The 55285-nt window shown below is 72.4% G+C and carries 54 protein-coding genes and 1 pseudogene (1 of these 55 cut by a window edge); 24 read left to right on the top strand and 31 right to left on the bottom strand.

Annotation, left to right across the window (positions count from 1 at the left end; translation table 11 throughout):
* Positions 1-119, top strand: the 3' end of a protein-coding gene (locus tag ACGFXC_RS35305; RefSeq protein WP_393719007.1) for a glycerophosphodiester phosphodiesterase. 649 nt of this gene lie to the left of the window's left edge; 119 of the gene's 768 nt are visible here — the last part of the coding sequence; the start codon falls outside the window, past its left edge; its stop codon occupies positions 117-119.
* Positions 120-171: 52 nt separating this feature from the next.
* Here the strand turns inward: ACGFXC_RS35305 and ACGFXC_RS35300 are convergent, their stop codons facing one another.
* Positions 172-1701: a ricin-type beta-trefoil lectin domain protein gene (locus ACGFXC_RS35300; protein WP_393719006.1), complete on the bottom strand. Its 1530-nt coding sequence runs from the start codon at positions 1699-1701 to the stop codon at positions 172-174.
* A gap of 107 nt (positions 1702-1808) precedes the next feature.
* Between ACGFXC_RS35300 and ACGFXC_RS35295 the strand changes: the two genes are divergently transcribed.
* The 3 genes from ACGFXC_RS35295 to ACGFXC_RS35285 all read left to right on the top strand — a co-directional run bounded on the left by ACGFXC_RS35295 (position 1809) and on the right by ACGFXC_RS35285 (position 6467).
* The gene (locus tag ACGFXC_RS35295; RefSeq protein WP_393719005.1) at positions 1809-3212 is read left to right on the top strand and encodes a class II fumarate hydratase; all 1404 of its coding nucleotides are present in this window, start codon (positions 1809-1811) and stop codon (positions 3210-3212) included.
* A 103-nt stretch (positions 3213-3315) separates the two neighbouring features.
* Positions 3316-4023, top strand: coding sequence for a DUF402 domain-containing protein (locus tag ACGFXC_RS35290; RefSeq protein ID WP_393719004.1), 708 nt, complete (start codon positions 3316-3318; stop codon positions 4021-4023).
* Between the two features lie 254 nt (positions 4024-4277).
* The gene (locus tag ACGFXC_RS35285; RefSeq protein ID WP_393719003.1) at positions 4278-6467 is read left to right on the top strand and encodes a SpoIIE family protein phosphatase; all 2190 of its coding nucleotides are present in this window, start codon (positions 4278-4280) and stop codon (positions 6465-6467) included.
* Positions 6468-6551: 84 nt separating this feature from the next.
* On the opposite strand, the gene ACGFXC_RS35280 is transcribed toward ACGFXC_RS35285, so the two are convergent.
* Positions 6552-8822, bottom strand: a complete 2271-nt coding sequence (locus tag ACGFXC_RS35280; protein WP_393719002.1) for a transglycosylase domain-containing protein — start codon at positions 8820-8822, stop codon at positions 6552-6554.
* A gap of 243 nt (positions 8823-9065) precedes the next feature.
* Here ACGFXC_RS35280 and ACGFXC_RS35275 point away from each other — a divergent pair, with 243 nt between their 5' ends.
* The 5 genes from ACGFXC_RS35275 to ACGFXC_RS35255 all read left to right on the top strand — a co-directional run bounded on the left by ACGFXC_RS35275 (position 9066) and on the right by ACGFXC_RS35255 (position 14265).
* The gene (locus ACGFXC_RS35275) at positions 9066-9977 is read left to right on the top strand and encodes an SPFH domain-containing protein (protein ID WP_393719001.1); all 912 of its coding nucleotides are present in this window, start codon (positions 9066-9068) and stop codon (positions 9975-9977) included.
* A complete protein-coding gene (locus tag ACGFXC_RS35270) occupies positions 9974-10234 on the top strand; it encodes a hypothetical protein (protein WP_393719000.1) in 261 nt (86 codons plus the stop codon). The genes ACGFXC_RS35275 and ACGFXC_RS35270 overlap by 4 nt, the downstream gene beginning before the upstream one ends.
* 469 nt (positions 10235-10703) lie before the next feature.
* Positions 10704-11228: a PadR family transcriptional regulator gene (locus tag ACGFXC_RS35265; protein ID WP_393718999.1), complete on the top strand. Its 525-nt coding sequence runs from the start codon at positions 10704-10706 to the stop codon at positions 11226-11228.
* Entirely contained in the window at positions 11225-11911 is a 687-nt protein-coding gene (locus ACGFXC_RS35260; RefSeq protein WP_393718998.1) for an ABC transporter ATP-binding protein, read from the top strand. Before ACGFXC_RS35265 ends, ACGFXC_RS35260 begins: the two co-directional genes overlap by 4 nt.
* Entirely contained in the window at positions 11908-14265 is a 2358-nt protein-coding gene (locus ACGFXC_RS35255; protein WP_393718997.1) for an FtsX-like permease family protein, read from the top strand. Before ACGFXC_RS35260 ends, ACGFXC_RS35255 begins: the two co-directional genes overlap by 4 nt.
* Positions 14266-14308: 43 nt before the next feature.
* On the opposite strand, the gene ACGFXC_RS35250 is transcribed toward ACGFXC_RS35255, so the two are convergent.
* Complete coding sequence (locus tag ACGFXC_RS35250) at positions 14309-15262, bottom strand: hydrogen peroxide-inducible genes activator (RefSeq protein ID WP_393718996.1); 954 nt, start codon at positions 15260-15262, stop codon at positions 14309-14311.
* A gap of 165 nt (positions 15263-15427) precedes the next feature.
* On the opposite strand from ACGFXC_RS35250, the gene ACGFXC_RS35245 reads away from it, so the two are divergent.
* Together ACGFXC_RS35245 and ACGFXC_RS35240 are read left to right on the top strand one after the other, a co-directional pair.
* Positions 15428-15982 (top strand): peroxiredoxin, encoded by a 555-nt coding sequence (locus ACGFXC_RS35245; protein ID WP_393718995.1) that lies wholly within the window; start codon positions 15428-15430, stop codon positions 15980-15982.
* A gap of 3 nt (positions 15983-15985) precedes the next feature.
* On the top strand, positions 15986-16525 hold the full coding sequence (locus ACGFXC_RS35240) for an alkyl hydroperoxide reductase (RefSeq protein WP_393718994.1): 540 nt from the start codon (positions 15986-15988) through the stop codon (positions 16523-16525).
* A gap of 58 nt (positions 16526-16583) precedes the next feature.
* On the opposite strand, the gene ACGFXC_RS35235 is transcribed toward ACGFXC_RS35240, so the two are convergent.
* The 5 genes from ACGFXC_RS35235 to ACGFXC_RS35215 form a co-directional block, all read right to left on the bottom strand.
* A complete protein-coding gene (locus ACGFXC_RS35235; RefSeq protein ID WP_393718993.1) occupies positions 16584-17261 on the bottom strand; it encodes a hypothetical protein in 678 nt (225 codons plus the stop codon).
* The gene (locus tag ACGFXC_RS35230; RefSeq protein ID WP_393718992.1) at positions 17245-18603 is read right to left on the bottom strand and encodes an AI-2E family transporter; all 1359 of its coding nucleotides are present in this window, start codon (positions 18601-18603) and stop codon (positions 17245-17247) included. The genes ACGFXC_RS35235 and ACGFXC_RS35230 overlap by 17 nt, the downstream gene beginning before the upstream one ends.
* Before the next feature lie 120 nt (positions 18604-18723).
* On the bottom strand, positions 18724-19464 hold the full coding sequence (locus ACGFXC_RS35225; protein ID WP_393719020.1) for a transglycosylase SLT domain-containing protein: 741 nt from the start codon (positions 19462-19464) through the stop codon (positions 18724-18726).
* Between the two features lie 416 nt (positions 19465-19880).
* Entirely contained in the window at positions 19881-21197 is a 1317-nt protein-coding gene (locus ACGFXC_RS35220) for a PhoH family protein (protein ID WP_393718991.1), read from the bottom strand.
* Between the two features lie 327 nt (positions 21198-21524).
* On the bottom strand, positions 21525-22286 hold the full coding sequence (locus ACGFXC_RS35215; protein WP_351820264.1) for an isoprenyl transferase: 762 nt from the start codon (positions 22284-22286) through the stop codon (positions 21525-21527).
* Positions 22287-22413: 127 nt separating this feature from the next.
* Here ACGFXC_RS35215 and mgrA point away from each other — a divergent pair, with 127 nt between their 5' ends.
* On the top strand, positions 22414-23451 hold the full coding sequence (mgrA, locus tag ACGFXC_RS35210) for an L-glyceraldehyde 3-phosphate reductase (protein ID WP_393718990.1): 1038 nt from the start codon (positions 22414-22416) through the stop codon (positions 23449-23451).
* Between the two features lie 131 nt (positions 23452-23582).
* Here the strand turns inward: mgrA and ACGFXC_RS35205 are convergent, their stop codons facing one another.
* The gene (locus tag ACGFXC_RS35205) at positions 23583-24299 is read right to left on the bottom strand and encodes a prepilin peptidase (RefSeq protein ID WP_393718989.1); all 717 of its coding nucleotides are present in this window, start codon (positions 24297-24299) and stop codon (positions 23583-23585) included.
* Positions 24300-24432: 133 nt separating this feature from the next.
* Between ACGFXC_RS35205 and ACGFXC_RS35200 the strand changes: the two genes are divergently transcribed.
* The 3 genes from ACGFXC_RS35200 (at position 24433) to ACGFXC_RS35190 (ending at position 27073) form a co-directional block, all read left to right on the top strand.
* Complete coding sequence (locus ACGFXC_RS35200; protein WP_393718988.1) at positions 24433-24813, top strand: DUF192 domain-containing protein; 381 nt, start codon at positions 24433-24435, stop codon at positions 24811-24813.
* Positions 24814-24850: 37 nt separating this feature from the next.
* Positions 24851-25468, top strand: coding sequence for an SMI1/KNR4 family protein (locus ACGFXC_RS35195; RefSeq protein WP_393718987.1), 618 nt, complete (start codon positions 24851-24853; stop codon positions 25466-25468).
* A 333-nt stretch (positions 25469-25801) separates the two neighbouring features.
* Positions 25802-27073 (top strand): extracellular solute-binding protein, encoded by a 1272-nt coding sequence (locus ACGFXC_RS35190; RefSeq protein ID WP_393719019.1) that lies wholly within the window; start codon positions 25802-25804, stop codon positions 27071-27073.
* 154 nt (positions 27074-27227) lie between these two features.
* On the opposite strand, the gene ACGFXC_RS35185 is transcribed toward ACGFXC_RS35190, so the two are convergent.
* Positions 27228-27860 (bottom strand): hypothetical protein, encoded by a 633-nt coding sequence (locus ACGFXC_RS35185; protein ID WP_393718986.1) that lies wholly within the window; start codon positions 27858-27860, stop codon positions 27228-27230.
* A 182-nt stretch (positions 27861-28042) separates the two neighbouring features.
* On the opposite strand from ACGFXC_RS35185, the gene ACGFXC_RS35180 reads away from it, so the two are divergent.
* Positions 28043-29176: a serine hydrolase domain-containing protein gene (locus ACGFXC_RS35180; RefSeq protein ID WP_393718985.1), complete on the top strand. Its 1134-nt coding sequence runs from the start codon at positions 28043-28045 to the stop codon at positions 29174-29176.
* 12 nt (positions 29177-29188) lie between these two features.
* Here ACGFXC_RS35180 and ACGFXC_RS35175 read toward each other — a convergent pair whose 3' ends face one another.
* The 3 genes from ACGFXC_RS35175 to ACGFXC_RS35165 all read right to left on the bottom strand — a co-directional run bounded on the left by ACGFXC_RS35175 (position 29189) and on the right by ACGFXC_RS35165 (position 32317).
* On the bottom strand, positions 29189-29512 hold the full coding sequence (locus ACGFXC_RS35175) for a nuclear transport factor 2 family protein (protein WP_393718984.1): 324 nt from the start codon (positions 29510-29512) through the stop codon (positions 29189-29191).
* 114 nt (positions 29513-29626) lie between these two features.
* Positions 29627-30445, bottom strand: coding sequence for a polysaccharide deacetylase family protein (locus ACGFXC_RS35170; RefSeq protein ID WP_393718983.1), 819 nt, complete (start codon positions 30443-30445; stop codon positions 29627-29629).
* Between the two features lie 291 nt (positions 30446-30736).
* Positions 30737-32317 carry an MDR family MFS transporter gene (locus ACGFXC_RS35165; RefSeq protein ID WP_393718982.1) on the bottom strand — a complete coding sequence of 527 codons (1581 nt, stop codon included), beginning with the start codon at positions 32315-32317 and terminating at the stop codon, positions 30737-30739.
* Positions 32318-32459: 142 nt separating this feature from the next.
* On the opposite strand from ACGFXC_RS35165, the gene ACGFXC_RS35160 reads away from it, so the two are divergent.
* Positions 32460-33050 (top strand): TetR/AcrR family transcriptional regulator, encoded by a 591-nt coding sequence (locus ACGFXC_RS35160; RefSeq protein ID WP_393718981.1) that lies wholly within the window; start codon positions 32460-32462, stop codon positions 33048-33050.
* Between the two features lie 17 nt (positions 33051-33067).
* On the opposite strand, the gene ACGFXC_RS35155 is transcribed toward ACGFXC_RS35160, so the two are convergent.
* The 14 genes from ACGFXC_RS35155 to ACGFXC_RS35090 all read right to left on the bottom strand — a co-directional run bounded on the left by ACGFXC_RS35155 (position 33068) and on the right by ACGFXC_RS35090 (position 44065).
* On the bottom strand, positions 33068-33706 hold the full coding sequence (locus ACGFXC_RS35155; protein WP_393718980.1) for an OmpA family protein: 639 nt from the start codon (positions 33704-33706) through the stop codon (positions 33068-33070).
* A gap of 4 nt (positions 33707-33710) precedes the next feature.
* Positions 33711-34301, bottom strand: coding sequence for a hypothetical protein (locus tag ACGFXC_RS35150; protein WP_393718979.1), 591 nt, complete (start codon positions 34299-34301; stop codon positions 33711-33713).
* Between the two features lie 30 nt (positions 34302-34331).
* On the bottom strand, positions 34332-34988 hold the full coding sequence (locus ACGFXC_RS35145) for a pilus assembly protein TadG-related protein (RefSeq protein ID WP_393718978.1): 657 nt from the start codon (positions 34986-34988) through the stop codon (positions 34332-34334).
* Positions 34988-35233: a hypothetical protein gene (locus ACGFXC_RS35140; protein WP_393718977.1), complete on the bottom strand. Its 246-nt coding sequence runs from the start codon at positions 35231-35233 to the stop codon at positions 34988-34990. Before ACGFXC_RS35140 ends, ACGFXC_RS35145 begins: the two co-directional genes overlap by 1 nt.
* A gap of 110 nt (positions 35234-35343) precedes the next feature.
* A complete protein-coding gene (locus tag ACGFXC_RS35135; RefSeq protein ID WP_393718976.1) occupies positions 35344-36027 on the bottom strand; it encodes a response regulator in 684 nt (227 codons plus the stop codon).
* Entirely contained in the window at positions 36027-37166 is a 1140-nt protein-coding gene (locus ACGFXC_RS35130) for a sensor histidine kinase (RefSeq protein WP_393718975.1), read from the bottom strand. Before ACGFXC_RS35130 ends, ACGFXC_RS35135 begins: the two co-directional genes overlap by 1 nt.
* 6 nt (positions 37167-37172) lie before the next feature.
* Complete coding sequence (locus ACGFXC_RS35125; protein ID WP_393719018.1) at positions 37173-38063, bottom strand: DUF5936 domain-containing protein; 891 nt, start codon at positions 38061-38063, stop codon at positions 37173-37175.
* A 25-nt stretch (positions 38064-38088) separates the two neighbouring features.
* The gene (locus ACGFXC_RS35120; protein ID WP_393718974.1) at positions 38089-39027 is read right to left on the bottom strand and encodes a type II secretion system F family protein; all 939 of its coding nucleotides are present in this window, start codon (positions 39025-39027) and stop codon (positions 38089-38091) included.
* A complete protein-coding gene (locus ACGFXC_RS35115; RefSeq protein WP_393718973.1) occupies positions 39024-40370 on the bottom strand; it encodes a CpaF family protein in 1347 nt (448 codons plus the stop codon). The genes ACGFXC_RS35120 and ACGFXC_RS35115 overlap by 4 nt, the downstream gene beginning before the upstream one ends.
* A complete protein-coding gene (locus ACGFXC_RS35110; protein ID WP_393718972.1) occupies positions 40367-40741 on the bottom strand; it encodes a TadE/TadG family type IV pilus assembly protein in 375 nt (124 codons plus the stop codon). Before ACGFXC_RS35110 ends, ACGFXC_RS35115 begins: the two co-directional genes overlap by 4 nt.
* Before the next feature lies 1 nt (position 40742).
* Positions 40743-41075, bottom strand: a complete 333-nt coding sequence (locus ACGFXC_RS35105) for a TadE/TadG family type IV pilus assembly protein (RefSeq protein ID WP_393718971.1) — start codon at positions 41073-41075, stop codon at positions 40743-40745.
* A 57-nt stretch (positions 41076-41132) separates the two neighbouring features.
* The gene (locus tag ACGFXC_RS35100) at positions 41133-42410 is read right to left on the bottom strand and encodes a CpaE family protein (RefSeq protein ID WP_393718970.1); all 1278 of its coding nucleotides are present in this window, start codon (positions 42408-42410) and stop codon (positions 41133-41135) included.
* A gap of 7 nt (positions 42411-42417) precedes the next feature.
* Positions 42418-43119 (bottom strand): Flp pilus assembly protein CpaB, encoded by a 702-nt coding sequence (cpaB, locus tag ACGFXC_RS35095; RefSeq protein WP_393718969.1) that lies wholly within the window; start codon positions 43117-43119, stop codon positions 42418-42420.
* A gap of 40 nt (positions 43120-43159) precedes the next feature.
* Positions 43160-44065: a hypothetical protein gene (locus tag ACGFXC_RS35090; protein ID WP_393719017.1), complete on the bottom strand. Its 906-nt coding sequence runs from the start codon at positions 44063-44065 to the stop codon at positions 43160-43162.
* A gap of 349 nt (positions 44066-44414) precedes the next feature.
* Between ACGFXC_RS35090 and ACGFXC_RS35085 the strand changes: the two genes are divergently transcribed.
* Together ACGFXC_RS35085 and ACGFXC_RS35080 are read left to right on the top strand one after the other, a co-directional pair.
* Complete coding sequence (locus ACGFXC_RS35085) at positions 44415-46112, top strand: chitinase (RefSeq protein ID WP_393718968.1); 1698 nt, start codon at positions 44415-44417, stop codon at positions 46110-46112.
* 125 nt (positions 46113-46237) lie between these two features.
* Entirely contained in the window at positions 46238-47575 is a 1338-nt protein-coding gene (locus tag ACGFXC_RS35080) for a M14 family metallopeptidase (protein WP_393718967.1), read from the top strand.
* 67 nt (positions 47576-47642) lie between these two features.
* Here ACGFXC_RS35080 and ACGFXC_RS35075 read toward each other — a convergent pair whose 3' ends face one another.
* Both ACGFXC_RS35075 and ACGFXC_RS35070 read right to left on the bottom strand, forming a co-directional pair.
* A complete protein-coding gene (locus tag ACGFXC_RS35075) occupies positions 47643-48053 on the bottom strand; it encodes a RidA family protein (protein WP_393718966.1) in 411 nt (136 codons plus the stop codon).
* Complete coding sequence (locus tag ACGFXC_RS35070; RefSeq protein ID WP_393718965.1) at positions 48050-48901, bottom strand: IclR family transcriptional regulator; 852 nt, start codon at positions 48899-48901, stop codon at positions 48050-48052. The genes ACGFXC_RS35075 and ACGFXC_RS35070 overlap by 4 nt, the downstream gene beginning before the upstream one ends.
* A gap of 137 nt (positions 48902-49038) precedes the next feature.
* Here ACGFXC_RS35070 and ACGFXC_RS35065 point away from each other — a divergent pair, with 137 nt between their 5' ends.
* From ACGFXC_RS35065 to ACGFXC_RS35045, 5 genes are all read left to right on the top strand, one after another.
* Positions 49039-50319 (top strand): alanine racemase, encoded by a 1281-nt coding sequence (locus tag ACGFXC_RS35065; protein WP_393718964.1) that lies wholly within the window; start codon positions 49039-49041, stop codon positions 50317-50319.
* Between the two features lie 2 nt (positions 50320-50321).
* Positions 50322-51914: an amidohydrolase family protein gene (locus ACGFXC_RS35060; RefSeq protein ID WP_393718963.1), complete on the top strand. Its 1593-nt coding sequence runs from the start codon at positions 50322-50324 to the stop codon at positions 51912-51914.
* 5 nt (positions 51915-51919) lie between these two features.
* The gene (locus tag ACGFXC_RS35055) at positions 51920-52933 is read left to right on the top strand and encodes a YdcF family protein (RefSeq protein WP_393718962.1); all 1014 of its coding nucleotides are present in this window, start codon (positions 51920-51922) and stop codon (positions 52931-52933) included.
* Between the two features lie 70 nt (positions 52934-53003).
* Positions 53004-53189: a hypothetical protein gene (locus ACGFXC_RS35050; protein WP_393718961.1), complete on the top strand. Its 186-nt coding sequence runs from the start codon at positions 53004-53006 to the stop codon at positions 53187-53189.
* 227 nt (positions 53190-53416) lie between these two features.
* Complete coding sequence (locus ACGFXC_RS35045) at positions 53417-53869, top strand: nitroreductase/quinone reductase family protein (RefSeq protein WP_393718960.1); 453 nt, start codon at positions 53417-53419, stop codon at positions 53867-53869.
* Here ACGFXC_RS35045 and ACGFXC_RS35040 read toward each other — a convergent pair.
* Positions 53856-54431, bottom strand: coding sequence for a GNAT family N-acetyltransferase (locus ACGFXC_RS35040; protein WP_393718959.1), 576 nt, complete (start codon positions 54429-54431; stop codon positions 53856-53858). The genes ACGFXC_RS35045 and ACGFXC_RS35040 overlap by 14 nt on opposite strands.
* Before the next feature lie 36 nt (positions 54432-54467).
* Positions 54468-54944: pseudogene (locus ACGFXC_RS35035) on the bottom strand (Appr-1-p processing protein).
* Positions 54945-55285: the final 341 nt, after the last annotated feature.

Below are 55285 nucleotides of genomic sequence, written 5' to 3'. Positions count from 1 at the left end.
CGGTGCGGGTGTGGACCGTGGACGAGCCCGAGGACGTGGAGCTGTGCGTCCGTCTCGGCGTGGACGCGCTCATCACGAACCGGCCGCGCGAGGTGCGCGAGGTGCTGCGGGGGATGTGAGCACCCGGCCGGCCGGAACCGGCCGGGTGTGGGGGTCGCGGGGACGGCGGGGTTACGCGAAGCGCTGGGCGGCCGAGCCGTTGCAGGGCTGCAGGCGCAGCTGTTCGTGGGCGGCGGAGAGGGTCAGGCACTGGCCCGCGGCGGAGGCGGGGCGCAGGGTGGCGCCGTCGCGGACGAACTTCTGGTTGGCTCCGCCGTGGCAGTTCCACAGGACCAGCCCGGTGCCGGCCGCGTAGTTCGCGCCGGGGACGTCCAGGCAGCGGTCCTGGGTCAGTTCGGTGTGGACGGCCCCGCGCGCGGGGTCGAACCACCAGCCCTGGTTGCGGCCGCCGTGGCAGTCCCAGCCGACGACCTTGGTGTTGTTGGCGCTGGAGCCGGCGAAGTCGTCGAGGCAGTTGCCGGTCGCCTCGTTCTTCAGCGGCTTGTAGAGGTCGTCCCAGGCGCCGGCCTCCAGGACGGGGGTCCCGGTGCTGGCGGGGTCGGCGCAGGAGGCCTCGCGCAGGCCGGAGTCGTAGAGCTGGGTCAGGCAGGAGGCGAAGGCGCCGTGGCCGCGGTAGTTGGGGTGGAAGGACTGCCGGGCGGTGTTCTCGTCCCACGGGAAGTGGTCCCCGAGGTCGAGGTAGAGCCCGCGGGCCCAGGCGTCCTCCATGCACACCTCGTGGCCCTGGAAGAGCCGGGAGTTGTCCAGGTAGAGGGCGCCGGAGGCACGGGCGGCGGCGCGCATGCCCTTCTCGAAGGTGGGCACCGCGTAGTTGCGGCCCCAGGCGGCGTCGGAGTCGTAGCCGGCGCAGCCCCCGGGGAGCTTGCCGGGGAAGGAGGGGTTGTCGTTGAAGTCGGGTCCGATGGGGCTGGGGTAGCCCATCACGACGAGCTTGTAGTCGGAGTCGGCGTAGCCCGCGTCGCGCATGACCGTCTTGAGGTCGGCGACGGTGGCCTCCACCTTGGGCCGCAGTCCGTCCACGCGGGCCTGCCAGCCGGGCCCGTACTTGGGCTCGCAGGTGCCCTGGCTGAGCACCCAGCGGGTCACGCAGTCGGTCATGACCGGGCCGAACTGGAGGTCGTCGTTGGCCCCGGCGACCAGCAGCACCATCTTGATCTTCGTGTTGCGGGCCTTGATCGCGAGGCTGTCGCTCTGCACCAGCTCGTCGGCGTACTGCTTGCTGCCGCCGATCCGGATGTTGCCGGTGTAGCCGCCGGAGCAGGCCACGTTGAAGGTGAGGTCCGCCGGGATGCCGGTGCGGTGGATCGCCGAGTCCGGCGAGCGGTGGCACTGGTTGGCGGAGGTGTTGGTGGCGGGGTCGTAGTTCCCGACGCCCTCCCCCGAGATCTCGCTGTCGCCGAGCGAGATGAGCCCGGTCTTGCGCTCGCCCATCGGGCGGATCGCCGGGTTCCCGTAGATCCTGGTTGCCTCGGCGGCCCGGACGGCCTCCAGCTCCGGCGAAAGCGGTGTGGCGGCGGCCGCGGCGGCGGGGGCCGCCTGGGCCATGGGGGTGACGGCGGTGACGCCCCCGAGGGCGGCCAGGGCCGCCACGGCCACCGCGAAGGTAGATCTGAATCCCGTTCTCGTACGCGCACGTGCCATGAACGCCTCCCCGATGTCAGTGTTACCCACGGTATTTACTGGCGGGTAGGGGAGTTGGGAACACTTCGAACAAGACAATTGCTCAACTTTTTGAGGAGGCCACGAACATGACCGATGACCGGCGGGCCGAAGGGTTCCGCACCGAGCACGACTCCATGGGCGACGTACGGGTGCCCGCGCACGCCAAATGGCGGGCGCAGACCCAGCGCGCGGTGGAGAACTTCCCGCTCTCCGGCCAGCACCTGGAGCGCGCCCACATCGAGGCCCTGGCCCGCGTCAAGGCGGCCGCCGCCGCGGTGAACGCGGAGCTCGGGGTGCTGGACGCGGACGTCGCCGGGGCGATCCGGGCGGCCGCGGCCGAGGTCGCCGAGGGCCGCTGGGACGCGCACTTCCCCGTCGACGTGTTCCAGACCGGGTCGGGGACCTCGTCCAACATGAACGCCAACGAGGTGATCGCCACCCTGGCCTCCGAGCGGCTCGGCCGCGACGTGCACCCCAACGACCACGTCAACGCCTCGCAGAGCTCCAACGACGTCTTCCCCTCGTCGATCCACATCGCCGCCACCGCCGCCGTCTGCGGCGAGCTGATCCCGGCCCTGGAACACCTCGCCGCCGCCCTGGAGCGCAAGGAGGCCGCGTTCGCCGACGTGGTCAAGGCCGGCCGCACGCACCTGATGGACGCCACCCCCGTCACCCTGGGCCAGGAGTTCGGCGGGTACGCCGCCCAGATCCGCCTCGGCGTCGAACGCCTGCGCGCGGCCCTGCCCCGGCTCGCCGAACTGCCGCTGGGCGGAACCGCGGTCGGCACCGGCATCAACACCCCGCCCGGCTTCTCCGCCGCCGTCATCGCGGAGGTGGCGGCGGCCACCGGGCTGCCGCTGACCGAGGCCCGCAACCACTTCGAGGCCCAGGGCGCCCGGGACGCGCTGGTGGAAACCTCCGGAATGCTCCGTACGATCGCCGTTTCGCTCACCAAGATCTGCAACGATCTGCGCTGGATGGCCTCGGGACCGCGCACCGGATTGGCCGAAATCAATCTGCCGGATCTGCAACCGGGATCCTCGATCATGCCCGGAAAGGTCAATCCGGTCGTGCCCGAGGCCGTCCTGATGATCGCCGCGCAGGTGCTCGGGAACGACACGACGGTCGCCGTGGCGGGCGCCGCGGGCAACTTCGAGCTCAACGTGATGCTCCCGGTGATGGCCAGGAACCTCCTCGAATCCATCCGGCTGCTCGGCAACGGGAGCCGGCTGCTGGCCGACCGCACGGTGGACGGGATCACCGCCAACTCCGAGCGGGCCAGGGAGTACGCCGAATCCTCGCCCTCCGTCGTCACCCCCCTCAACCGCTACATCGGCTACGAGGAGGCCGCCAAGGTCGCCAAGCAGGCCCTCGCCCAGCGCAGGACGATCCGCGAGGTCGTGCTGGAGTCCGGCTACGTCGACCGGGGCGCGCTCACCCTGGAACAACTGGACGAGGCCCTCGACGTCCTGCGGATGACCCGCCCCTGAGGAGCCCCCGCCCAGGGGCCGAAATCCGGTCGTTTACCGTCCCCGCACCCCTCCGTGACCTGCACCGCAGCCGTTTCGCGGGCGGCCGCCCTAAGATCTGCGCATGACAGGTACCCACAGGTCCGGGAGCGGTGCGGGGCCCGGCCCCGCCGAGGGCGGGCACTGGGCGCCCGGGGACCGGATCCTCTGGCGCTACCGCGACCACGCCCCGGGCTCCGGCGGCCGGGTGCACATCGCCCGCCCCGTGACCGTGGTCCGCGACACCGAGGACCTGCTCGCGGTGTGGATGGCCCCGGGCACCGAATGCGTCAAGCCGGTGCTCGCCGACGGCACCCCCGTGCACGAGGAACCGCTCGCCACCCGCTACACCGCGCCGCGCACCACCGCGCGGTCGCGCTGGTTCGGCGCGGGCGTGCTGAAGCTGGCCCGGCCCGGGGAGCCCTGGTCGGTGTGGCTGTTCTGGGAGCGCGGCTGGCACTTCAAGAACTGGTACGTGAACCTGGAGGAGCCGCGCTCGCGCTGGTCCGCGGGAGTGGATTCCGTGGACCACTTCCTCGACATCTCCGTCTACCCGGACCGCAGCTACGCCTGGCGCGACGAGGACGAGTTCGCCCAGGCGCGGCGGATCGGCCTGCTGGACCCGCGACAAGCCGCGCGGGTCGAGGCCGCCGGGCGCTCGGCGGTCCGGCTGATCGAGGGCTGGGGATCGCCCTTCCGCGACGGCTGGCAGGACTGGCGGCCCGATCCGGCCTGGACGGTTCCGGCCCTGCCGGAGGACTGGGACCGCACCCCGGCGCATATGACCTCATGAGACCCTTGATGCGCCCCCGGGGTTCAAACGTAGGATCGTCCTCCGCCGGTCGTGCGCGGGGGGCCTCCTGGCCTCCGTAGCAGCAAATGACCCGTGGCGGCCGGGACTTGACCGGAGGTCGGCGCCGAACGAGAGAGGTAACGAGCGGGACGCGGAAACCGGGGGTGATGGTGCCCCCGCCGCTGAGCGGGTATACCGCGACTGACCGAGTTGAGTGCAGCGCACATCGAGCGCAAACGGACGGAATTCCACGCGTGACGGAGTACCCCACCTCCCAGGAGGGCCCGCAGCCCGTCGTCGCCCCCGGCGGAGGTACGGACGAGCCCGGCCACGGCAAGGCCCCCATCGCGGCCGCCGAGGCCGTACGCACGCATGCACAGACTCAGCCCGCCGACCTCCCGCGCCCCCGCGCGGCCGCCGCCGGCGGACCGCAGGGCCCCCGGAGCTCCGGGCACGGCGCGGCGGACACCGGCCCGGCCGGGGCCCGCACGCGCGACGGCGAGGCCGCGCGCAACGCCGGCCGGCGCGAGGGCGCCGGGACCGGCGACGGCGGACCGCTCCCGCCCGCTCCCGGCGCGCCCGCCGCACAGCTCCCCGCCACCGGCGCCGTTCTCGTACCGGGCTCCGGCTCGGGCGCGGGAGCGGGCGGCGGCGCAACCGGCCCCGGCGAGGTGAGCGTGGCCCGCCGCGAGGGCGACCGGCTGCGCTTCGTCGGCGCGGCCACCCGGCGGATCGCACGCGGCATCGACCTCGACGAGATCGTGCTCGGCCTGTGCCGGGCGACCGTCCCGACCTTCTCGGACGCCATCCTCGTCTACCTGCGCGACCCGCTGCCCGTCGGCGACGAGCGGCCCGTCGGCCCGGTCGTCCTGCGGCTCCGGCGCACCGACCGGCTCCGGCCGATCGACGACCTGGCCCTCGGCGAGGGCGGCGAGGGCACCCCGGCCACGGGGGCCGCCGGCGAGCTCGACTTCAGCCAGTTGCAGCTGGTCGGCCCTCAGGGCGACCTGCCCGCCGCCGAGTTGTGCGAGATCCGCCCCGGCGGGGCCCTCGCCGAGGTGCTGCGCGGCGTACGCCCCGTGTTCGGTTCGGCCGCCGGGGCCCGGGACGCGCTCCCGGAGCTGCTGGGGGCCGAGCACCCGGTGCCGCGCGGCCAGCGGGCCATCCTGGCCCCGCTGCGGGGCCGCCGGCGCGTGATCGGCGCGGCGGTGTTCCTGCGCACCCCGGACCGGGACGCCTTCGAGCAGAACGACCTGCTCGTCGCCGCCCAGCTGGCCACGCACACCGCGCTCGGCATCGACAAGGCGGTGCTCTACGGCCGCGAGGCCTACATCGCCGACGAGCTCCAGCGCACGATGCTGCCCGACAGCCTCCCCCAGCCCACCGGGGTGCGGCTCGCCTCCCGCTACCTGCCCGCCGCCGAGACGGCCCGGGTGGGCGGTGACTGGTACGACGCCATACCGCTGCCCGGCAGCCGGGTCGCGCTCGTCGTCGGCGACGTCATGGGGCACTCCATGACCTCCGCCGCGATCATGGGACAGCTGCGCACCACCGCGCAGACCCTGGCGCAGCTGGACCTGCCGCCCGCCGAGGTGCTGCACCACCTGGACGAGCAGGCGCAGCGGCTCGGCTCCGACCGGATGGCCACCTGCCTGTACGCCGTCTACGACCCGGTCTCGCACCGGATCACCATCGCCAACGCCGGCCACCCGCCGCCGGTGCTGCTGCACCTGGGCGGCCGCGCCGAGGTGCTGCGCGTACCGCCGGGCGCCCCCATCGGCGTCGGCGGCGTGGACTTCGAGGCCGTGGAGCTGGACGCCCCCGCCGGGGCCACCCTGCTGCTGTACACCGACGGCCTGGTGGAGTCCCGGCTGCGGGACGTCTGGACCGGCATCGAGCAGCTGCGCGAGCGTCTGGCGACCACGGCGCAGCTGACGGGGCTGGACCACTCGCCGCCGCTGGAGGCGCTCTGCGACGACGTGCTGGACATGCTGGGCCCGGGCGACCGGGACGACGACATCGCGCTGCTCGCGGCCCGCTTCGAGGGGATCGCGCCCAGCGACGTCGCGTACTGGTTCCTCGACCCGGAGGAGACCGCCCCGGGCCGGGCCCGCCGGTTCGCCCGGCGCGCGCTGACGCGGTGGGGCCTGGAGGAGCTGAGCGACTCGCTGGAACTGCTGGTGAGCGAGGTGGTCACCAATGCCGTCCGGTACGCGGAGCGGCCCGTGACCCTGCGGCTGCTGCGGACGGACGTGCTGCGCTGCGAGGTCGGCGACGACTCCCCGCAGCTGCCGCGCCAGCGCCGGGCCCGGGAGACGGACGAGGGCGGCCGCGGCCTGTTCCTGGTGAACCGGCTGGCGCGCCGCTGGGGTGCCACGCGGCTGAGCAGCGGCAAGGTCGTCTGGTTCGAGCTGCCCCTGCCGGGGTCCCACGACCGCCGCTGACGGCGACCGCAGGCACCGAGCACCACGCACCACCGCCCCGCGGCGTGATCGCCGCGGGGCGGTGGTGCGTACGGGGCCTTGCGGCTACAGGTGCGGGAAGTCCGGCCGCTCGGGCGGGGTCGGCTCCTTGGTGGGGGTCGGGTCCTTCGTCGGCGGCGTGGGGTTCTTCGTCGGCGGCGTCGGGTTCTTCGTCGGCGCCGTCGGGTCCGGCTTGCCGGAGCTGCCGGTCGGGTCCGGGGTGCCCGTGGGGCGGGTGGCGGACGTCGTCGGCGACGGGGTGATCGTCTGGGTCGACGAGGGGGACGGGGAGCGGGTCGGCGCCGGCGGCGTGCCCATCTCGGCGTCCGAGAGGTCGAACTGGCCGGTGCTCTGGCCCTTGAGCGCGGCCAGGGTGTAGGCCTGCCAGATCTGGGCGGGGAAGCTGGATCCGCCCGCACGGCCCTTGCCGGCCGTACCGGTCAGGGTGACCTGGTTGTGCGAGCCCGGGTCCTCGCCGAACATCGCGACGACGGTGACCAGTTCCGGGGTGTAGCCGGTGAACCAGGCGGCCACGTTGGACTCGGTGGTACCGGTCTTGCCCGCGGCGTCGTAGGCGGAGCTGCGGACGGCCTTGCCCGAACCGTCCTCGACCACGCCGGTCAGCACCTTGGTGACGGTGTCGGCGGTCTTGGGCGTCAGGACCTGGGCCCCGATCGGGTTGACGGCCTTGAACTCCGCGTCCGCGTGCTCGGCCTTCTTGACGATGGTCGGGGTGACCTTCTTGCCGTGGTTGCCGAAGGTGGCGTAGACCCCGGCCATTTCGACGGTGTTGGCGCTCATGGTGCCCAGCGACATGGCGGGCCGGTCGGCCGGCCAGCCGTCGCGGTCGGTCATGCCGAGGGAGAGCGCGGTCTGCTTCACCTTCTCCGGCTTGGCGTCGACGATCATCTGCGCGTACACGGAGTTCACGGAGGAGTTGGTGGCCTCCTGGACCGTGAGCATCGGGTCGCCGTAGTTGATGTTGTCCTGGTTCTGCGGGGCGAAGGCGGTCGCGCTGCCGACGACGGGGCGCTTGCTGGTGCCGTCGTAGAGGGCGTTCGGGGTGATCGGCCGGCCGTCCTGGGTCTTCGCGCCGTTCTCCAGGGCGGTGGCCAGCACGACGGGCTTGAAGGTCGAGCCCGGCTGGTAGTCCGTGCGCAGGGCGTTGCTCTCGGCCTTCTCCGTCAGGCCCACGCCGCCGTACATCGCGACGATCGCGCCGGTCTTGGCGTCCACGGAGGTGGCGCCGGCCTGCACGCTCTGGTCCTGCGGGCGTTCCTGGACGTTCTTGCGTTCGAGCTTGGACTCCAGCTCGTCCTGGACGGCCTTCTCCAGCGCGCCCTGCTTCTTCTTGTCGATGTTGAGCGTGATGGTCCAGCCGCCGGCGGTGATGTCGGCGTCCTTGATGCCCTGGCGGCCCAGCTCCGCCTTGGCGGCCTGGACCAGGTAGCCCTTCTGGCCGTCCATGCCCGGCTGGGGCTTGGGCTTGATGGGCTCCTGGAACTTCAGGGTGGCCCGCTTGGCCTGGTCCAGCTTGCCCATCTCGACCATGTTGTCGAGGACGGCGTTGAAGCGGATCATGACCAGCCGCTTGCCGTTGGGACCGGCGGTCGCCCAGTCGTACTGGCTGGGGGCCTGGATGACGGCGGCGAGGTAGGCGGCCTGCTCCAGGGTCAGCTTCTCGGCGTCGACGCCGTAGTAGGCCTGGGCGGCGGCCTGGATGCCGTAGGCGTTGCGGCCGTAGAAGTTGGTGTTCAGGTAGCCGGCGAGGATCTCGTTCTTCTCCATGCGCTGGTCGACCTTGACGGAGATCACCAGCTCCCGGAGCTTGCGGGTCGCCGACTGGTCCTGCGTCAGGTAGTAGTTCTTGACGTACTGCTGGGTGATGGTCGAGCCGCCGGCCTTGCCGCGGCCGGTGGCCGTGTTGAAGAGGCCGCGGGCCACACCGACCAGGTCGACGCCGCTGTCCTTGTAGAAGGACTTGTTCTCGATGGCGATGAACGCGGTCCGGACGTCCTCGGGGATCTTGTCGATCGGGAGGATCTCGCGGTTCATCGTGCCCGTGCGGGCCATGACCGAGCCGTCGGCGTACTTGTAGGTGTTGCTCTGGAGCGTGGCGTTCTTGTTCGGGTCCGGCGGGTCCACCGAGAAGTAGAGGATCACCGCTCCGAGGACCAGGAGCAGGATGCCTCCGAGGACGGTCCCCAGGATCGTCTTCCAGTTCAGGAAGCGACGTATGCCGCTGCGCTTCTTCCCGGTCGACCCGCCCGCACGCCCGCGTGGCGCTTTCCGCGCACCGCGCTGCTGCTGCGCCCGTCGCGCCTCTGCTCGGCCCATCGCTCCCGCTCCGCTCGATTACCCCCCCGACGTCAGCTCAGAAAACTAACACCGCAGGCTGTGACAAAGGTTGGCTAACCCTGATCAATACCGGTCAATTCGGACGTGAGAATCAGCACCCACGCCAATGGAACCGACGCTCATGAGACCCGATGGGTTGCGGTTAACGCAAAAAGTGATATCACTTTGATAGGCGCTCCGGCCGGCCACGGCCGGACGCCCCACACCAAACGGGGGTATTCCATGACAACGCCGGTGGACAAGCAGCCGAGCGAAGTACGGGAGTTCACGGCGCGCAGCGTCGGCGGCGGGCTGGCCCTGCTGCTCGGACTGGCCGGGACGGTGGCGGGCGCGGGGCTGATCGCCCTCGGCGCCGGGTCCGCCTCGGCGGGCACCAAGGGGGCCCTGATCGCGCTGGGCGTCCTGCTCGTCCTCGCCTCGGTGATCGCGATGAGCGGACTGAACACGGTCGCCCCGGGCGAGGCCCGCGTGGTCCAGCTCTTCGGCCGCTACCGGGGCACGATCCGCACCGACGGACTGCGCTGGGTGAACCCGCTGACCTCCCGCGAGAAGATCTCCACCCGGGTGCGCAACCACGAGACGGCCGTACTGAAGGTCAACGACGCGTACGGCAACCCGATCGAGCTGGCGGCGGTCGTGGTCTGGCGGGTCTCGGACACCGCGCGGGCGGTCTTCGAGGTCGAGGACTTCACGGAGTTCGTGGAGACGCAGACCGAAACGGCCGTGCGGCACATCGCGATCGAATACCCCTACGACGCCCACGAGGAGGGCGGGCTCTCGCTGCGCGGCAACGCCGAGGAGATCACCGAGAAGCTCGCTCTGGAGCTCGCCAGCCGGGTCGAGACGGCGGGCGTGCAGATCATCGAGTCCCGCTTCACGCATCTCGCGTACGCTCCGGAGATCGCCTCCGCGATGCTCCAGCGCCAGCAGGCCGGCGCGGTCGTGGCGGCCCGCAAGCAGATCGTCGAGGGCGCGGTCGGCATGGTGGAACTGGCCCTGACCCGACTGGCCGAGGAGGACATCGTGGACCTGGACCCGGAGCGCAAGGCCTCCATGGTCTCGAACCTGATGGTGATCCTCTGCGGCGACCGCGCCGCCCAGCCGGTCATCAACACGGGCACCCTCTACCAGTGAGCCCCGGCGGCGAGGACGCGGAGGCCGACCGGGCGGCCCCCCGGGCGGCGCGGCAGCCGCGCAAGCAGGTGCTGCTGCGCCTGGACCCCCAGGTCTACGACGCGCTCGCCCGCTGGGCCGGCGAGGAGCTGCGCAGCGCCAACGCGCAGATCGAGTTCCTCCTGCGCCGGGCCCTGTCGGAGACGGGCCGCCTCCCGGGCGGGGCCGCCCCCATCCCGCCGCGCGGCCGTCCGCGCACCGGCCAGCCGGACGCCTGAGCCCCCGCCGGGCCCGCGCACGCCCGCCCGCCGGGCCCGGACACCCGCCCGCACGCCCACCCGCCCGGCCCGTACGCACGACCGCCCGGCCCGTGCGCCCGCCCGCCGAGCCCGGGCCCACAACCCCGCACACCCGCCCGCCCGACCCGCACGACCGCCCGGCCCGTGCGCCCACCCGCCCGGCCCGCACGACCGGCCCGCACGACCGCCCGGCCCGCCCGACCCGCACGCACGACCGCCCGGCCCGTGCGCCCGCACGCACGCAGGACCGCCCGGCCCCTGCGGCCACCCGGCCCGGGCACACGCCCTGCCCGCCCGCACGCACGCACGACCGCCCGGCCCGGGCACACGCCCCCGCCCGGGGAGGCCGCACGCCTCCCCGGGCTCGCGCATGCCCGCCGCAGGCGGCCCGCACCGCGTCCAGCGCCTCTATACATCGAGCGTATACACCGCGTGTATAGTCCTGGCCATGTCCATCGGTCACACCCTCCTCGGCCTCCTGGAGGCCGGCCCGCGCCACGGCTACGACCTCAAGCGCGCCTTCGACGAGAAGTTCGGCCACGACCGCCCCCTCGCCTACGGGCAGGTCTACTCGACCATGTCCCGGCTCCTGAAGAACGGCCTCGTCGAGGTCGACGGCCTGGAGAGCGGCGGCGGCCCCGAACGCAAGCGGTACGCCATCACCGACGCCGGGATCACCGACGTCGGGGCCTGGCTCGCCCAGCCCGAGAAGCCCGAGCCCTACCTCCAGACCACCCTCTACACCAAGGTCGTCCTCGCACTGCTCACCGGCCGCAGCGCCGACGAGCTCCTGGACACCCAGCGCGCCGAGCACCTGCGGCTGATGCGCATCCTCACCCAGCGCAAGCGCAAGGGCGACCTCGCCGACCAGCTGGTCTGCGACCACGCCCTGTTCCACCTGGAGGCCGACCTCCGATGGCTGGAACTGACCGCCGCCCGCCTCGACCAGCTCGCCCGGGAGGTACGCCGATGACCCCGGCCGGAACCCTGCTCAGCGCCACCGGCCTGCACAAGGCCTACGGACCCACCAAGGCGCTCGACGGCGCCGGGTTCTCCATCCACCCCGGCGAGGTCGTCGCCGTCATGGGCCCCTCCGGCTCCGGCAAGTCGACCCTGCTGCACTGTCTCGCCGGGATCGTCCCGCCCGACTCCGGCACCATCACCTACTCCGGCCGCGAGCTCTCCGCCATGAACGACGCCGAGCGCAGCGCCCTGCGCCGCAGCGAGTTCGGCTTCGTCTTCCAGTTCGGCCAGCTCGTCCCCGAACTGACCTGCGTGGAGAACGTCGCGCTGCCCCTGCGGCTGACCGGCGTCAAGCGCAAGCAGGCCGAGCGCGAGGCACTGGAATGGATGGAACGCCTCCAGGTCGAGGACCTCGGCGCCAAGCGCCCCGGCGAGGTCAGCGGCGGCCAGGGCCAGCGCGTCGCCGTGGCCCGGGCCCTGGTCACCCGGCCCCGGGTGATCTTCGCCGACGAGCCCACCGGCGCCCTGGACTCCCTCAACGGCGAACTGGTGATGCAACTGCTCACCGAGGCCGCCCGCTCCGCGAACGCCGCCGTCGTGCTCGTCACCCACGAGACCCGCGTGGCCGCCTACTCCGACCGCGAGATCGTCGTGCGCGACGGGAAGTCCCGCGACATGGAGCGGATCGTATGAGCTCGGCCACGGTGTGGATCCGCGATCTGGCCATGGGCGTCCGCTTCGCCTTCGGCGGCGGCCGCGAGGGCTGGACGCGCACCGCGCTCACCGCCGCCGGCATCGGCCTGGGCGTCGCGCTCCTGCTGATCAGCACGGCCATCCCGAGCGCCATGGCCGCCCGCGGCGAACGGGGCGAGGCCCGCGTCCCGGTGAGCTCCGGGCAGGAACTGGCGCCCGGCCCGGACACCCTGCTCATGGCCGGGGCCAACATGACCTACCGCAGCCGGGACATCGACGGTCGGCTGGTGCGCGCCGAGGGCCCGCGCGCCCCGCTGCCGCCGGGCCTCTCCGCTCTGCCGAAGCCGGGCGAGATGGCCGTCTCCCCCGCCCTGCGCGAGCTCCTCACCTCCGGCGAACACCCGCTGCTGCAGGAGCGGTTCGACCGCTGGAAGCCCACCCAGACCATCGGTGACGCGGGCCTGACCGGCCCCGGCGACCTGTTCTTCTACGCCGGCTCGGCCGACCTCCACCGGGCGGGCCCGCAGGACTACGCCATCCAGCGGGTCGAGGCCTTCAGCCGGGCGATCGAGAGGCAGCGGCTCGATCCGGTCCTGCTGCTCCTGGTCGTCCTGACCTTCGTCGCCCTGCTGCTGCCGGTGGCCGTGTTCATCGCCACCGCCGTCCGCTTCGGCGGCGAGCGGCGCGACCGGCGGCTCGCCGCCCTGCGCCTGGTGGGCGCCGACAGCCGGATGGTGCGCCGGATCGCCGCGGGCGAGGCGATGGCCGGGGCCGTGGTCGGGCTCGGAGCCGGAGTGCTGTTCTTCCTCGCCGGGCGGACCCTCGTCGGCTCGCTCACCCTGGGCGGGCGCAGCGTCTTCCCCGCCGACCTGGACCCCGCTCCGTGGCTGGCACTGCTGGTCGCCTGCACGGTGCCGGCCGCCGCCGTGGGCGTGACCCTGTTCGCGCTGCGCGGCGTGGTCATCGAACCGCTGGGCGTCGTCCGGACGGCCAAGCCCCGCAGCCGGCGCATCTGGTGGCGGCTGCTGCTGCCGCTCGCCGGACTGGGGCTGCTGGCTCCGCTGATGGGCCGCGGCAACGACCACGGCAACTTCAACCAGTGGCAGGTCGGCGGCGGCGTGGTGCTGTTGCTGATCGGCATCACCGCACTGCTGCCCTGGCTGCTGGAGCGGCTGGCCGGCGCGCTGTCGGGCGGCCCGGTCTCCTGGCAGCTGGCCGTGCGCCGGCTCCAGGTCGACAGCGGCGGGGCCGCGCGGCTGGCCAACGGGATCGCGGTGGCGGTCGCCGGGGCCATCGCCCTCCAGATGACCTTCGCCGGGGCCGAGGGCGGCTACACCAAGGAGACCGGCCAGGACCCGGGGCGCGCCACGATCTCGATCCTGGTGCCCAGCGGCCACGAGGCCGACACCGAATCCGTCGCCCGGCAGGTCGCCGCGGCCCCCGGGATCACCCGGACCGTCCCGGTCACCGGTTTCTCCGCGGCCCGGGTGCCGCAGACCGACGGCGACGACATCACCGTCACCGTCGGCACCTGCGAGGCCCTCGCCGAACTCGCCCGGCTCGACGGCTGCGCGGACGGCGACGCCTTCGCGCTGAACACGGCCGCCGGCGCCCCCGACCCCGCCTCCACGGCCCGGCCGGGAGAGCGCCTCTACGGGGGCAACGTGCACGGCTTCGAGGGGATCGGCGGGAGCGCCCCGCAGGCCCCGGTCGCCTTCACCTTCCCCGCCGGGGCGCGCACCGCGACGCCCCGCCCGGATCCGACCGGCAGCCTGCGCAGCGGGCTGCTGCTGACTCCGTCGGCCGCCCCGAAGGGGCTGGGGTTCGCCCAGAGCTCGCAGATCTACGTCCAGGTCGACGAGAGCCGCCCGGACGGCCTGGACCGGGCCCGTACCGCGGCGTTCAGGGCCGACCCGCTCGCGACCGCGATGACCCTGAAGCGGTCCGGACAGGACGCCAACTTCTCGGCCGTCCGCACCGGTCTGTTCTTCGGCGCCGCCGGGGTCATGATCCTGATCGGCAGCAGCCTGCTGGTCTCGCAGCTGGAACAACTGCGCGAACGCCGCAAGCTGCTGTCGGCCCTGGTCGCCTTCGGGACGAAGCGCTCGACGCTGAGCATGTCGGTGCTGTGGCAGACGGCCCTGCCCATCGGCCTGGGTCTGACGCTGGCCACCGGCATCGGGGTGGCCCTGGGCTCGGTGCTGCTGCGGATGGCGAACCGGCCCGTCCGGATCGACTGGGCCTCGGTGCTGGCGATGACCGGCGTCGGCGGGGGCGTGGTCGCGCTGGTGACCCTGCTCAGCCTGCCGCCGCTGCTGCGCCTGATGCGCCCGGAGGGGCTGCGCACGGAGTGACCCGGCGCCCGCCCCCGCACGCCCGCTCCCGTACGGTCCGCCGCTAGTCGGTGGGCCACACCGGCAGCGGGCGTACGGCTTCGCGCAGGGCGGCGGCGATGGCCCGGAACTCCTCCGCCCTGGCCGTCCCGGTCCGCATGGCCAGGGCGATCCGCCGCGAGGGGGCCGGCTCGGCGAAGCAGCCGGTGGCCAGGTGTTCGTTGCGGGCGGTCTCCAGCCGCAGCGCGGTGCGCGGCAGCAGCGTCACCCCCAGTCCCCCGGCGACCAGCTGGACGAGCGTGGAGAGTCCGGCGGCGGTGGTCGTGACGTCCGCTCCGGCGGCGCGGCCCGCCTCCCGGCAGATGTCCAGGGCCTGGTCGCGCAGGCAGTGCCCCTCGTCGAGCAACAGGAGCTGGAGCTCGCGCAGTTCCTCGCGCGGAATGTCCCGGCGCCCGGCCAGCGGGTGCTCGCGCGGCGCCAGCAGGACGAAGTCCTCGTCGAAGACGGGCAGTTCCGTGACGCCGGGCATGCCCAACGGTACGGCGAGCAGCAGCAGGTCCAGGCGCCCGCCGGACAGCCCCTCCAGCAGCGAGGCCGTCTGCTCCTCGTGCACCTGGAGGTCCATGCGCGGGTAGCGCCGGTGGAAGAGCCCGAGGACGGTCGGCAGCAGGTACGGGGCCACGGTGGGGATCACCCCGAGCCGCAGCACCCCCGTGAAGGGGGCCCGTACCGCCTCGGCCTCCTCCAGCAGGCCGCCCATCGCGTCGAGCACGCCCCGCGCGCGCAGGGCGATCCGCTCGCCCGCCGGCGAGAGCAGCACCTTGCGGGTGGTGCGCTCCAGCAGCCGCACCCCGAGCGCCTCCTCCAGCGCCGAGACGGCTCCGGAGAGCGCGGGCTGGCTCATGCCGATGGCCGCCGCGGCGTCGCGGAAGTGCAGGTGCTCCGCGACCGCCGCGAACGCGCGCAGCTGCGCCAGCGTCGGCTGCCTGGCCTGCCGCGCCTGCTTCGCCTGCTTCACCTGGTGCGGTCCCCTACTACCGACAGCCACTGATAGGTACCTCCGATCACCCGGGATCAGAGTAGCTATTTCCGTAATCAATGCAGCTGTGCCAGCATGTGAGATCCGTCCAACCCCCTTGGAAAGCCCCCAAAAGGGTCACTTTCCTGTCCGCAAGGAGAGCACGTGCTCACTGTCGGTGACAAGTTCCCCAGCTACGATCTGACCGCTTGCGTCTCGCTCGAAGCCGGCAGCGAGTTCGCCCAGATCGACCACAAGACCTACGAGGGCAAGTGGCGCGTGGTGTTCTTCTGGCCGAAGGACTTCACCTTCGTCTGCCCGACCGAGATCGCCGCCTTCGGCAAGCTGAACGACGAGTTCCTCGACCGTGACGCCCAGGTCCTCGGCGTCTCCGGCGACTCGGAGTTCGTCCACCACGCCTGGCGCAAGGACCACGCCGACCTGCGCGACCTGCCCTTCCCGATGCTGGCCGACTCCAAGCACGAGCTCATGCAGGCCTGCGGCGTGCAGGGCGAGGACGGCTTCGCGCAGCGCGCGGTCTTCATCGTCGACCAGAACAACGAGATCCAGTTCACGATGGTGACCGCCGGTTCCGTGGGCCGCAACCCCAAGGAGGTCCTGCGGGTCCTCGACGCCCTGCAGACCGACGAGCTGTGCCCCTGCAACTGGAACAAGGGCGAGGGCACCCTGGACGCCGGCTCCCTGCTGGCCGGTGAGTGACGCATGTCCCTCGACTCCCTCAAGTCCGCCGTCCCGGACTTCGCCAAGGACCTGAAGCTGAACCTCGGTTCGGTCATCGGCAACCAGGACAAGCTCTCGCAGCAGCAGCTGTGGGGCACCGTCCTGTCCTGCGCGATCGCCGCCCGCTCCGCGCGCGTCCTGCGCGAGCTGGAGCCCGAGGCGAAGGCCAACCTGTCGCCGGAGGCGTACACGGCGGCCAAGTCCGCGGCCGCCGTCATGGCGATGAACAACGTCTTCTACCGCACCCGTCACCTGCTCTCCGACCCGGAGTACGGCACGCTGCGCGCGGGTCTGCGGATGAACGTCATCGGCAACCCCGGTGTGGACAAGGTCGACTTCGAGCTGTGGTCGCTCGCGGTCTCCGCGGTCAACGGCTGCGGCCAGTGCCTGGACTCGCACGAGCAGGTCCTGCGCAAGGCCGGCGTCGACCGCGAGACGGTCCAGGAGGCCTTCAAGATCGCCTCGGTGATCCAGGCCGTCGCCGTCACCCTCGACGCCGAAGCGGCCCTGGCCGCCGAGTAGTCACCCGTACGGGTCACAGGGCCCCCGCAGCCGCACCGGCCGCGGGGGCCCCGCGCGTTCAGCGGTGCAGCCGGGCCATCAGCTGCCGGACGTCCTCGATCATGGCCACCGCGACGGCGTCCTCGTCCCACTCCCCGTCGCCGAAGGACTGCAGGGCGAGCGTGAAGACCGCCCCGCCGTCGAGCACCTGGAGCTGGGGCGCCGCCACGTGGCGGGTCAGCAGCGCCCGCTCGCCCAGCCCGGGCACCTCCTGCACGTCCGCGGAGCCGCCGGTGCGCATCTCCGGGTCCAGGCCGGTGCCCACCCCGAAGACCGGCTCCGGGTCGTCCAGGCGGTGCAGTTCGACCAGCAGCCGGCCCTGGACGGAGCCGCTGCCCTCGCTCCACTCGGTGCCGTACCCGCAGTACGCCCAGTCCAGCGCGGGGCTCTCGGCGTGGGTGGGGCGGCCGGGGTCGAAGGTGCCGAGGAGCTTGCCGAGGGTGGCCAGCGGGGCCTCCTGGCAGAGGTTCCCGGTCTGCCGGTACGCGAGCGGGGGCGCCGATTCGCTGAAACGTTCCTGCACGGCGAGCGTCCCGGCCCACACGGCGGAGGCGGCCAGCGCCCCGCCCAGCGCCCACCACCAACGGCCCCGCGGGCCCCCCTCGCCGGACCGCGCCCGGCGGACCGGCTCCGCGCCCCCCACCCGGTCCCCGGCCCGCCCGGGCGGGTCCCCCACGAGCTCAGGCTCGCTGATCATCCCCGGCCTCCGGACCGGACTCCGGCCCGCCCGCCGGCTCGGCCACCGTCAGGGCCGTGGCCCCGTGCGGCGAGGGACCGGTCCCGACGGGGCCGCCCGGGTGCAGTTCGCGCGCGTGGGCCCGCAGGTATCCGACCACCGTGTTGGTGACGGCGACCAGCGGCACCGCCACCACCGCACCGCCGATGCCGGCGATCAGCCCGCCGGCCGCCACCGACAGCACCACCGCGAGCGGGTGGACCCGTACCGCGCGGCCCAGGATGAAGGGCTGGAGCACGTGCCCCTCGATCTGCTGCACCGCCAGCACCACCACGAGCACCATGAGGGCGATGAACGGCCCCTGCGTCACCAGGGCCACGACCACCGCGAGGGCTCCGGACACCACGGCGCCGACGAGCGGGATGAAGGCGAACAGGAAGATGAACACGGCCAGCGGGACGGCCATCGTCACGTCCAGGAAGTACAGCCCGAGGCCGATGAAGACGGCGTCGATGAGTGCGACGAGCACCGTCCCGCGCACGTACGCGGTCAGCGTGCGCCAGGCGCGCGGGCCGGCGCCGGCCAGGCCCGGGCGGGCGGCGGCCGGGACCAGACCGAGCACCCAGTGCCAGATGCGCTTGCCGTCGTAGAGCAGGAAGAGCGTCGAGAACATCGCGAGCAGCATGCCCGTCAGCACCTCGACGAGTACCGTCACGCCCTGGAGCCCGGCGGAGGTGATCTCCTCGGTGTTGGTGCCGATCGTCTCGCTGAGGTTCTTCGCGATGTCGTTGATCTGCTTCTCGGTCACGTGGAACGGACTGTCCAGTGCCCAGGTCTTCAGCTCGTTGATGCCCTCGCGCAGCCGGTTGGAGAGGTCGTCGAGGTTCTCCATCACCTGCCAGACCACGAACCAGCCCACGAGTCCGATGACGACGAAGCCGAGGATCGCGGTGACGGCGGTGGCCAGTCCGCGCGGCAGCCCGAGCCGGCGCAGCCGGACCACGAAGGGCTGGAGCAGGGCGGTCACCAGCAGGGCGGCGGCGAAGGCGAGGACGACCAGGCGCACTTCGCTGATCACCTTCATCAGCACCCAGAGCATCCCGGCCAGGAGCAGCAGCCGCCAGCTGGCCTCCGCGGCGACGCGCATGCCCCACGGGATGACGGTCACCGGATCGGGCCGTACGGGCGCCGCCGGGCGGGCGGGCGCCGGCAGCGGGACCCGCTCCTCGGCGACGGCGACGACGGGGTCCGCGGGGGCTCCGGCGGCCTCCGCCTCGACCTCGGCCCGCCGTTCGTCGAGGCGGGCCTCCATCCGGCTCAGCCTGTTGCCGAGCCGGCCGAGCCAGCCTGCCCTCTTCGCCATGTCGTTCCCTTTCCCCCGCCGTACGGTCGCCTCGCACGACCGTACACGCGAGGAGCCCCCCACCGCGGAACGGTGGGGGGCTCCTCGGAGCCGCAGCGGCCCGGGGCCGCTTCGGTACCGCTAGTACCAGCCGTTGGCCTGGTGGAAGCTCCAGGCGCTGCACGGGCTGCCGTAGCGCTCGTTCATGTAGCCCAGGCCCCACTTGATCTGCGTGGCCGGGTTGGTGCGCCAGTCCGAGCCGGCCGAGGCCATCTTGGAACCGGGGAGCGCCTGGACCAGGCCGTAGGCGCCCGAAGAGGAGTTGACCGCCTGGTAGTTCCAGGTGGATTCCTCGTTGATGATGTTGGAGAAGCACTGGAACTGGCCCGACGGGACCAGCTGCTGCGCGATGGCCTTGACCTGGGAGACCGTGTAGGAACCCTGGAGGGGGAAGTCACCGGCATCGCGGGAGGCGGACCGGCTGGCGACCTGGTCCTTCTCGTCGCGCTCCTTCTTCGCCTTGGCGTCGGCCTCGTCCTTCTTGGCCTTCTCCGCCTTCTCGGCGTCGGCCTTCTTGGACTTGGCGTCCTCGGCGGCCTGGATGCGCGCCGATTCCTCCGCCGAACGCTTGGCGTCGGTGTCGGCGGCGTGGGCGATGGCGTCGGCCTGCTGCGTCAGGGACGCGCTCTGGACCTGGGCCTGCTCGCCGACCGGAATCTCGGTGAGCAGACTCGCACCGGACGCGGTGGTCTCGAGGTCGTTCGAGGAGGCGGCGTCGCCAGTGGCGACGCCGACGACTGCGCCGACGGTGGTGACCGCGGTGGCCGAAGCCACTGCGAACCCCCGGACCGAAATCCGGCTCACACGGTGTCCTTCCAGCAGCGTCCGCAGTGACCGCGCGGGCGCGAGAGTGCCCCTCGACACTGGTCTCCGGGGAGGTGCGGTCACTGGAGACACGGGCCCGTGGGCAACTCCCCTGCGGGGGCTGCCACGTGAAACCGGGCGGCATACGGACATCGGCTGTGGAGTTGTGGTGCTGCGCGTATCCCAACGGGAGATACAGGTGTGCCGTATGCGGGGCCTGACGGAAAACAGACTCTGCCGGACCCCGACGCCGCAGGGCAATTCCACGTTGCGTGGGAAAGGTCACACCTGGTGCGACGGCGTTGTTTTCGGCAAACCCCTGTGCAGCACGACGCCGCCCGGCTAGGCTCCTGGGCCTTTGCCGGGCGGCGCCAACTCACCTTCCCGCTATGGGGTTTTTGACCCTTTCGGGCCCGGTGGGCGATCGGTGCCGGTCAGAGCGTTTCGAGCATTTCGGTGACCAGCGCGGCGATCGGGGAGCGCTCGGAGCGCGTCAGCGTGACGTGGGCGAAGAGCGGATGCCCCTTCAGCTTCTCAACGACGGCGACCACTCCGTCGTACCGGCCGACGCGCAGGTTGTCCCGCTGGGCCACGTCGTGGGTGAGGACCACCCGCGAGTTGGCCCCGATCCGGGACAGGACGGTCAGCAGGACGTTGCGCTCCAGCGACTGGGCCTCGTCCACGATCACGAAGGCGTCGTGCAGCGAACGTCCGCGGATGTGCGTGAGCGGCAGGACCTCCAGCATCCCGCGGCCCAGCACCTCCTCGATGACCTCGCGCCCGGCCACCGCCGAGAGGGTGTCGAAGACCGCCTGCGCCCAGGGGCTCATCTTCTCGGCGGCGTCGCCCGGCAGGTAGCCGAGGTCCTGGCCGCCCACCGCGTACAGCGGCCGGAAGACCATCACCTTCTGGTGCTGCCTGCGCTCCAGGACCGCCTCCAGGCCCGCGCACAGGGCCAGCGCCGACTTTCCGGTGCCCGCCCGGCCGCCCATCGAGAGGATCCCGATGTCCGGGTCGAGCAGCAGGTCGAGGGCGATGCGCTGCTCCGCGCTGCGGCCGTGCAGCCCGAAGGCCTCGCGGTCGCCCTTCACGAGCCGCACGTTCCCGTCGGCGGTGACCCGGCCCAGGGCCTTGCCGCGCTCGGACTGGATGACCAGTCCGGTGTGCACGGGCAGTTCCGCCGCCTCCGGTACGTAGAGGCGCTCCTCGGAGTAGAGGAGGTCCACCTGCTCCCCGGAGAGGGAGAGCTCGCTCATGCCGGTCCAGCCGGCACCGGTGATCGCGAGCTCCGCGCGGTACTCCTCCGCCAGCAGCCCCACGGAGGAGGCCTTGATGCGCAGGGGGAGGTCCTTCGACACGACCGTGACGTCGTAGCCCTCGGCCTGGAGGTTGCGGGCCACCGCGAGGATCCGCGAGTCGTTGTCCCCCAGCCGGAAGCCGGCGGGCAGGACGCCCGGGTCGGAGTGGTTGAGCTCGACGCGCAGCGTGCCACCCAGTTCGCCCAGCGGGATGGGGGCGTCGAGGCGACCGTAGCGGACCCGGAAGTCGTCGAGCAGGCGCAGGGCCTGGCGCGCGAAGTAACCGAGTTCGGGATGGTGCCTCTTTGCCTCCAGCTCGGTGATCACCACGATCGGGAGCACGACCTCGTGCTCGTCGAAGCGGGAGAACGCGTTGGGGTCTGCCAGCAGGACGCTGGTGTCGAGGACGTAGGTCCGCCTGTCGGGCAGGCGGCGCTTTGTGCTGGTCACCACGGAAGGACGTACCCCCTCGGAAGAGGTCGGGCCATGAAGACCGGACCGGTCATCGGCACCCATGCCAGGGCCGAATTCCGGCCCTCCAATCCGTCCGTGCGAACCGCACGCGCGTCCTGGTGCAAAGGGCCTCCCGGGCGGACGGCCCTGTGCCGTCCGCTGAGATTCGACACCCGTGGATCGGGCGTCGACCTGCCAGGGTTATGCCCTCGAACAAGCGCGGCCATGCCATGGCATATGACGGACGCTCGGTGAATCCCTGGTGAAGGCTTCGCGAGGGCGCGGGAGGGGTGCGGGAGGGGCGGAGGGGGCGTCGGTGCCCGGGGATCAGGTGCCGTAGCGCCGGTGCCGGGCCTCGTAGTCGCGCAGGGCGCGGAGGAAGTCGACCTTGCGGAAGGCCGGCCAGAAGACCTCGCAGAAGTAGTACTCGGAGTGCGCGCTCTGCCACAGCATGAATCCGGACAGCCGCTGCTCGCCGCTGGTCCGGATCACCAGGTCGGGGTCGGGCTGGCCGCGGGTGTAGAGGTGCTCCGCGATGTGGTCGATGTCCAGGACCTCGGCGAGCTCCTCGAAGGAGGTCCCCTTCTCGGCGTGCTCCAGGAGCAGCGAGCGGACCGCGTCCGCGATCTCCTGGCGGCCGCCGTAGCCCACGGCCACGTTGACCAGTATCCCGTCGACGTCGTGCGTGGCCTGCTCGGCCTCCTTCAGCACGGTCTGGGTCCGCGTGGGCAGGATGTCCAGGTTGCCGACGTGGTGGACGCGCCAGCGACCGTCCTCGGCGAGGCCCCGGACGGTGTTCTCGATGATGTTCAGCAGGGGCCTGAGCTCGACCTCCGGCCGGTCCAGGTTGTCCGTGGAGAGCATCCACAGCGTGACGACCTCGACGTCCGTCTCGGTGCACCAGCCGAGCATCTCGGAGATCTTGTCGGCGCCGGCCTGGTGGCCCTGCTCCGTGGTGCCTCCGGACGCCTTGGCCCAGCGCCGGTTCCCGTCCAGGATGACGCCGATGTGCTTGGGCGACGCGTCATGGTCGAGGCGGCCTTCCACCCGGCGTGCGTAGAGCCTGTACACCAGGTCGCGCAGCTTCACGATCTTCCAGCCCCTCCGTGCAATGCCCCCGTGCGGATTGCGGTCTCCCCCGAGGCCGCCACATTACTGCGCGGCGGGATCCGGTACCCAACTCGGTCGGTCACAAGTCCGTGATAGGGAGGACATCGTGACTGATAACAATCCCTATCGGGCAGAGCCCTCGCGCTACGACTCCATGCAGTACCGGCGCACCGGCCACAGCGGCCTTAAACTTCCGGCCGTCTCCCTCGGCCTCTGGCACAACTTCGGTGACGACAAGTCCCTGGAGTCCCAGCGCGCCATCCTCCGGCGCGCCTTCGACCTCGGCGTGACCCACTTCGACCTGGCCAACAACTACGGCCCGCCCCCCGGCTCCGCCGAGCTCAACTTCGGCAAGCTCTTCGCCCAGGACTTCGCGCCGTACCGCGAGGAGCTGGTGCTCTCCACCAAGGCCGGGTACCTGATGCACCCCGGCCCGTACGGCGAGTGGGGCAGCCGCAAGTACCTCCTCGGCTCGCTCGACGCCTCGCTGAAGCGGATGGGCGTGGACTACGTCGACGTCTTCTACTCGCACCGCTTCGACCCCGAGACCCCGCTGGAGGAGACCATGGGCGCGCTCGCGTCCGCGGTGCAGCAGGGCAAGGCGCTCTACGTCGGCGTCTCCTCGTACACGGCGCAGCAGACGGCCGAGGCGGCGCGGATCCTGCGCGAGATGGGAGTGCGGCCGCTGATCCACCAGCCCTCGTACTCCATGATCAACCGCTGGACGGAGGAGGACGGGCTGCTGGACACCCTGGAGGAGGCCGGCATGGGCTGCATCTCCTTCGCGCCGCTCGCGCAGGGCCTGCTGACCGGCAAGTACCTCAAGGGGATCCCGGAGGGCTCGCGGGCCACCCAGGGCAAGTCCCTCAACCCCGACCTGCTCTCCGAGGACGTGCTGCGCCGCCTGGCCGGCCTGAACGACATCGCCGTGCGGCGCGGGCAGTCGCTGGCCCAGCTGGCCCTGACCTGGGTGCTGCGCGACGAGCGGATGACCTCCGCGCTGATCGGCGCGTCGAGCGTCAGGCAGCTGGAGGAGAACGTGGCCGCGCTGGCCGGCGCACCGCTGTCCGAGGAGGAGCTGAAGGAGATCGACTCCTTCGCCGTCTCCACCCCCGGCACCAACATCTGGGCCCAGCGCGGCTGACCTGCGCTTTCGGCCGAGGGGCGCGGAAAACAAAAAACGGGCCGGTCCGTGGGGGGGATACGGACCGGCCCGAGGGGGGGGTTCCACCATAACCCTTCGTAAAGCGTGATGCGTGCATTGCCGCGAAACGATTACGCTCCGAATCCGCCCAGCAGCACTCCGGTGAGGGCCCCGGCCGCCATGAAGGGGCCGAAGGCGAAGCCCGTCGAGCGGGTCGCCCGGCCCCGCAGGACAAGGGCGAGGCCGTACAGGGCCCCGTAGAACAGGCCCAGGAAGGCCCCGGCGGCCCATACCCCCCACCCGTACCACCCAAGAGCGACCCCCAGGGGGAGCGCCAGCTTGACGTCGCCCAGGCCCATCCCGGCCGGGTTGACCAGGAACAGCACCAGGTACGCCGCCCCGAGCGCACCCCCGCCCAGCAGCGCGGCCCGCCAGGACCCGGCGGCGCCGGGCAGCAGCGCGGCCGCGCCGAGCAGCGCGGCGGTGGCTCCGGCCAGCGGCAGGGTCACCACGTCGGGCAGCCGGTGCACCGCGAGGTCGACGAGGGCCAGCAGGACGAGGGCCGGGGCGAGCGCGACGAACGCCGCGGCCTCCGGGCGCGGCCCCACGGCGGCGGCGAGCGCCCCGCAGACGGCCCCCGAGGCCGCCCAGGCCCCGGTCGGCCCGTAGCGGCGCCCCCCGCAGCGGGCGGGGCCGAGCCAGCCCGCGATCGGATGCCCGTCGGGGCAGCGCTCCCGCCACGGCTCGCCCGCGTCGACGGACAGCCGGTACGCGGCGCGCGGCAGCCCCAGCGCCCCGGCGGCGGCGCCGTACGCGACGGCGAGGAGGACGATCACGGCGTGGCCCATGCGCCGAAGGTAGACCCCGCCGCCCCGCTCCCGCCGGGGGTCGCGGGGGTCGCCGCCGGACGGGGCACGCCCTGGGGGTGCCCGCGAAGTCCCGCCTGCCCCGCGACGCCCGGCACCCCCTAAGGTGGCCGCCATGACGCGGTGGGCGGACGGTCACGGGATCCTCATGGTCGGTGCGGTGGCGGTTCCGCTGGAGGTCGCGGCCTCCTACCGGGCCCGTACGCGCGGGCTCCTGGGGCGGGACGACATCGAGGGGGCGCTGCTGCTGACCCCGGCGGCGAGCGTGCACACCTTCCGGATGCGCTTCCCCATCGACGTGGCCCACCTGGACCGGAACCTGCGGGTCCGGGCCGTGGTGACCATGGCCCCGGGCCGGCTGGGCCTGCCCCGCCCGCTGTCCCGGCACGTGCTGGAGGCGCGGGCGGGCGCAATGGCCGGCTGGGGCCTGCGCCCGGGCACCGTCGTCGGGATCCTCCCGGGCCACGGCCTAGGTGCCGGGGCGCGCGGGCGGTAGGTTGGGGCGGTTGAGCAGGGGCGCGCAGGGGAGCGGCATGACGGAGAACGCGCGGATCAAGGCGCTGGAGCAGATCATGCCGGCGACGCACGGCGCCGACGAGGACATCGACTGGCAGGCGGCCGAGGCCGTCTGGGGGACCCGTTTCCCGGCCGACTTCGTGGCGTTCATGGGGCGCTTCGGCGCCGGGTCCATCAACGGCGAGGCCAGCATCCTGCTGCCGCTGCCCAAGCCGGGCCTGCAGTGGGATCCGGCCGAGATGGCCGAGGAGACGGCCAACGCCCGCCAGGCGTGGGAGGCCGAGGGCGGCCGGGCCGCCTTCGACGTGGACCCGGAGGCGATCGTCGCCTGGGGGGTGACCGGCGGCTCCGACATCCTGTGCTGGCTCACCACCGACCCCGACCCGGACCGCTGGCCGGTCCTCGTCGTCGGGCGGCACACCGCCGACTCCTTCGCGGTGCACCCGTACGGCATGGCCGAATTCCTGCTGCTGCTGTGCTCCGACGAGTTCGACGTGAGCCCGGTCAGCATCACCTTCTGGGACGGCGGCCACCTCAGCTTCGTGCACTGGCGCAAGGCCCAGCGCCGCTGGCAGGAGGGCCGCAACCCGGAGACGGGCGAGCCCGACCCCTACGCCGGCGAGTTCGCCGACTGACCCGTCCTCCCCGACGGCCCCGCCCCGCCGTTTCGGGCCGCCGCCCGGAGCCGCAGCCTCCGTACGACCCCTCAGCCCGTTTTCCGGCCGGAAACGGGCTTTTCGGCATGTCTACGCGCGTCCGAATTGTGGATCACATATCGGAAAACACCAGAGGGAAAAGCGCCAGTTGGAGCATTGCCCACAACTTCCGCCCCAATGCAATCAACCCCCCTGCCCTCGGGAGAGAATTCCGGCCAACGGGCCCACGGTGGGACACCCCGGCCCGGAGCAACCCATAAGTAACAACCGGACTCAAAAGAAAATCAGGGGTATCCACCCGTGCAACGAAGAATGTTCGGCGCGGCCGCCGCGGCGGCCGCGTTCGGCCTGTTGATACCGCTGTCCGGCTGCGGAAGCTCCGAGTCCGGGGCCTCCGGCGGCGGCACGCTGCGCCTGGTCGCGGCCGAATACGGGGACAGCGCGGGCAACAGTTCCAAGACTTTCTGGGACTCGGTCACGAAGGATTTCACCGCCGCCAACCCCGGCATCAAGGTCGAGGTCCAGCTGCTCCCGTGGGCCGACATCGACCGTGAAGTCACCCGCATGGTCAAGGCCGGCAACGCGCCCGACATGGCCCTCATGGGCTCCTACTCGGACTTCGCGGCGCAGGGAAAGCTGTATTCCGCGGACGAGCTCCTGTCCATCACCGCCGAGTCGAACTTCCTGCAGCCCCTCGCGGAGGCCGGTTCCGTCGGCAACACCCTGTACGGCCTGCCCTTCGTGGCGAGCAGCCGCCTCCTCTTCTACAACGAGGCCCTCTTCAAGCAGGCCGGGGTCAGCGCGCCGAAGACCTGGTCCGACCTGAAGAGCGCGGCCAAGGCCCTCAAGGACAAGGGCGTGAAGTTCCCCTACGCGCTGCCGCTGGGCCCCGAGGAGGCACACGCGGAGGCGCTGATCTGGGAGCTGAGCAACGGCGGCGGCTACGCCGACAGCAGCGGCAACTACGCCCTGGCCTCCGACCAGAACATCGCGACCTTCCGCTGGCTCAAGGACCAGCTGGTCGCCCCCGGCCTGACGGGCCCGACGCCGCCCTCGCAGCTCAACCGCGCGGACGCCTTCGCCGCCTTCCTGCGCGGCGAGGTCGGCATGGTCAACGGCTACCCCTCGCTCGCCCACGAGGCGCGCGCCCGGGGCATCCAGGTCGGCACGGTGTCCATGCCGGTCTCCGACAGCCTCGGCGCGGGCGAGAACCCGCCGACCGTCGGCGTGGCCGACTGGATGATGGCGTTCAAGCAGAACGGCAAGCGCGCCGAGATCGGCAAGTTCCTCGACTTCGTCTACTCGGACAAGAACCTGTCGGACTTCGCCGGCCGCTACCACCTGCTGCCCTCGACGGTCTCGGCCTCCCGCACCCCCGCGGGCGGCGGCATCGACAAGAACGACGAGCAGTTCCTGACCGCCCTGCGCGGCGCCCAGCTCTACCCGGTCAACGACCCGTCCTGGGTGATGGTCAGCGACACCATCAAGCGCGGCATCGGCCGGGCCGTGGAGCCGGGCGGCGACCCCAAGGCCATCCTGGAGGACATGTCCGCGAAGGCCGAACAGGCCGGGAAGAAGCACTGAAGACCCCCCGCTCCGGGACCTTCGCCTCCCTGCCGCACCCCATCCCGTACGGCAGGATGACCGTGACGGCCTCGATCCGAGGTCACGGCCCGGTCGCCCGCCGAGCACCCACAAGGTGCCCGGGGCGGCAGGCCTCCCCCGGCGTCTCTCCCGCCTAGTGCTGCGTCCCGTGCTCCGAGGAGAACGCGGTGCGGTACTGCTCGCAGCTGGAGTCCCAGCGCAGGGTGCCCGTCAGCGTCCCGTAGCCGGTGCGGGTGAGCGACCACTCCACCGTGTACTCACCGGTGTCGCAGGCGATCCGCTTGCCCCCGGCGACCTTCTGGCGGCCCGTCGCCGGCTGCCCGGACAGTTCCCTGCGCACCTCCCCCGCCTTGGCCCGCCTGCCGTCGCGCAGCACCGCGTGCACCACGATCGGGTGCTTGCCGTCCTTGGTGGTCAGGGCCTTCTTCACGAGCGTCGAGTCGGAGACCGACCAGGCGAACTCGTACGAGGGCTCCCACGCCAGCGTCTTCGGGTCGGGCGCCTGCCGCTCCCACTCGGGGGCGCCCGCGGGGCCGGGCCGGGTCACCGTCTGGTACTGCACGCCCGGGTGGAAGCGGAGCTGCCCCTCCAGCTTGTGCATGTCGTCCTTGGTCCACATCTTCTTCATCGCCTTCTCGTCCCCGGCCGGGTCCTGGAGGTAGGCCGTGCCCTGGGCGGCGGTGGCGGCGCCCTGTCCGAGGGCGGGGGCCAGGGCCGCGGTGGCGACGGCCGCGAGGCCGAGGGCGAGGGTGCGGGTGCGGTTCATGCCCCGCCCAACGGGCCCTTCCGGCGCGCCGGAACGACGCCGCGCGCGCGTTCACCCGTAAGGAGCGGGTCCGCCACGCACAGGTGACACACTCGCGGATCCGGCAGGAATACCATCCCACCGGCTCTGGTTGGCTGCCCACGGGGCGGCGGAAAGATCGCCCGCGATGACCGGGGGACGGCATGGGCGTGACGGTGAACGGAACGGTGGCGGCGGGCTGGGAGCTCGTCCGGGACGAGTTCGAGGCCTTCGTGGCGGGTGAGTCCGCCTCGCCCGAGGCGCAGTTGTCGGTGCGTCACCGTGGTGAGGTCGTCGTCGACCTGTGGGGCGGCGAGGACACCGGGGCGGACACCCTGACCGGGGTCTTCTCGATCACCAAGGGCGCTGCCCACCTGGTCGTGGCGCTGCTGGCCCAGGAGGGCGTACTGGACCTGGAGCGTCCGGTGGTCTCGTACTGGCCCGAGTTCACCGGCCACGGCAAGGAGCGGCTGACGGTGCGGCAGCTGGTCGCGCACGGCTCCGGCCTGATCAACACGCCGGAGGGCTTCTCGTACGAGGAGATCGCCGACGACGCCCTCGTCGCGGCCCGGCTGGCGGACGCCCGGCCCTACTGGGAGCCCGGGACGGCGTACGGCTACCACGCCTTCGTGATCGGCGCCCTGACGGGCGAGGTGGTCCGGCGGGCCACCGGCCGCTCGCTCCAGGAGGTCTACGAGGAGCGGCTGCGGGCGCCGTACGGGCTGGACCTGTACATGGGCCTGCCGGCGGAGCCGGCCGGGCGCTGGAAGCCGGTGCTGGAGATGGCGCCGACCCCGGTGCAGCAGGAGCTGCTCGCCGCGGGCGGCCCGCCGCCCGAGCTGCTGCGGACCGCCTTCAACTGGCACCGCGAACCCCCGATGGACCTGGTCGGCTACGCCAACCACCCGCGGGTGCGGGAGCTGGGCCCGGCCTCGGCCGGCGGCATCGGCAGCGCGCGCGGGGTGTCGGCCCTGTACGCGGCGGCGATCGGCGGGCTGAACGGCCTGCCGGCCCTGCTGGAGCCGCGGACCGTCGAGGAGGTCGCGCGGCCGCACACCCCGGGCGCGGACGCGGTGGTGCCGGAGGAGGACCACTTCGGGCTGGGCTTCGAGCGGCAGCACGCGGTCGGCCCGGAGGCCTTCGGGCACTGCGGCGCGTCGGGCGGGCTGGGCTTCGCCGATCCGGTGACGGGCGTCGCGTACGGGTACACGCGCCGCCGCTTCGGCTTCCCGGGCGGCGTGGGGCCGGAGAACGGTCCGCTGACGGCGGCGGTGCTGAAGGTGGCGCGGGGGCTCTAGCCGGACGGCCGCTCAGGCCTGGCCGGTCTCGAAGCGGCTGACGTGCCCGTCGGGGGTGACGTCGAACCGCCAGGCGGTGCGCATCTCGCCCCAGGTGTCGTTGCGGTAGTCGACGACCAGGGCGCGGCCGCCGCTCGCTTCGGAGGCGACCGCCATGTGGCCGCCGCAGGAGAAGATCTCCCGTTCGGTCCAGTCGGCGACGTCGCGGTCGGAGCCGTCGTCGGACATGGTCGCGCCGGGGGTCAGCACCCTCTGGAAGGCCTGCTTGTCCCCGGCGTTGACGGCGGTGACGAAGGCGCGGACGGCGGGGTCGGTCAGCTGGGCCGGATCGATCACGGGGGCTCCTGACAAGGGGTGCGGACGGCGGCGCGTGCGCGACCAGCGAACACCGCGGGCGGGCACCGGGCAAGCGCCGTCACCCGTTCGCACCCGTTCGCCCCGGACGGCGCGTCAGGGGGTGGTGCGGACGGGGAAGCCGGTCGGGCGGCCCTGGTCCGCGAGCCAGGACAGCACCTGGTCGAGGGCGGCGACGGTCTGGCTGCGGTCGCCGCCGCCGTCGTGGAAGAGCACCGTCGGACCGTTGCCGATCTCGCGCTTGACGGTGGCGACGATGGCGGCGGTGCCGGGCTTGGCGAAGTCCTTGGTGTCGACGTTCCAGCCCAGCGGGCGCATCCCGTGCGCGGCGGCCAGCCGGCGGCTGTCCGGGGTGAACGCCCCGCCGGGCGCCCGGTAGTACTCGACCCCGGCCCCGCCCCCGGCCGCCTCCTCTATCTGCTTCTGCGCGTCGAGTATCTGCGCCTCCTGGTAGCCGACCGGCTTCTTGTCCATGGCCGTGTCGTGGGAGGTGGTGTGGTCGCAGAGGCGGTGTCCGGCCGCGACGACCTTCTTGACGAGGCCGGGGTGGGCCGCCGCCTGCGGGCCGATCATGCAGAAGGTGGCCTTCACGTCGTGCCGGGCCAGGACGTCCAGGACCTGCGGGGTCCAGCGGGGGTCGGGGCCGTCGTCGATGGTGATGTTGACGGCGTTCCCGGCGGTTTCGGAGGCGTGGGCGATGGTGTCGGGCAGGCCCGCCGGAGCGGCGGGGCCGCCCGGCCCGCCGTCGTCGCCCGTGGTGTCCCCGTCGCGGCCGGCCGCGTTCTCGGACCGGCCCGGGTGGCCGCCGTCCGGCGCCACCAGCGCCGTCACGCCCCAGATGGTCGCCGCGACGGCCGCGGCGCAGGCTCCCACGGCCAACCGGGCCCGGACGCTCTGCTTCTGCGTAGGCGTCATGTGTCCACTCCCCATCCCGTTGTGCGAGCGCTCTGACGGTCAAGACGCCTTCGGACGTGTCGAAGTTCCACTGAATTGCCCCATAAATAGAAGGTAATAAGGACTTTGGTCCTTAAACGCCCCTGGTACCCCACTCGTAGCAACTCATCCCCTCGACCTCGCCACACCCACCCGCCTCCCGCGCGGCGCCCGGCGCGGGGGCGCACGCCGAAGGGCCCGGCCCGGGGATCTCTCCCCGGGCCGGGCCCTTCGGTGTGCGTGGCCCCGTACGGTCCCGTACGGATACGGAACTCAGTGCGCGAGCGAGTCCTGCGGAGCCGGCGCGGCCTTGGCGCCCTCGCCGCCGGCCGGGGCCGGACCCGCGCCCCGCAGCGGGACCTCCTTGACGAACCAGGCGAGCGCGAAGCCCAGTACGGCGATCGAGGCACCGAGCAGGAACGCCGAGTGCGTGCCGGCGGCCACCGCGTGCTGGTAGGCGTCGCGCACGGCCTCGGGCAGCTTCTGCAGGCTCGCCGCGTCCAGCTGGGCGGAGCCGGCGGCCTTGGCGGCCTGCGGGCCGAGCCGCTCCGACATGGTGTCCGTCACCTGGGAGGTGAACAGCGAACCCATCAGGGCGACGCCGAAGGAACCTCCGAGGGTGCGGAAGAGGGTGGCCGACGAGGAGGCGACGCCCATGTCCTTCATGTCGACGCTGTTCTGCGCGACGAGCATGGTGATCTGCATCAGGAAGCCGAGACCGGCGCCGAGGACGGCCATGTAGAGGCCGGAGACCAGGCGCGAGGTGCCGGTGTCCATGGAGGCGAGCAGGAAGAGTCCGATGACCATCAGCGCGCCGCCGAGTATCGGGAACATCTTGTACTTGCCGCTGCTGGTGGTGATCCGGCCCGCGATGAGCGAGATGACCATCATGGAGAGCAGCATCGGCAGGAGCAGCAGGCCCGAGTTGGTGGCGGAGGCGCCCTGCACCGACTGCTGGAAGAGGGGCAGGTAGAGCACGCCGCCGAACATCGCGAAGCCGACGAGGAAGCCGATCACGGACATCAGCGTGAAGTTGCGGCTGCGGAAGATGTGCAGCGGCATGACCGGCTCGGCGGCCTTGGTCTCGACGTAGAGGAAGGCGGCGAGGGAGAGCACGCCGGTGACGATCAGACCGATGACCTCGGCGGAGCCCCAGGCGTACTCGGTGCCGCCCCAGGTCGTCACGAGGACGGTCGAGGTGATCGCGATGGTGAGCAGGGCCGCGCCCAGGTAGTCGATCTTCCCCTTGGCCTTCTTCTTGGGAAGGTGCAGCACGGCGGTGACCATCGCGAGGGCGACGGCGCCGAGCGGGAGGTTGATGTAGAAGGCCCAGCGCCAGCCGAGGTGGTCGGTGATGGTGCCGCCGACGAGCGGGCCGCCGATCATGGCGAGGGCCATCACGCCGGCCATCATGCCCTGGTACTTGCCGCGCTCACGGGGCGGGATCAGGTCGCCGATGATCGCCATGACGCCGACCATCAGACCGCCGGCACCCAGGCCCTGGATGGCGCGGAAACCGATGAGCTGGCCCATGTCCTGGGCCATGCCGCTGAGGACGGAGCCGACCAGGAAGATGACGATCGAGGTGAGGAACGAGCCCTTGCGCCCGTACATGTCGCCGATCTTGCCCCAGATCGGGGTGGAGGCGGCGGTCGCCAGCGTGTAGGCGGTGACCACCCAGGAGAGGTGTTCGAGACCACCGAGCTCACCGACGATGGTGGGCATCGCGGTGCCGATGATCATGTTGTCGAGCATGGCCAGCAGCATGGCGATCATGAGCGCCATGAGGACGACGCGGACGCTGCGCGGCTTCACCTCCCCCGCGGTCCCGTCCTGCTTGACTGTCTCGCTCATGTCCACTCCCCTGGCACCCGGCACATCTTCTTCGTATCCTTCGTGCGGCCGGGCACTTACTTGCCGCCCGGCTAGTTCACTACACTGGGGAAGGTAGCCCCGTCACTAGCCGGGCGTCAAGTAAGTCTTTGTGGGGAGAGTCATGTCCAGCAGCTCCAGCGGAAGCGGTCCGCAGGCCAGGCGCGGGAACACGCGCCAGCGCATCCAGGAAGTCGCTCTGGAGCTCTTCGCCGAGCAGGGGTACGAGAAGACCTCCCTGCGCGAGATCGCCGAACGGCTGGACGTCACGAAGGCGGCGCTCTACTACCACTTCAAGACCAAGGAAGACATCATCATCAGCGTCTTCGAGGACTCGACGCGGCCGATCGACGAGCTGATCGAGTGGGCGCAGGCCCAGCCCCGGACGCTGGAGACCAAGCGCGAGGTGCTGCGCCGTTACAGCGAGGCGATGGCGGCGGGCGGGCGCCTGTACCGCTTCATGCAGGAGAACCAGGCGACGATGCGGGAGCTGAGCATCGGCGAGACGGTCAAGAAGCGGCTCTTCACGCTGGTGGAGCTGCTGCGCACGGAGGAGGGCCCGCTCACCGACCAGGTGCGCTGCGTGAGCGCCCTGTTCACGCTGCACGCGGGGATGATGTTCCTCCAGCACGTCGAGGGCGACCCGGAGGAGACCCGCCAGGCCGCCCTGGAGGTCGCCACGGACCTCATCACCCGGGCCCACCAGGCCCCGTAGGAACGCGGGCCGGCGGCCTAGCCTCCGGCGGTGCCGCGGGGGAAGGTGATCTCGACCCGGCGGTTCTTCTTGCGGCCCTCCTCGGTGCCGTTGTCCGCGATCGGGTAGTCCTCGCTGTAGCCGCGCACGTCGTAGGTGACGCCGGCGGCGGTCACGGTCTTGGCGAGCTCCGCCTGCACCGCGTCGGCGCGCTGCTTGCTGAGCTCCTTGCCGTGCTCGTAGCTGCCCTGGTCGTCGGTGAAGCCGAAGACGCGGACGCGGGTGGCCTTCTGGGTGTTGATCTCCTGCCCGATGGCCTGGATCCGGGCGGCGGCCTGCGCGTTGAAGACGGCGCTGTTCTCGGGGAACAGCACCTCGGACTGCAGCGCCATCATGACGGTCTGGTTCGTCTCCTGCCGCCGCTGCTCCCCGCCGAGGTCCTCGACGACCTCGGCGATGTCGAGCACCTTGACGGGAGCGAGGGTCCCGCCCTGCGGGATCTTCAGTCCGGGCGAGGCGGAGTCGATGGGCACGGGCGCGGACGCGGACGGCTCGGTACCGGGTGGGGCGGTAGGAGTGTCGTCCGCATGCGCGACGGTCGCACCGATCAGATGTGCCCCGGCCATGATCAGTGCCGAGACGGCGGTGGCGGCGGCTGCGCGGTGGCGTGTGGTCATGGCGTCACCCGGAGATCTTGACGGTTGCCGTGGCGAAGGTGGGGAGGCTGAACTCCACCTCCGTCGTGGAGGTGGGCGGGGCGGGGAACTGTGCGAAGAAGGGCACGGTCTGTCCGGGGGCGAGGCTGGAGATTCCCGTCGTGCACAGGCACCTGGACTCCGTGTCCCGAAGTACGTAGTAACGCTTCTTGCCTGCTTTGTCGACCAGGGTCGCGCCCGCGACGGACTCGCCGCTCCCCTTCAACTCGATCCCTCGCCAGGCCGACGTGCCCACGTAGCTTTCGCTGCCGCCGTTCTTGATCTGGCCGTTGACCGTGAGGTAGCCGCCGGGGTCGCGCTGCATGGCGTTGATGACCAGCGTCACCCCGCTCTCACCATTCACCGACGCAAGGATCTGCTGCGGGGCGGAGCTCCCGCCGGCGGACGGGGTCGCGCCGGACGGGCCGCCCTGGGACTGTGCCGATGACGCGCTCTGAGCTCCGTTCGCCTTCGGCTTCCCGTCTTCGCCCCCACAGCCGGCCAACGCGAGGGCCAGGACCGCCGCGATCGTCGCCGCCGCTCCCCCGCGGACCTTCACCGCGTGCCGATTGCTCATGTAAGCCGCTTCCTTGTCTCTCGTTCGGTCTCACTTGACCAGTCGCACGGTAAACAGGGCCCGCGCCAGCGTGCGCAGGGATCCTGGGTGCAACGGATCGATTTCCACGGACTTTCCGCGCTTGCACTGGAACGTGACCCGCGCCGGCGTCGGCGGGGTGGTCGGGCCGGGTGAAGCACTGGCGGTGGACGAGGGCTGTGGCGTCGCGGTGGGAAGCGGCGCCGACCCCAGGGTGCACAGCGGCTCGACGACCGACGCGGCGCGAGCCTCGCCGTGCATGTCGTTCGTTCCGGGAATCACGGAGTCGCCCACGGTGCGGTTCGTCTCCGCCCTGACGTCGAAACGCGGAAGGGACGATTCGCAGGTGGCCCGGGCCTCGTTCCGCGCTGCGAAGTCAACTGCGGCAGCACAGGCGCCGACTCCGGTGAGCAGGTCGCCCGACAGGAGCCGTTCCCAGTCAGCCGGCTCGAGGGCGCCCAGGTCCAGACCGGCCAGACCTCCGTCCACGGCCTCCCTGGCCGCTGCCAGTGCCGCCGCATCCGCGGCACCCTGCGCATCGCTCCGCGTGACGGAGGCCTGGCCGACGACGAAGAACGCGAGCGCGGCGAAGAGCAGGCCCGCCACCACCACGATGTAGAGCGGGAAGGCCTGCCCTCTGCTGCCGTCATACCTGCGGAACGCCGCCACTAGCCGGCTTTGATGTCCTGCACAGCCTTCTTGATCTTGCTGGTGATCTCGGTACCGATACCCGAACCGACGATCGCTCCGATGATCACCACGACCACCAGGATGATGCCCAGGTACTCGAACGCGGTCTGGCCCCGGTCGGGGTTGGCGTGGCGCTTGCGGAGTCGGGTCACCGTGGTGTCCGTCCAGTCGTTCAGGCGGAGCTTCGCTTCCACGGACGCCTTCAGCAGCCTGTTCTGCGACATGGGGGTTCCCTCCAGGGCTGGTGCCGCTGTTGATTTGCGGACGGTACGCCGCGTCACCGGTCGTCACCAAGGGTCCCGGGGCCCAAATACGGACCCATTGCGCTCTGCGTCTACCCATGGCCGGTCACTCCTGGACGGGCTGTTCCCAGCCAGCGGGCTATCGCCTCGCTGCGGGTGGTGCTGTGCAGCTTCGCGAAGATGCGGTTGATGTGGTTCTTGACCGTCTTCTCGCTGATGAAGCAGGCGGCCGCGATCTGCTGGTTGCTCATGCCGGACGCGATCAGATCCATGATCTCCACCTCCCGCGAACTCAACCCGAAGACAACGGAGTTGTGCACCCGCTCCGTAGACTGTGCCACAGAACGTTGCTGTTGCGAAGAGGACCGGAGCTCCGTGAGGAGGGCGTTCGCCGCGGTCGGGGTGAAGTGGGCCCGGCCGGCGTGGGTGTCGCGGACCGCGCGCAGCAGGTCGTCCGGGGTGAATTCGCCGTGGACGAGGTAGCCGCCCGCGCCCAGCAGGAGCGCCTCGCGGATGGTGCCCGCCTCCGCGCTGTACGTCAGCATCAGCACCGGGGCCAGCCGCACCAGGTGCGGGAGCGCCGAGATGCCGTCGACGCCCGGCATGCGGACGTCCAGCAGGATCACGTCCGGGGTGTGGAGCCGGGTCAGGTGGAGGGCTTCGCGGCCGTCCCGGGCTTCCGCGACGACCGCGAGGTCGGCCGTGGTGGAGAGCAGGGTGGCAAGGCCCGCCCGGACGACCGGGTTGTCGTCGGCGATCAGGACGCGGACCGGCATCACGGACCCCCCAGCGGCAGGGTGAGGCTGACCCGGGTGCCCGGGTGGCCCGGGCGGGGGCCGAGGCGCAGCTCGGCGCCGATCGCGGCCGCGCGCTCCCGCATGCCGAGCAGCCCGAAGCGGTCCGGCGGCAGTTCAGGGGGCAGGCCGGCCCCGTCGTCCTCGACCGTGAGGGTCAGCGAGCGCGCGGCGGCGCACACCGACACCGCCACCCGCGAGCCGGCCGCGTGCCGACGGGCGTTCTCCACCGCCTCCCCGGCGATGGACAGCAGGTGGTGGGTCACCGAGGGCGCCAGCGGCGGGGGCTCGCCCGTCGTGCGCAGCTCCACGTCCAGGGCGCGCAGGCCCGGCAGCAGGGAGGCGGCGGGCACGCGCAGCTCCGTCAGCAGGGCCCGGGACTCCGCCGACGCCCGCCGGGCCGCGTCCGCCAGCAGTGCCGCCTGGCCGCGGACCGCCGCCGGGTCGGGCATCCGGGCGAGGGCCTCGGCGGCCAGCGCCAGCCCGTGCAGGGTCTTGGACACCGAGTCGTGCATCTCCCGGGCCAGCCGCTCCCGCTCGGCCCGCACCGCTTCCGCCGCCGCCAGGCTCCGTACGGCCGCACCGAAACGCAACAGCAGTTCCCGCAGCCCGGATCCGGCCGCCCCCGCCACCACGCACAGCAGGCACAGCACGAAGCCGCCGCCGAGCGCGGCCACCGCCACCGCCTGCGCGGCCGCGTACACCGCCGAGCCGCGCCATCCGTAGACCAGTCCGGCCAGCAGCGGGGTGCACAGGCAGACCAGGCCGACGGGGGAGGTAGCCGTGGCCACGACCAGGAGCAGCCCGCTCAGGGTCATGTCCACCGCCAGCAGCCAGCGGTGGCGCAGCAGCAGCGGCCCGAAGCGCTCCCAGTCGCGGAAGAGGGCGTAGGACAGCATGAAGGTGGCCAGCAGCGCGCCGGACACCAGGTACGTGGGCCCCCCGGGCGCGGTCCGGCCCAGGGAGAACGGTGCGCCGAGCCCGATCATCACCAGCCGGAAGGCCATGACGTGGCGGCACAGCGACTGCAGGGCGCTCGCCTGGACCGCGAGGGAGGGGACGGGGGGAGCCGGGTCCCGCGCCGGGGTCGGGCGCGGCGCCGGTAAGCGCGGGGCGGTCATGGCGGCTCACCCACCTCCCAGCAGGGCGCCGAAGTCGACGTCCGCTCCGTAGACGAAGCCGCAGACGAGCAGGATCAGGGTGCCGGGGAGCATGAACATGGTGACCGCGAAGGTGGCCTTCGGGACGGCCCGGGCCGCGCGGCGGCGGGCGTTCTGGGCGTCGGTGCGGCGCATGTCCTCGGCGATGGCGATCAGGGTGTCCACGATCGGTGAGCCCAGCTCCTCGCCCTGCTGGAGGGCGGTGACGAACTGGGCGACCTGCTCGGAGTCGTTGCGCCTGCGCAGCTCGTCGAAGGCCTGGCGGCGGCTGACGCCCATGTCCATCTGCTGCAGGGTGATGCGGACCTCGTCCGACCAGGGGCCCTCGTACTTGTCGGCCACCCGCTCCAGCGCCTGCCGGAAGCCGAGGCCGGCGCTCACCACGACCGCCAGGACGTCGAGGAAGTCCGGGAGCGTGCGTTCGATGTGGTCCCGGCGCACCCGGATCGCCGACCACAGGCCGAACTCGATCCAGAACAGCCCGAAGGCGACCATGAGCAGGGCGAAGACGAGCCTGCCGTTCATCAGCATCGCCAGGGCCCCGAGCCCGCCCAGGAACCCGTACACCGCGCGCCGGGCGGCGTAGCGGTCGATGGTCAGGCCGGCCGGGTTGCCCGCCATGTCGATCTGGCGGCGTTTGCGGGCGACCTGCTTGGGGCCCATCAGGCGCAGGACGAGCGGCGCCCAACGGATGCCGAGCCGGTCCACGACGGAACCGACGGCGGTGGTGCGGGTGGCACCGACCTCCAGGGCCAGGGCCAGGTCGGTGGGGAGTTTGACGTCCGCCCGGTAGAGGCGGACGCCGTGCAGGACACCGAAGACGGACAGCGCCACGGCCAGCGCGAGGAGGAAGGGCAGGTACGCGGTCATCTCGTCGCCCCCCTCACACGTCGATCTTCGAGAGCCGGCGGATGAGGACGAACCCCAGCGCGAACAGCCCCAGCGACACGATCACCGCCACCTGCCCCACGAACGCCCCGGTCATGCGGTCCAGCGCGCCCGGCATCATCGCGTTCACCAGCAGCAGCGAGCCCAGCCCGATGACGGGCACCAGGTACGCCGTCACCGTCACCTGCGAGAGCTGCGTGCGGATCTCGCGGCGGGTCTCCTTGCGCTGTTCCAGGGTGACGGTGAGGTTGCGCAGGCTGCCCACGATGGCGCCGCCCGCGCGGGCGGAGAGGACGAGGGTCGAGACGAGGACGACCAGCTCGCGGGACGGGAGCCGCTCCACGATCTCGCCGAGGGCCTCCTCGATGGAGTGGCCGACGGCGAGCCGGTCCGCGACCCGGGCCAGTTCCTCGCCGGCCGGGGCCTCCAGTTCCTCGGCCGCCATGCCGATGGCGGTGCGCAGGGCGAGGCCGGCCTGGGTGGCGTTGGCCAGGATGCGGGCGAGTTCGGGGAGCTGGTTGATGAACCGCTCGGTGCGCCGGGCCCGCTGCCAGTTCAGGAAGGCGTTGGCGGCCCAGAGGCCGGTCAGTCCGGCCACCGGCCCGAAGAAGGGGGCCAGCAGGGAGGCGCAGACCAGCCAGGTCCCGGCGACCGCCATCAGCATGTAGACCAGGAACTCGCCGGGGGTCAGGTCGAGTCCCGTGGTGGCCAGTTTCAGTTCGATGCGGCGCCCCACCGCGGTGCTGCGCAGCCGGCGGTCCACACCCCGGAAGCGGCGCCTGCGCCCGGCCGGAGGGGGTTCGCCGGTCGCGGAGAGGCGTTCGATGAGCGCGGCGCGCTGCGCGAGCCCCGCCGCGTACGCGTGCACCCCGAGGGCCGTGAACAGCCCGGCGAGCAGGGTCGCGCCGAGGGTGAGGAGGACGAGGTTGGTCACAGGACGGTCCGGGAGGTCAGCGGGTCGAGGAGGTCGTCGGGCGGGGCCACGCCGAAGGCCTGGGGGATCGGCTGGCTGGTCATGTACAGGCGCTCGGCGACCCGGCGCGGCAGCGGGGCGTACCCGAAGTAGCCGTGGACGCGCCCGTCGGGCCCCATGGGCTGGGCGACGAAGCGGCAGACGGTGGTGATGCGGAAGGGCTCGCGGCCGTGGGATTCGAGGATGGAGATCTCCGTGATGCGGCGCGAGCCGTCGCCGAAGCGGGTGAGCTGCACGATGACGTTGACGGCGCTGTTGATCTGGTCCTGGAGCGCCTCGAAGGGGATCTCCACCTCGGACATGGAGGCGAGGGTCTGCAGCCGGGTCAGGGCGTCGGCGGAGCTGTTGGCGTGCACGGTGGCCAGGGAGCCGTCGTGGCCGGTGGACATCGCCTGGAGCATGTCGAGGGTCTCGCCGCCGCGGACCTCGCCGACGATGATGCGGTCGGGCCGCATGCGCAGGGAGTTGCGTACGAGGTCGCGGATGGTGATCTGGCCCTTGCCCTCGACGTTCGCCGGGCGGGATTCGAGGCGGATCACGTGCGCCTGCTGGAGCTGGAGCTCGGCGGAGTCCTCGATGGTGATGATGCGTTCGCCCTCCGGGATCAGCCCGGAGAGGGCGTTGAGGAGGGTGGTCTTGCCGGTGCCGGTGGCCCCGGACACGATGACGTTCATCTTCGCCTGGACCAGCCCGGACAGCAGCAGGAGCATCTGCTCGTCGAGGGAGCCGAGGGCGATCATCTCGGGCAGGGTGAAGGCGCGCGGGAAGCGGCGGATGGTGAGGGTCGCGCCGGTCAGGGAGAGCGGCGGGATGATGACGTTGACGCGTTCGCCGCTGGGCAGCCGCGCGTCGACCATCGGGTTGGCCTCGTCCACGCGGCGGTTGACGGTGGAGACGATGCGCTCGATGGTCTGCATCAGCTGCTCGTGCGAGGCGAAGCGCAGCGGTAGCTGTTCCACCCGTCCGGAGCGCTCGACGAAGATCTGGTCCGGGCCGTTGACCATGATCTCGGAGATGGAGGCGTCTTCGAGGAGCGGTTCGAGCACGCCGAGTCCGAGCGCCTCGTCGACGACCCGGCGGATCAGCTGGGCGCGCTCGGCGGTCGACAGGACCGGGCCCTCGCGGCTGATGATGTGCCCGAGCACGCGCTCCAGGCGCGCGCGGCGCTCGGCGGGCGCGAGCGCGGACATCTCGGCGAGGTCGATCTCCTCCAGGAGCTTGGCCCGGTACGAGGAGACGAGACGGCCGTCCTCGCGGGGGCCGCGGCGGTCGTCGGGGGTGTTGACCCGGGAACGCAGGCTCATGGTCGGGCTCCGTCCAGGTCGGTGTTGGGCATGACGGCGGTCGCCCTGGCCGGTTCGACCGACAGCCCGGGGATGATCGATCTGATCGGTATGGTCACCGTCGCGGTGATGGCGTCCCCGCCGCCCGGGACGGAGACGGTCGCCGCGAGGCCCTCGCGAATGGCGGCGTGACCGGCGGCCTCGCCCCGGCCGCGGTGCTGGGCCTCCACCCGGGCCGCCGTGCGCGCCGCGGTGTCCGCCTGTTCGTGGACGTACGCGATCCAGCCCAGCTGGATCCCGCAGAGCGCGACGAACAGCAGGATGGGGATGAAGCCGATGTACTCCAGGGCCACTTGGCCCCGGTCAGAGCGGGCGTACCGTCGACGTCCCATGTCACCGCGCCTCCTTCTCCATGGCCGCGCCACCGGTGCCGGTGATCTCGCCGAAGTTCAGGCCGGGGTAGAGGACCGGGATCTTGAGCTTCACGGTCGCCTTGTAGAGGTCGCCGGAGCGGCCGCAGTCCGTCTCCAGGCCCCAGGCGCCCCCGATGTGCTCGGCGGCCGCCGCCGCGCAGGAGTCGGCGTCACCGTGCACCGCCCCCGCCCGGGCTCCCTCGTCGGCCGCGTTGCCCGCCAGGGAGAACGCGTAGCCGATCAGGACGCACTCCCAGACCGCCGCGACGAGCAGCAGGATCAGCGGGACCATGCCGACGAACTCGACGGCCACCTGACCCCGGTCCCGCCCCCGGCCCCGCCCCCGGTCCGGCCGCCCGGCCGCCACCGCTCAGCCCTCCCGGCCGCGCCGCAGCCGGGCCACCGGGCCGGCCGCGCGGACCGCCAGGGCCGAGCCGCCCGCGGCGGGCGCCGGGGCCGGGGCCGTCGCGTCGCCGGGGGCGGCGAGCAGGCCGAGTTCCGCGGCCAGGGTCCACAGGGCCTGCTTCACCGTCGAGCGGTTGTCGAGGTCCTGTACCCGGCCCGCGTCCACGACCGCCTGGAGTTCCTTGAAGGCGGCGGGGACCGGGGTGCGCGTGGGGCGGGTCTTGGTGATCTTCTCGATGAGGGAGGGCTGGATCTCGGTGTGCTTGCTCCAGCGGTTGACGACCATCGTGGTGTCCTCGGCCTTGCGCACCTGGAGGCGTTCCCACATCCGGACCATCCGCTTGGCCGCCCGTACGCAGACCACGTCCGGGGTGGTGACCATGACGGCCACGTCGGCGAGCTCCACGGCGGTGGCGTTGGCGCCCGTCACCTGGGTGCCGCAGTCGATGACGACGATTTCGTAGCGGGCGCGCAGGGCGCCGATGACGTGCCGGGCGGCCCGCTCGTCGACCTCCTCGCCCCGTTCGCCCTCCGCCGGGGCCAGCAGCAGGGCCAGGCCCGTGCGGTCCTCGTATACGGCGTCCTGCAGGACGCGCGGGGAGATGTCCTGGATGCCGGCGAGGTCGGCGATGGAGCGCCGGAACTGCACGTCGAGGTACGAGCCCACGTCCCCGGCCTGGAGGTCGAGGTCCACCAGGGCCGTGCGCCGGCCCGCCGCCGCGGCGGCCAGCGCGAACTGGACGGCGGTGAAGGTGGCCCCGACGCCCCCCTTGGCCCCGGTGACGGTGACCACCCGGCCGCCCGGGCCGGCCGGCACCTCGGGGCCGCGGCCCAGGTGGCGGCGTACGCCCGCGGACCACTGGGCGGCGGCCTGGACGCGGGCGGCGAGCTCCTCGTAGCCCAGCGGCAGCCCGATCAGGCCGCGCGCCCCGGAGTCCATGGCGGCGGAGAACAGGGCGGGACCGGCATCGGAGGAGATCAGCACCACGCCCACCGCGGGGAAGCGCAGGGCGACTTCGCGGACCAGCTCCAGGGCGGGGACGGGGCCGATCCGCTCGTGGACGAGGACCACCTCGGGGAGCTCGTCGAGGGAGTCGGCGGCGAGCCGGCCCAGGGTGTCGAGCAGGGCGGTGGAATCGGGGACGGGAGCGGCGGGCTCGGCGTCCGGGAGCTGGCTGAGCAGCGCCACGATGGAGCGGGCGGCGTCCGGGTCGCCGGCCGCGGGGAGGATTCGGGTGGTCATCCGGGCCTCACTTGTCCCCGTCGAGGGTGTACGTGCGCTCGCCCGGGCCGGGGGCCGAGTCGGTGCCGGGGGCCACCAGGGCCAGCCGCACGTGCTCGGCGAAGGACTCGGCGTACGCGACGCGCTGGGTGTCCTTGGTGTTCAGGGCGAAGGTGATCGGGACCGCCTCGGCGGGTCCCTTCTTGTCGCTGTCCTTGTCGAGCGGGGTGAGCTTGCCGACGTTCAGGACACGGGCGTTGGAGACGATGATGACCGAGCGGTCGGGATCGGTGTCCTTGGCGCCCTTGAAGGTGGCGAGGATGTTGACCTTGGCGCCGGAGGTGATCTTGCCGGCCACGCCCGTCGCCGCATCGATCATGATGGCGATCTCCTGCTCGCCGGGCTGGAGCCTGGGCTGGTCGACGTACATGTCGCTCTGGAGCAGCGAGCCGCGCTTGAGGGTGGTGAGCGCGATCTTCCCCTGGAGGGCGCCGAGGTCGCTGACGGCGGTGTCGGAGAGCCACCGCTTGGGGACCTTGACCTGTTCGAACTGGCCCGCCGTGAGCGGGCTGTACGGGGCGATGTCGCCCTTGACCCGGTAGGCGACGACCTCGGCCCCGACCTTGGAGTTGACGTCGCCGATCACCACGAGGACCCCGGCGAAGGCCGCGAGGGCGCACAGGACCGACAGCAGGAGCAGGATGACGCCGCGGCGCTGGCGTGAGTTCATGAGCCGTACTACCTCGCCGTTCTTCGTTCGTTCGGGCCGGTCAGGATCTGGAGCGGGTACGGGTGCCGGTGCGGGCGGAGTCCTTTGGCGGGGGCGCGGCCAGCGGGGCGGCGCAGAACCCGCAGCGGTCGCCGATGAGCTCCAGGCCGCACCAGCGGCACTCCTCGCGGCGCACGGAGGCCACCAGCTGGTGGAGGACGGAGACGTCCGGGATCGCGGCGGCGAACTCGACGAGCTTCGGGGTCGCCCACCAGTGGGCCGAGTCGGCGGGCAGCGGGTTCTCCATGACGCCCTGCACCTGCCAGGCGGGGGCCAGTTCGGCGGCCACCCAGTCGGAGGAGAGCGTTCCGCGCGCGAAGGTCAGGTGCGTGGCGAAGCCGGGTCCCGGCGGCAGGACCCCCTGCCCCCCGGCCGCTGCCGAGCCGGAGCCGGAGCCGGAGCCGAGCTTCGCCAGGTGCGGCTGGGGGTGGGCGAGGACGGCGAACTGGGCGCCCGGCGACCAGGACCGGGCGTGGGCCTTCAGTCCGACGGGCACCCGGTCCAGCTTGGCGACGGTGCCCAGCAGGGCGCCCGCGTAGATGTAGTGGGACAGCAGCCGGGCGGCGGAGGCGATGACTCCGGGGCTGAAGTCGCAGACGGTGAGCTGGCGCAGCTGACGGACCAGCACGGCGGTGGCCAGCGGCGGGAGATCGACGTCGAGGAGCGCGATCCGGTCGGTTTCCAGGATGGCCCGTACGGTGTGCAGCCGGCGCACGGTGGCGGCGGGCAGCCAGGGCGGTACGACGGCCACCAGGTGGCCGTGGCGTTCCAGCAGGGCGGTGGTCTCGGCGAGCGCGGCCTCCAGGCCGGCCTCGCCGGGCGGCCGCAGGACGGCGGCGCCGGGGGTGTGCCGGTCGGGGGCGGGCAGCACCAGGTCGGCACTGGTGACAGCGATGGCGGTCGGCACGCGGATCCCCCCGTTCACCCGGTACGCGGCGCCGGTTCGCGTGGCCGTCACGTACGCGCACAACATGCGCGACCGCAAACGATCGACGCCCTTCCCCCTTGCCCCAGCACCATATCCGCGTCACCGCTGGCAGGGCAGGGCCTTGGTGATTCCCGTACCGGAAGCACGTGTCACAGGTGGCCGGAAACCCGGACAACAGGGATTGGACGCCCGAACATTTCAAGCCACTTCGCAAAGACCCTTGACACGAGGATTGGTCTGGACCAACTTTGCCGCACCGGCACTTCGTCGCGGGGACCCCCACTCCCCCTCGTCCCGCTTCCCCCCTTCCTCCCCCCACGGAGCCCACGTGAACCGCATACGCTCCCTCGCCCTGCTGGGCGCCGCCACCCTCGCCGCGGGCGGCCTGACCGCCGTCGCGGCGGGCACCGCCCAGGCCGCCGACATCAACGTCGCCCGCAACGGCGGCTTCGAGTCCGGCCTGGCCAACTGGTCCTGTACCGGGGGCAGCGGCGCCGCCGTCTCCTCCCCCGTCTACGCCGGCGCCGGCGCCCTGCGCGCCACCCCGGCGGGCTCGGACAACGCGCAGTGCGCCCAGACCGTCACGGTCAAGCCGAATTCCACCTACACGCTGAGCACCCAGGTCCAGGGCAGCTACGTCTACCTCGGCGCGACGGGCACCGGCACCCAGGACGTCTCCACCTGGACCCCCGGCTCCGGCAGCGGCTGGCAGAAGCTGTCGACCACCTTCACCACCGGCCCGAGCACCACCCAGGTCACCGTCTGGACCCACGGGTGGTACGGCCAGCCCGCCTACCTCGTCGACGAGTTCAGCGTCTTCGGCCCGGACGGCGGCGGCGGCACCGACCCCGGCCCGAGCGTGCCGGGCGCCCCCGCCGGGGCCGCCGTTTCCGGCCAGAGCGCGACCGGGCTCACCCTTTCGTGGAACGCGGTCAGCGGGGCCACCGGCTACTACGTGTACCAGGACGGGGTGCGCGTGCGGACCGTCCCGGGCGCCTCCGCCCAGATCACCGGCCTGACCGCGAGCACCTCGTACTCCTTCCAGGTCAGCGCGTACAACGCGGCGGGCGAGGGTCCCAAGTCGGCCCCGGTCACCGGTACCACGACCGGCGGCGGCGGGAACCCCGACCCGAACCCGTCGGTGCCCAAGCACGCCCTGACCGGCTACTGGCAGAACTTCAACAACGGCGCGACCGTCCAGAAGATCTCCGACGTCTCGGCCCAGTACGACATCATCGCGGTCTCCTTCGCCGACGCCACCGCCACGCCCGGAGCCATCACCTTCAACCTGGACTCGGCGGGTCTCGGCGGCTACACCGTCGCCCAGTTCAAGGCGGACGTCGCGGCGAAGAAGGCGGCCGGCAAGTCCGTCATCCTCTCCATCGGCGGCGAGAAGGGCACCATCTCGGTGAACGACTCCGCCTCCGCGAACAACCTGGCGAACTCCGCGTACGCGCTGATGCAGGAGTACGGCTTCAGCGGCATCGACATCGACCTGGAGAACGGCCTCAACCCGACGTACATGACCCAGGCGCTGCGGGCGCTGGCGGCGAAGGCGGGCCCCTCCTTCGTCCTGACCATGGCTCCGCAGACGATCGACATGCAGTCCCCGCAGGGCGGCTACTTCAAGACGGCGCTGGCGGTCAAGGACATCCTGACCGTGGTCAACATGCAGTACTACAACAGCGGCGCGATGAACGGCTGCGACGGCAAGGTCTACTCCCAGGGCTCGGTGGACTTCCTGACCGCGCTGGCCTGCATCCAGCTGGAGGGCGGCCTGGACCCCTCGCAGGTGGGCATCGGTGTCCCGGCCTCCCCCAGCGGCGCGGGCAGCGGCTACGTCTCCCCGACGGTCGTCAACAACGCCCTGGACTGCCTGGCCCGGGGCACGGGCTGCGGCTCCTTCAAGCCGTCGAAGACCTACCCGGGGCTGCGCGGCGCGATGACCTGGTCGACCAACTGGGACGCCAAGGCGGGTAGCGCCTGGTCCAACGCGGTGGGTCCCAAGGTCCACGCCCTCCCGTAGGCGGTAGGTGTGGGGGTGGCTGATTCGGTCCTGCGCGCGACAGCGGGTTCTTGACCAGGACATGCCACAAGAGCACGCTGTGCGCGTCCGCACGGCTACCCCCACACTCCCACCCAGGAGAACGCATGCGGCTCCACAACCGCCGGAGGGCCGCCGTCACGGCGGCCCTGCTGGCACTCGCGCTCGGCGCACCCGCCTACGGCATGAGCGCGACGGCCGCGCCGCCCCCGGCCCCCTCGACCGCCACGCAGGACGAGGCGCTCGTCCAGTACGAGATCCAGGGCCCGTCCACGGCCGCCGAGCGCACCGCCCTGCTCAGCGCGGGGGTGTCCATCGACGAGGTGGACGCCCGCTCGGTCGTGGTCAGCGCCGACCCCGCGCAGGCCAAGGCCCTGCGGGCGCGCGGCTACACCCTGACCGCCCTGCCCGGCCCGCCGGACCGCTCCGAGCGCGGGATCGCGGCCCGGCCGATGGACTTCCCGTCCGCGGACTCGAAGTACCACAACTACGCCGAGGCGAACGCGGAGATCGACCAGCGCATCGCCCAGTACCCCGGGATCATGAGCAAGCAGGTCATCGGGAAGTCCTACGAGGGCCGCAACCTCTACGCCATCAAGATCAGCGACAACGTCGCCACCGACGAGGCCGAGCCCGAGGTGCTGTTCACCGCCCACCAGCACGCCCGTGAGCACCTCACGGTGGAGATGGCCCTCTACCTGCTCAAGGAACTCGGCTCCAAGTACGGCAGCGAGGCCCGCGTCACCAACATGGTCAACAGCCGCGAGATCTGGATCGTGCCGGACCTCAACCCGGACGGCGGCGAGTACGACATCGCGACCGGCTCCTACCGCTCCTGGCGCAAGAACCGGCAGCCCAACAGCGGCTCCTCGTACGCCGGCACCGACCTCAACCGGAACTGGGACTACAAGTGGGGCTGCTGCGGCGGCTCCAGCTCCAGCAAGAGTTCCGAGACCTACCGCGGGCCCGCCGCCGCCTCCGCGCCCGAGGTCAAGGTGGTCTCCGACTTCGTGCGCAGCCGCGTGGTCGGCGGCAAGCAGCAGATCAAGGCCGCCATCGACTTCCACACGTACAGCCAGCTGGTCCTGTGGCCCTTCGGCTGGACCTACAACGACACCGCGCCCGGCATGACCGCCGACGACCTCGCCGCCTACAAGAAGATCGGCACCGGCATGGCGGCCAGCAACGGCTACACGCCCGAGCAGTCGAGCGACCTGTACATCACCGACGGCACGATCGACGACTGGCTGTGGGGCAACCAGAAGGTCTTCGCCTACACCTTCGAGATGTACCCGTCGGAATCCGGCGGCGGGGGCGGCTTCTACCCGCCCGACGAGGTGATCGACCGCGAGACGGCCCGCAACAAGGAGGCCGTGCTCCAGCTCCTGGAGAACGCGGACTGCATGTACCGCTCGATCGGCAAGGAAGCCCAGTACTGCTCGTAGTCCGCTGCCGCGCGTGACGCGCGGAAGGGGGGCGCCCCACCGCCAGGGGGGCGCCCCCGCCGCGCGCTCAGCCCAGGACGGCGAGCGCGTCGATCTCGATCAGCAGGCCGGCCGGCAGACCGACGTAGACCGTGGTGCGGGCGGCGGGCGCCTCCTTGATCCCCTGCTCCTCGAAGTAGGCGTTGTAGATCTCGTTCATCTCGGCGAAGTGGCCGGTGTCGGTCAGGTAGACGCGGATCATCACCACGTCGTCCCAGCCCGCGTCCCCCGCCACCAGGACGGAGCGGACGTTCTCCAGCGTCTGGAGGGTCTGCTCGCGCAGCGTCGGCCCGGCCGGCGTCGGCGCCTGCCCCTCGACGTGCGGAAGGAAGCCGACCTGGCCGGCTACCTGGAGGATGTTGCCCTTGCGCACGCCGTGCGAGAACTTCGCGGGCGGCGCGGTGTGGGTGTCGGGGGTGATGGCGGTCTTCTCGCTCACGGAAGTTCCTCGTCCTCGGGGTCTGCTGCGTTTTCGGGGTCGCTTGCGTCTTCGGGCTGGCTCGCGCCTTCGGGTCCTGCTGCGTGCGGATCCGGGTGCGGGTCCGCCTCGGTACCGGAGTACTCCCGGCTGATGATGTCGGCAGTGCGGCGTACCAGGGGCAGCAGTTCGAGCAGTTCTCCGGCGCCGATCACCACACCGGGCGCGGAGACGGACATCGCGGCGACCACCCGTCCGCCGGGCCCGCGCACCGGGGCGCCCACGCAGTTCAGGGCCTCCTCGTGCCCGCCCAGATCGGCGGCCCAGCCCTGCTGCCGTACGAGGGCCAGCTCGCGCAGGAACGCCTCGGCGTCCGGAGTCGACCGGGAGGTGTAGCGGGGGTAGTCGATCCGCCCGGCCAGGGCGCGCCGGTCCGCCTCGGGCAGGTCGGCCAGCAGCAGCTTGGCGACCGCGGCGACGGTCAGCGGCACGGGCTTGCCGATGCGGGAGTACATGCGGACCGGGTAACGGCTGTCGACCTTGTCCACGTAGACCACCTCGTCGTCCTGGTGCAGGGCGAGGTGGACGGTGTGGCCGGTCTCCCGGTTCAGCTCGACCAGGTGCGGGTGCGCCACGTCGCGGACGTCCAGGTTCTCCAGCGCCCCGGCCGCGAGCGCGAACAGGCCCGCGCCGAGCCGGTAGCGGCCGTCCGGCTGCCGGAAGGCGAGGCCGTGCGCCTGGAGGGTCCGCAGCAGGCGCAGGGCCGTGCTCTTGTGCACGCCGAGGCCGTCGGCCACCTCGCCCAGGCCCGCCGGGCCGTTGGCCAGGACGGGCAGGATCCGCAGCGCCCGCTCCACCGACTGGCTCATGCCGCCCTCCGTCCGCTCGTCCGCGCGCGGCGCGGAACCGGGCATCGTTGACCCGTCGTCATCCGGGATGTTAGACACCAGGAGCACCACCCGCAACGAGTGTTGCGCATCACGCAACGCCACGAGGAGGAACCCGCATGGCCAGCGACGCAGTCCGACGGCTCGCCGACGAACCGGTCGACCACCGGTTCAAGGGGCTCCCCCCGGACGCCCAGGCCGCCGGCCTCACCGTCGGCGCTCTCGCCGCCCAGGCCCGCGACCTGTACACCGGCGGGTTCACCACCCCTGTCCTGACCCTCGACGCGGACGCCCTCGAACACAACCTCACCGCGCTCGGCGAGTACGCCCGCCGCCACGACCTCGCCTTCGCCCCGCACGGCAAGACCTGCATGGCCCCCCAGCTCTTCGAGCGCCAGCTGGCACACGGCGCCTGGGGCATCACCGCCGCCGTCCCCCACCAGGCCCGCGTCTACCGCGCCTTCGGAATCCAGCGGATCTTCCTCGCCAACGAGCTCGTCGACCCCGCCGCCCTGCACTGGGTGGCCGACGAACTGGCCGCCGACCCCGGCTTCCGCTTCCTCTGCTACGTCGACTCCGTGCGCGGCGTCGAGCTCATGGACGCCGCCCTGCGCGGCCGCGGCGCCGTCCTGGACGTGGTGGTCGAACTCGGCGCCGGCGAAGGCGCCCGCACCGGGGCCCGCACCGACGAGGACTGCCGCGCCGTCGCCGACGCCGTCGCCGGGGCCGCCACCCTGCGCCTGGCGGGCATCGCCGGCTACGAGGCCGAGGTGCCCGGGGCCGGCCCGGACACCGTCCACGCCTACCTGCGCCGCCTCACCTCCCTCGCCGCCGAGTTCGACGCGGCGGGCCGCTTCGACCCCGACCTGGCGGAGATCGTCGTCAGCGCGGGCGGCTCCGCCTGGTTCGACGCCGTCGCCGACGTCTTCGCCGCCCTCCCCGAACTGTCCCGCCCGGTCCTGAAGCTGCTGCGCTCGGGCGCGTACGTCTCCCACGACCACGGCTGGTACGGCACGCTGACGCCCTTCAACCGGATCCCCGAGGAGGGCGGCCTGCGCCCCGCCTTCCGGCTGTGGACCCAGGTCGTCTCCCGCCCCTCCCCCACCCAGGCCTTCGTCAACGCCGGCAAGCGCGACATCGCCTACGATCTCGGGCTGCCCGAGGCCGAACTCGTCCGCGACGCCCTCACCGGCGCACAGCGCCCCGCCACCGGCGTCCGCGTCGTCAAGCTCTCCGACCAGCACGCCTGGCTGGAGACCGGCTCCGCCGACGACGTCCAGGTCGGCGACTGGGTGGCGCTCGGCATGTCCCACCCCTGCACCATCTTCGAGAAGTGGCCGCTGATCCCGCTCGTCCAGGCCGACGGCACCGTCACCGACTACGTCCGCACCTTCTTCTAGCCGTGGACCTCGTCATCCGGGGCGCCCGCGTCGCCGACGGCACCGGCGGCCCCTCCCGCACCGCCGACGTCGCCGTCCACCGGGGCCGCATCGCCGCCGTCGGCAAGGTCCCGGGCGGCGCACGCCGCACGCTCGACGCCCGGGGGCTGGTCCTGGCCCCCGGGTTCATCGACATGCACGCCCACAGCGACCTCGCGCTGCTGCGCGACCCGGACCACAGCGCGAAGGCCGCCCAGGGCGTGACCCTCGAAGTGCTGGGCCAGGACGGGCTCTCGTACGCGCCCGCCGACGCCTCCACCCTCGCCGGCGTGCGCACCGCCATCGCCGGCTGGAACGGGCCGGGCGACGACGTCGACTTCGACTGGCACACCGTCGGCGGCTACCTCGACCGGCTCGACCACGGCTTCGACGGCCGGGGCATCGCCGTCAACGCCGCGTACCTCGTCCCCCAGGGCACCGTCCGCGCCCTCGCCCTCGGCTGGGACGACCGCCCCGCCACCCCCGCCGAACTCGACCGGATGCGCCGGCTCGTCGCCGAAGGCCTGGAACAGGGCGCCGTCGGCATGTCCTCCGGCCTCACCTACACCCCCGGCATGTACGCCTCCGGGGCCGAACTCACCGAACTGTGCCGGGTCGTGGCCTCCTACGGCGGCTACTACTGCCCCCACCACCGCTCGTACGGCCGCGGCGCGCTCGGCGCCTACGCCGAGATGCTCGCCCTCACCCGCGAAGCGGGCTGCGCCCTCCACCTCGCCCACGCCACCATGAACTTCGGCGAGAACGAGGGCCGGGCCGGCGAGCTCCTGGACCTCCTCGACACCGCCCTGGCCGACGGCGCCGACCTCACCCTCGACAGCTACCCCTACACCCCGGGCTGCACCACCCTCGTCGCCCTGCTGCCCAGCTGGGCGGGCGAAGGCGGCCCCGAAGCGGTCCTGGCCCGGCTGCGCGACGACGCCACCGCCGGGCGGATCCGCCACGCCCTGGAGGTCGAGGGCGCCGACGGCTGCCACGGGGTGCCGGTGGACTGGTCCTCGATCGAGGTGTCCGGCACCACCTCCGCCGCGTACGCCCACCACGTCGGCACCCGCCTCGACGGCTGGGACACCGCCCGGCGGCTGCTGCTCGGGGACCGGCTCGGCCCGACCGTCCTCCAGCACGTCGGCCACGAGGACAACGTCCGCACGATCATGCGCCACCGCGTCCACACCGGCGGCTCGGACGGCATCCTGCACGGCGCGAAACCGCACCCCCGCGCGTACGGCACCTTCCCCCACTACCTCGGCCGCTACGTCCGCGAGCTGGGCGTGCTCTCCCTGGAGGATTGCGTGGCCCACCTCTCCGGCCGCCCGGCGGCCCGGCTGCGCCTGCCGGACCGGGGCCTGGTCCGCGAGGGTTACCGCGCCGACCTCGTCCTGTTCGACCCGGACACGGTCGCCGCCGGGTCCACCTACGCGCACCCGCGCGCCCTGCCCACCGGCATCCCGTACGTACTGATCGACGGCCGCTTCGTCATCCGCGACGGCCGCCGCACGGACGTCCTGGCGGGCCGCTCCGTACGGCGGACCCCGGCGGCCGCCCGACCCATACGATGAACGGCATGGTCGCCGCCTTCCTCCTCCCCGCCCTGCTGTTCCTCATCCTGTGCGCGAGTGCCTGGAAGGACCGCCGCCGCTTCCGCAACGCGGTACTGCTCGGCCTGACCTCCCTCACCCTCTCCTTCGCCCTGCTCCTCCAGCTGACGGCGCTCCCGCACTGGGCGGCCCTGTCCGTCCTGGTGCTCGTCCTCACCCTGCCCACGGCCTGCGTCCTGGCGGTCGGCGGCTTCCTCGTCGCCAACGGCGTGACCATGGTCCGCAAGGAGGGCAGCCGTCCCCCCAACCTGCTGTCCCTCCTCGCGGGCCTGGGCATCTTCGCGATGACCGCCCTGCTGATCACGGTCCCGTGGTTCGGCTCCACCACCCTGAACGGCATCGCGGCCACCCTCACCCTGGTCGTCGCGTACGTCGCCTTCCTCTTCCTCTGCTTCCTCGGCTACGCCTTCCTCTACGGCCGGATCAAGGTCCGCGGCGACGTCGACCACGTGGTGATGCTGGGCTCGGGCCTGATCGGCGGCGAGCGGGTACCGCCCCTGCTGGCCTCCCGCCTGCGCAAGGGCCAGGAGATCTACGCGGCCCAGCTGGCCCGCGGCTCCCGCCCGCCGCTGCTGCTCCCCTCGGGCGGGAAGGGCTCCGACGAGAAGGTCCCCGAGGCCCGGGCGATGGCCGACTGGCTGATCGCCGCGGGGGTCCCGGCGGACCACATCGTGCTGGAGGACCGCTCCGCCACCACGGAGGAGAACATGCTCTTCTCGCGGGAGATCATGGAGGCGGCCGACCCGGGCTACCGGTGCGTGGTGGTCACCAACAACTTCCACGCGTTCCGGGCCGCGATGATGGCCCGCAAGGCCGGGGTCAACGGCCAGGTGGTGGGCTCGCCGACGGCCCGCTACTTCCTGCCGAGCGCCACCCTGCGCGAGTTCGTCGCGGTGTTCTGGGAGCACCGCACGGTCAACCTCTGGATCTGCGGAGTACTGGTCGCCCTGGGCGCGGCGGCCACCCTCGCCGCGGGCTGACGCCGCCGAGGTGCGGTCTTGGGGCCGGGGCCGGACGATGGGGGCCTGGGGGGCACCGAGGGAGGTACCGATGGACAGTGAAGCGGACCAGCAGCCCACCCGCTCGGACCGGCTCTTCACGGGTGGCGAGCGGCCGTACGACCCCGAGGACCTGGTGATGGCGACCGGACACGACCCGACTCCGGAGCGGGTCGAGAAGGCGCGCCGGCTGATGGAGGAGGAGGGCCCCCAGGTCATCGAGCGGTACCTGCCGTAGGGCGGGCCGCCCGTGGGCCCTGCCCACGCCCCCGGCCCGGAACCGCGCCGGGGGCGGGCCGGGGGCGCGGTCCGTGGCGTGCGTGGGCGTGCGTCCGTCCGTGTGTGCGTGCGTCTGTGTGTGCGTGCGTCCGCGTGTGCGTGCGTCCGCGTGTGCGTACGTCCGGAACAGAACCGGTGGGGGATCGTTAGGCGTCCGGGGGCAGCGCCACGGAGGTCAGAGGTCAGATGAACAGCGTCGCCGTCACCGTCGACTGGGACCACCCCACGGACCCGCGCCCCGGTCCGCGGCTCGAACACGTACGGACCTACGTGGCCAGCGGCGGCGCCGACGGGCACCTGTGGCACGGCGTCCCCACCCTGCTGCTGACCACCCTCGACCGGGCCACCGGCCGCACCGTGCGCACCCCCCTGATCTACGGGGAGGACGTCGGCCTGCACCTCGTCGTGGCCGCCGCCTCCGGCGCCCCGCAGCACCCCGCCTGGTACCTGAACCTCACCGCCCACCCGGAGGTCCGCCTCCAGGTGGGCGCCGACGTCTTCGCGGCCCGGGCGCGCACGGCCACCCCGGCGGAGCGGGAGACGTACTGGGAGGCGATGACTGCGCTGTGGCCGCTCTTCGACGACCACCAGGCCGCGGCGTGGCCGCGGGAGCTCCCGCTGGTGATCATCGAGCGCTAGGGCCGGCGGGGACGGCGGGGGTGGCCACCGCCGTGTACGTCCGGCCGCCGACGGCGTACTCCCCGAGCGGGACCATCCCGAAGGCGTCCACGTGCACCTTCCACGAGGGCGCGTTCCCCGCTTCGATGAAGGCCACCAGCAGTTCGGCCCGCCCCGCCGCCGCGCCGAGCGCCCGCTCGAACAGGCCCCGGGCCACCCCGTGCCCGCGGAACTCCGCGTCGACCACGACCGGCCCGTACAGCAGCCACGGCACCCCGGCCAGCGGCCGCCCCTGCCACAGCAGGCCGTCCTGCGCCCGCAGCAGCCCGAGCACCGCCGCGGGCGGGTCGCCCATGTCCCGGGCGACCGACAGCGCGAGCAGCCCGGCGACCCGCCCCTGCCCGGCGTCGGCCACGAGCAGCTCCCCGTCCCGCGCCATGCCGCGCAGGGCCTCGGCACCGAAGCCGCCCTGGACGAAGCCCTGGGCGGCCCGCTGCGCCTCGGTCAGGGCGTCGTGGTGGTTGGCGGCGAACAGGCGCGCCATGGCGGGCGCGTCGGCCTCGGCGGCGTATCGGTAGCGCATGGCCCCGATGCTGCCACGCCGGATCCGCCGGGGGCCTCAGCCACGGTCGTAGACCGTCACCTCCACGTCCCGGGCACAGAGCGCGCCGACGATCAGCGGCTCGACGCGCGCCCACGTACCGCCCGCCAGCCCTCAGCCGATGCGCGGCATGTGCACGCTGGCCCCGAGCTCGACGGCACGGTCGGCCACGGTGTCGAGGCAGCGCCCGACGGCGTCGTACCGGATCGGCACTCCGGCACTGCCGGTGCATATCCCGCGCTGGCCCACCATGTTGGCCACCCACACGTCCGGACGCACCCGCACCACCTGCACGGCCCCGAGCCCGAAGTCGTTCCCGCTCCTGCCCCGGTGCCAGGCCCGGAACTCCGCCTCCGGCTCGGGCCACCGCCGCGACACGGCGACGACGAAGCCCTTCCCCCAGCCCCCGATGTCGTTGCATACGTGCGCGATCAGCTTCGGCCCCTCGGCCTGCGGACTCGTGGCGTCCCCGGCGATGATCCTGAGCGGCTTCATACCGGGCAGGCTAGGCCCGGGAACTGACAACGGGGGTGGGGTCGGGGGTGGGCGGTGCACCCCCCGGCCGGGGCCGGGAGGGTGCTGGGGGCTGCCCGTCAGTCCACTGTCCTTCCGCGTCGGGCCGGCCCGTCAAGGGCGCTCCTTCGTCGCGTCGCTTCGCGATGGCCTTCGGCCACCCTTGACCGGCCGTCCCGCCACGAAACGCCAAAGACTGCCGGGAAGCCCCCAGGGAAACGGCAGGGGGGACGGATCATGCCCGGGCCCGTCAGAGACGAGGACGAGGGGCCGGGCCCTGCCAGACCACACGAAACAGCGACATGACGAGCCGGACACCACAC

The sequence above is a fragment of the Streptomyces sp. NPDC048507 genome, from assembly GCF_043199995.1.
GTDB lineage: Bacteria > Actinomycetota > Actinomycetes > Streptomycetales > Streptomycetaceae > Streptomyces.
This window is presented reverse-complemented; position numbering and strand designations above follow the sequence as displayed.

Bases quoted from the DNA above. Each gene is read 5' to 3' on its own strand.
- ACGFXC_RS35130 (WP_393718975.1), bottom strand. From the start codon at position 37,166: ATGACCGCCCCGCGCTTACCGGCGCCGCGCCCGACCCCGGCGCGGGAC.
- ACGFXC_RS35180 (WP_393718985.1), top strand. From the start codon at position 28,043: ATGGGCGTGACGGTGAACGGAACGGTGGCGGCGGGCTGGGAGCTCGTC.
- ACGFXC_RS35170 (WP_393718983.1), bottom strand. From the start codon at position 30,445: ATGACGCCTACGCAGAAGCAGAGCGTCCGGGCCCGGTTGGCCGTGGGA.
- ACGFXC_RS35070 (WP_393718965.1), bottom strand. From the start codon at position 48,901: ATGAGCCAGTCGGTGGAGCGGGCGCTGCGGATCCTGCCCGTCCTGGCC.
- ACGFXC_RS35185 (WP_393718986.1), bottom strand. From the start codon at position 27,860: ATGAACCGCACCCGCACCCTCGCCCTCGGCCTCGCGGCCGTCGCCACC.
- ACGFXC_RS35240 (WP_393718994.1), top strand. From the start codon at position 15,986: ATGTCCCTCGACTCCCTCAAGTCCGCCGTCCCGGACTTCGCCAAGGAC.
- ACGFXC_RS35235 (WP_393718993.1), bottom strand. From the start codon at position 17,261: ATGATCAGCGAGCCTGAGCTCGTGGGGGACCCGCCCGGGCGGGCCGGG.
- ACGFXC_RS35045 (WP_393718960.1), top strand. From the start codon at position 53,417: ATGAACAGCGTCGCCGTCACCGTCGACTGGGACCACCCCACGGACCCG.
- ACGFXC_RS35300 (WP_393719006.1), bottom strand. From the start codon at position 1,701: ATGGCACGTGCGCGTACGAGAACGGGATTCAGATCTACCTTCGCGGTG.
- ACGFXC_RS35140 (WP_393718977.1), bottom strand. From the start codon at position 35,233: ATGTCGCAGAACAGGCTGCTGAAGGCGTCCGTGGAAGCGAAGCTCCGC.
- ACGFXC_RS35200 (WP_393718988.1), top strand. From the start codon at position 24,433: ATGACGCGGTGGGCGGACGGTCACGGGATCCTCATGGTCGGTGCGGTG.
- ACGFXC_RS35290 (WP_393719004.1), top strand. From the start codon at position 3,316: ATGACAGGTACCCACAGGTCCGGGAGCGGTGCGGGGCCCGGCCCCGCC.
- ACGFXC_RS35295 (WP_393719005.1), top strand. From the start codon at position 1,809: ATGACCGATGACCGGCGGGCCGAAGGGTTCCGCACCGAGCACGACTCC.
- ACGFXC_RS35055 (WP_393718962.1), top strand. From the start codon at position 51,920: ATGGTCGCCGCCTTCCTCCTCCCCGCCCTGCTGTTCCTCATCCTGTGC.
- ACGFXC_RS35260 (WP_393718998.1), top strand. From the start codon at position 11,225: ATGACCCCGGCCGGAACCCTGCTCAGCGCCACCGGCCTGCACAAGGCC.
- ACGFXC_RS35040 (WP_393718959.1), bottom strand. From the start codon at position 54,431: ATGCGCTACCGATACGCCGCCGAGGCCGACGCGCCCGCCATGGCGCGC.
- ACGFXC_RS35155 (WP_393718980.1), bottom strand. From the start codon at position 33,706: ATGACCACACGCCACCGCGCAGCCGCCGCCACCGCCGTCTCGGCACTG.
- ACGFXC_RS35265 (WP_393718999.1), top strand. From the start codon at position 10,704: ATGTCCATCGGTCACACCCTCCTCGGCCTCCTGGAGGCCGGCCCGCGC.
- ACGFXC_RS35050 (WP_393718961.1), top strand. From the start codon at position 53,004: ATGGACAGTGAAGCGGACCAGCAGCCCACCCGCTCGGACCGGCTCTTC.
- ACGFXC_RS35160 (WP_393718981.1), top strand. From the start codon at position 32,460: ATGTCCAGCAGCTCCAGCGGAAGCGGTCCGCAGGCCAGGCGCGGGAAC.
- ACGFXC_RS35230 (WP_393718992.1), bottom strand. From the start codon at position 18,603: ATGGCGAAGAGGGCAGGCTGGCTCGGCCGGCTCGGCAACAGGCTGAGC.
- ACGFXC_RS35255 (WP_393718997.1), top strand. From the start codon at position 11,908: ATGAGCTCGGCCACGGTGTGGATCCGCGATCTGGCCATGGGCGTCCGC.
- ACGFXC_RS35275 (WP_393719001.1), top strand. From the start codon at position 9,066: ATGACAACGCCGGTGGACAAGCAGCCGAGCGAAGTACGGGAGTTCACG.
- ACGFXC_RS35205 (WP_393718989.1), bottom strand. From the start codon at position 24,299: ATGGGCCACGCCGTGATCGTCCTCCTCGCCGTCGCGTACGGCGCCGCC.
- ACGFXC_RS35150 (WP_393718979.1), bottom strand. From the start codon at position 34,301: ATGAGCAATCGGCACGCGGTGAAGGTCCGCGGGGGAGCGGCGGCGACG.
- cpaB (WP_393718969.1), bottom strand. From the start codon at position 43,119: ATGAACTCACGCCAGCGCCGCGGCGTCATCCTGCTCCTGCTGTCGGTC.
- ACGFXC_RS35195 (WP_393718987.1), top strand. From the start codon at position 24,851: ATGACGGAGAACGCGCGGATCAAGGCGCTGGAGCAGATCATGCCGGCG.
- ACGFXC_RS35280 (WP_393719002.1), bottom strand. From the start codon at position 8,822: ATGGGCCGAGCAGAGGCGCGACGGGCGCAGCAGCAGCGCGGTGCGCGG.
- ACGFXC_RS35110 (WP_393718972.1), bottom strand. From the start codon at position 40,741: ATGGGACGTCGACGGTACGCCCGCTCTGACCGGGGCCAAGTGGCCCTG.
- ACGFXC_RS35100 (WP_393718970.1), bottom strand. From the start codon at position 42,410: ATGACCACCCGAATCCTCCCCGCGGCCGGCGACCCGGACGCCGCCCGC.
- ACGFXC_RS35065 (WP_393718964.1), top strand. From the start codon at position 49,039: ATGGCCAGCGACGCAGTCCGACGGCTCGCCGACGAACCGGTCGACCAC.
- ACGFXC_RS35135 (WP_393718976.1), bottom strand. From the start codon at position 36,027: ATGCCGGTCCGCGTCCTGATCGCCGACGACAACCCGGTCGTCCGGGCG.
- ACGFXC_RS35190 (WP_393719019.1), top strand. From the start codon at position 25,802: ATGTTCGGCGCGGCCGCCGCGGCGGCCGCGTTCGGCCTGTTGATACCG.
- ACGFXC_RS35165 (WP_393718982.1), bottom strand. From the start codon at position 32,317: ATGAGCGAGACAGTCAAGCAGGACGGGACCGCGGGGGAGGTGAAGCCG.
- ACGFXC_RS35115 (WP_393718973.1), bottom strand. From the start codon at position 40,370: ATGAGCCTGCGTTCCCGGGTCAACACCCCCGACGACCGCCGCGGCCCC.
- ACGFXC_RS35080 (WP_393718967.1), top strand. From the start codon at position 46,238: ATGCGGCTCCACAACCGCCGGAGGGCCGCCGTCACGGCGGCCCTGCTG.